Annotated in this window: 55 protein-coding genes (2 of these 55 cut by a window edge); 31 read left to right on the top strand and 24 right to left on the bottom strand. The window is 69.0% G+C overall.

Going from position 1 to position 56,403, the window contains the following annotated elements:
- Window positions 1–12 carry the end of a glutathione S-transferase family protein gene (locus H4W80_RS27880; protein ID WP_192787793.1) on the top strand. The gene continues 834 nt to the left of window position 1, outside the view, so the window shows 12 of its 846 coding nt (coding positions 835–846); its start codon lies beyond the left edge, outside the window; its stop codon occupies window positions 10–12.
- On the opposite strand, the gene H4W80_RS27885 is transcribed toward H4W80_RS27880, so the two are convergent.
- Together H4W80_RS27885 and H4W80_RS27890 are read right to left on the bottom strand one after the other, a co-directional pair.
- Window positions 1–1,243, bottom strand: partial view of an MFS transporter gene (locus H4W80_RS27885; protein WP_192787794.1) — the 5' portion only. 41 nt of this gene lie to the left of the window's left edge; only the first 1,243 of its 1,284 coding nucleotides appear in the window; its start codon is at window positions 1,241–1,243; the stop codon falls past the left edge of the window. The genes H4W80_RS27880 and H4W80_RS27885 overlap by 53 nt on opposite strands.
- Window positions 1,240–1,803 (bottom strand): helix-turn-helix domain-containing protein, encoded by a 564-nt coding sequence (locus H4W80_RS27890; RefSeq protein WP_225965325.1) that lies wholly within the window; start codon window positions 1,801–1,803, stop codon window positions 1,240–1,242. Before H4W80_RS27890 ends, H4W80_RS27885 begins: the two co-directional genes overlap by 4 nt.
- 77 nt (window positions 1,804–1,880) lie before the next feature.
- On the opposite strand from H4W80_RS27890, the gene H4W80_RS27895 reads away from it, so the two are divergent.
- The 5 genes from H4W80_RS27895 (at window position 1,881) to H4W80_RS27915 (ending at window position 8,279) form a co-directional block, all read left to right on the top strand.
- Window positions 1,881–2,525: a B3/B4 domain-containing protein gene (locus H4W80_RS27895; RefSeq protein WP_192787796.1), complete on the top strand. Its 645-nt coding sequence runs from the start codon at window positions 1,881–1,883 to the stop codon at window positions 2,523–2,525.
- 204 nt (window positions 2,526–2,729) lie between these two features.
- Window positions 2,730–6,371 carry a multifunctional oxoglutarate decarboxylase/oxoglutarate dehydrogenase thiamine pyrophosphate-binding subunit/dihydrolipoyllysine-residue succinyltransferase subunit gene (locus H4W80_RS27900; RefSeq protein WP_192787797.1) on the top strand — a complete coding sequence of 1,214 codons (3,642 nt, stop codon included), beginning with the start codon at window positions 2,730–2,732 and terminating at the stop codon, window positions 6,369–6,371.
- 68 nt (window positions 6,372–6,439) lie between these two features.
- The gene (locus H4W80_RS27905) at window positions 6,440–6,619 is read left to right on the top strand and encodes a DUF6104 family protein (protein WP_192793777.1); all 180 of its coding nucleotides are present in this window, start codon (window positions 6,440–6,442) and stop codon (window positions 6,617–6,619) included.
- A gap of 119 nt (window positions 6,620–6,738) precedes the next feature.
- Window positions 6,739–7,542 (top strand): DUF4097 family beta strand repeat-containing protein, encoded by an 804-nt coding sequence (locus H4W80_RS27910; RefSeq protein ID WP_192787798.1) that lies wholly within the window; start codon window positions 6,739–6,741, stop codon window positions 7,540–7,542.
- Window positions 7,539–8,279 (top strand): PadR family transcriptional regulator, encoded by a 741-nt coding sequence (locus H4W80_RS27915; RefSeq protein WP_192787799.1) that lies wholly within the window; start codon window positions 7,539–7,541, stop codon window positions 8,277–8,279. The genes H4W80_RS27910 and H4W80_RS27915 overlap by 4 nt, the downstream gene beginning before the upstream one ends.
- A gap of 7 nt (window positions 8,280–8,286) precedes the next feature.
- Here H4W80_RS27915 and H4W80_RS27920 read toward each other — a convergent pair whose 3' ends face one another.
- The 6 genes from H4W80_RS27920 to H4W80_RS27945 all read right to left on the bottom strand — a co-directional run bounded on the left by H4W80_RS27920 (window position 8,287) and on the right by H4W80_RS27945 (window position 13,323).
- Entirely contained in the window at window positions 8,287–9,147 is an 861-nt protein-coding gene (locus H4W80_RS27920; RefSeq protein WP_225963701.1) for an oxygenase MpaB family protein, read from the bottom strand.
- A gap of 74 nt (window positions 9,148–9,221) precedes the next feature.
- Window positions 9,222–10,178, bottom strand: coding sequence for a zinc-binding dehydrogenase (locus tag H4W80_RS27925; protein ID WP_192787800.1), 957 nt, complete (start codon window positions 10,176–10,178; stop codon window positions 9,222–9,224).
- A 9-nt stretch (window positions 10,179–10,187) separates the two neighbouring features.
- Window positions 10,188–11,066 (bottom strand): hypothetical protein, encoded by an 879-nt coding sequence (locus tag H4W80_RS27930; RefSeq protein WP_192787801.1) that lies wholly within the window; start codon window positions 11,064–11,066, stop codon window positions 10,188–10,190.
- A 45-nt stretch (window positions 11,067–11,111) separates the two neighbouring features.
- Entirely contained in the window at window positions 11,112–11,540 is a 429-nt protein-coding gene (locus tag H4W80_RS27935) for a type II toxin-antitoxin system VapC family toxin (RefSeq protein ID WP_192787802.1), read from the bottom strand.
- Window positions 11,527–11,790, bottom strand: a complete 264-nt coding sequence (locus tag H4W80_RS27940) for a CopG family transcriptional regulator (protein ID WP_192787803.1) — start codon at window positions 11,788–11,790, stop codon at window positions 11,527–11,529. Before H4W80_RS27940 ends, H4W80_RS27935 begins: the two co-directional genes overlap by 14 nt.
- A 96-nt stretch (window positions 11,791–11,886) precedes the next feature.
- Window positions 11,887–13,323 (bottom strand): acetyl-CoA synthetase, encoded by a 1,437-nt coding sequence (locus H4W80_RS27945; protein ID WP_192787804.1) that lies wholly within the window; start codon window positions 13,321–13,323, stop codon window positions 11,887–11,889.
- 283 nt (window positions 13,324–13,606) lie between these two features.
- Here H4W80_RS27945 and H4W80_RS27950 point away from each other — a divergent pair, with 283 nt between their 5' ends.
- The 3 genes from H4W80_RS27950 to H4W80_RS27960 all read left to right on the top strand — a co-directional run bounded on the left by H4W80_RS27950 (window position 13,607) and on the right by H4W80_RS27960 (window position 17,473).
- Window positions 13,607–14,728 carry a trypsin-like serine peptidase gene (locus tag H4W80_RS27950; protein ID WP_192787805.1) on the top strand — a complete coding sequence of 374 codons (1,122 nt, stop codon included), beginning with the start codon at window positions 13,607–13,609 and terminating at the stop codon, window positions 14,726–14,728.
- 280 nt (window positions 14,729–15,008) lie between these two features.
- A complete protein-coding gene (locus H4W80_RS27955) occupies window positions 15,009–16,112 on the top strand; it encodes a trypsin-like serine peptidase (protein WP_192787806.1) in 1,104 nt (367 codons plus the stop codon).
- Between the two features lie 197 nt (window positions 16,113–16,309).
- A complete protein-coding gene (locus tag H4W80_RS27960) occupies window positions 16,310–17,473 on the top strand; it encodes a trypsin-like serine peptidase (protein WP_192787807.1) in 1,164 nt (387 codons plus the stop codon).
- A 417-nt stretch (window positions 17,474–17,890) separates the two neighbouring features.
- Here the strand turns inward: H4W80_RS27960 and H4W80_RS27965 are convergent, their stop codons facing one another.
- Window positions 17,891–18,802: an RpnC/YadD family protein gene (locus H4W80_RS27965; protein ID WP_225963702.1), complete on the bottom strand. Its 912-nt coding sequence runs from the start codon at window positions 18,800–18,802 to the stop codon at window positions 17,891–17,893.
- Between the two features lie 289 nt (window positions 18,803–19,091).
- Between H4W80_RS27965 and H4W80_RS27970 the strand changes: the two genes are divergently transcribed.
- From H4W80_RS27970 to H4W80_RS27985, 4 genes are all read left to right on the top strand, one after another.
- Complete coding sequence (locus H4W80_RS27970) at window positions 19,092–19,496, top strand: transposase (RefSeq protein WP_192787808.1); 405 nt, start codon at window positions 19,092–19,094, stop codon at window positions 19,494–19,496.
- A gap of 612 nt (window positions 19,497–20,108) precedes the next feature.
- Window positions 20,109–21,710: a trypsin-like serine peptidase gene (locus tag H4W80_RS27975; RefSeq protein WP_192787809.1), complete on the top strand. Its 1,602-nt coding sequence runs from the start codon at window positions 20,109–20,111 to the stop codon at window positions 21,708–21,710.
- Between the two features lie 434 nt (window positions 21,711–22,144).
- Window positions 22,145–23,725 carry a trypsin-like serine peptidase gene (locus H4W80_RS27980; RefSeq protein WP_192787810.1) on the top strand — a complete coding sequence of 527 codons (1,581 nt, stop codon included), beginning with the start codon at window positions 22,145–22,147 and terminating at the stop codon, window positions 23,723–23,725.
- A 174-nt stretch (window positions 23,726–23,899) separates the two neighbouring features.
- Entirely contained in the window at window positions 23,900–25,444 is a 1,545-nt protein-coding gene (locus H4W80_RS27985) for a trypsin-like serine peptidase (RefSeq protein ID WP_192787811.1), read from the top strand.
- A 49-nt stretch (window positions 25,445–25,493) separates the two neighbouring features.
- Here H4W80_RS27985 and H4W80_RS27990 read toward each other — a convergent pair whose 3' ends face one another.
- Window positions 25,494–26,717: an NsdA family TPR-like regulatory protein gene (locus H4W80_RS27990; protein WP_318787090.1), complete on the bottom strand. Its 1,224-nt coding sequence runs from the start codon at window positions 26,715–26,717 to the stop codon at window positions 25,494–25,496.
- Window positions 26,718–27,008: 291 nt separating this feature from the next.
- Window positions 27,009–28,223, bottom strand: a complete 1,215-nt coding sequence (locus H4W80_RS27995; RefSeq protein WP_378526209.1) for an NAD(P)-dependent malic enzyme — start codon at window positions 28,221–28,223, stop codon at window positions 27,009–27,011.
- 260 nt (window positions 28,224–28,483) lie between these two features.
- Between H4W80_RS27995 and H4W80_RS28000 the strand changes: the two genes are divergently transcribed.
- From H4W80_RS28000 to H4W80_RS28015, 4 genes are all read left to right on the top strand, one after another.
- Window positions 28,484–29,341 carry an ABC transporter substrate-binding protein gene (locus tag H4W80_RS28000; RefSeq protein WP_192787813.1) on the top strand — a complete coding sequence of 286 codons (858 nt, stop codon included), beginning with the start codon at window positions 28,484–28,486 and terminating at the stop codon, window positions 29,339–29,341.
- Between the two features lie 3 nt (window positions 29,342–29,344).
- Window positions 29,345–30,172 (top strand): amino acid ABC transporter permease, encoded by an 828-nt coding sequence (locus tag H4W80_RS28005; RefSeq protein WP_192787814.1) that lies wholly within the window; start codon window positions 29,345–29,347, stop codon window positions 30,170–30,172.
- Window positions 30,169–30,912 (top strand): amino acid ABC transporter ATP-binding protein, encoded by a 744-nt coding sequence (locus tag H4W80_RS28010; protein ID WP_192787815.1) that lies wholly within the window; start codon window positions 30,169–30,171, stop codon window positions 30,910–30,912. The genes H4W80_RS28005 and H4W80_RS28010 overlap by 4 nt, the downstream gene beginning before the upstream one ends.
- Before the next feature lie 253 nt (window positions 30,913–31,165).
- Complete coding sequence (locus tag H4W80_RS28015) at window positions 31,166–31,591, top strand: CGNR zinc finger domain-containing protein (protein ID WP_192787816.1); 426 nt, start codon at window positions 31,166–31,168, stop codon at window positions 31,589–31,591.
- A 6-nt stretch (window positions 31,592–31,597) separates the two neighbouring features.
- Here the strand turns inward: H4W80_RS28015 and H4W80_RS28020 are convergent, their stop codons facing one another.
- Window positions 31,598–31,963 carry a S24 family peptidase gene (locus H4W80_RS28020; RefSeq protein ID WP_225963703.1) on the bottom strand — a complete coding sequence of 122 codons (366 nt, stop codon included), beginning with the start codon at window positions 31,961–31,963 and terminating at the stop codon, window positions 31,598–31,600.
- 17 nt (window positions 31,964–31,980) lie between these two features.
- Between H4W80_RS28020 and sodN the strand changes: the two genes are divergently transcribed.
- From sodN to H4W80_RS28035, 3 genes are all read left to right on the top strand, one after another.
- Window positions 31,981–32,382 (top strand): superoxide dismutase, Ni, encoded by a 402-nt coding sequence (sodN, locus tag H4W80_RS28025; protein WP_221519206.1) that lies wholly within the window; start codon window positions 31,981–31,983, stop codon window positions 32,380–32,382.
- Window positions 32,383–32,509: 127 nt separating this feature from the next.
- On the top strand, window positions 32,510–32,935 hold the full coding sequence (locus H4W80_RS28030) for an ATP-binding protein (RefSeq protein WP_127936220.1): 426 nt from the start codon (window positions 32,510–32,512) through the stop codon (window positions 32,933–32,935).
- Between the two features lie 17 nt (window positions 32,936–32,952).
- Window positions 32,953–33,732 carry an RNA polymerase sigma factor SigF gene (locus tag H4W80_RS28035; protein WP_176573444.1) on the top strand — a complete coding sequence of 260 codons (780 nt, stop codon included), beginning with the start codon at window positions 32,953–32,955 and terminating at the stop codon, window positions 33,730–33,732.
- A gap of 7 nt (window positions 33,733–33,739) precedes the next feature.
- On the opposite strand, the gene H4W80_RS28040 is transcribed toward H4W80_RS28035, so the two are convergent.
- Complete coding sequence (locus H4W80_RS28040; protein ID WP_192787818.1) at window positions 33,740–34,123, bottom strand: hypothetical protein; 384 nt, start codon at window positions 34,121–34,123, stop codon at window positions 33,740–33,742.
- Between the two features lie 88 nt (window positions 34,124–34,211).
- Between H4W80_RS28040 and H4W80_RS28045 the strand changes: the two genes are divergently transcribed.
- Together H4W80_RS28045 and H4W80_RS28050 are read left to right on the top strand one after the other, a co-directional pair.
- Window positions 34,212–35,171, top strand: coding sequence for a diacylglycerol/lipid kinase family protein (locus H4W80_RS28045; protein WP_192787819.1), 960 nt, complete (start codon window positions 34,212–34,214; stop codon window positions 35,169–35,171).
- A gap of 272 nt (window positions 35,172–35,443) precedes the next feature.
- The gene (locus H4W80_RS28050; protein ID WP_185068358.1) at window positions 35,444–35,698 is read left to right on the top strand and encodes a WhiB family transcriptional regulator; all 255 of its coding nucleotides are present in this window, start codon (window positions 35,444–35,446) and stop codon (window positions 35,696–35,698) included.
- A gap of 242 nt (window positions 35,699–35,940) precedes the next feature.
- On the opposite strand, the gene H4W80_RS28055 is transcribed toward H4W80_RS28050, so the two are convergent.
- Window positions 35,941–37,410 carry a histidine kinase N-terminal domain-containing protein gene (locus tag H4W80_RS28055; RefSeq protein WP_192787820.1) on the bottom strand — a complete coding sequence of 490 codons (1,470 nt, stop codon included), beginning with the start codon at window positions 37,408–37,410 and terminating at the stop codon, window positions 35,941–35,943.
- Window positions 37,411–37,891: 481 nt separating this feature from the next.
- On the opposite strand from H4W80_RS28055, the gene H4W80_RS28060 reads away from it, so the two are divergent.
- From H4W80_RS28060 to H4W80_RS28085, 6 genes are all read left to right on the top strand, one after another.
- Window positions 37,892–38,611 (top strand): GntR family transcriptional regulator, encoded by a 720-nt coding sequence (locus H4W80_RS28060; protein ID WP_192787821.1) that lies wholly within the window; start codon window positions 37,892–37,894, stop codon window positions 38,609–38,611.
- A gap of 40 nt (window positions 38,612–38,651) precedes the next feature.
- Entirely contained in the window at window positions 38,652–39,362 is a 711-nt protein-coding gene (gene bioD, locus H4W80_RS28065) for a dethiobiotin synthase (protein ID WP_192787822.1), read from the top strand.
- 77 nt (window positions 39,363–39,439) lie between these two features.
- Window positions 39,440–40,603: a sensor histidine kinase gene (locus tag H4W80_RS28070; RefSeq protein ID WP_192787823.1), complete on the top strand. Its 1,164-nt coding sequence runs from the start codon at window positions 39,440–39,442 to the stop codon at window positions 40,601–40,603.
- Window positions 40,594–41,250, top strand: coding sequence for a response regulator transcription factor (locus H4W80_RS28075; RefSeq protein ID WP_192787824.1), 657 nt, complete (start codon window positions 40,594–40,596; stop codon window positions 41,248–41,250). The genes H4W80_RS28070 and H4W80_RS28075 overlap by 10 nt, the downstream gene beginning before the upstream one ends.
- Window positions 41,247–42,026: a DUF4097 family beta strand repeat-containing protein gene (locus H4W80_RS28080; protein ID WP_192787825.1), complete on the top strand. Its 780-nt coding sequence runs from the start codon at window positions 41,247–41,249 to the stop codon at window positions 42,024–42,026. The genes H4W80_RS28075 and H4W80_RS28080 overlap by 4 nt, the downstream gene beginning before the upstream one ends.
- Before the next feature lie 49 nt (window positions 42,027–42,075).
- Window positions 42,076–43,716 carry an acetolactate synthase gene (locus tag H4W80_RS28085; protein ID WP_192787826.1) on the top strand — a complete coding sequence of 547 codons (1,641 nt, stop codon included), beginning with the start codon at window positions 42,076–42,078 and terminating at the stop codon, window positions 43,714–43,716.
- Between the two features lie 3 nt (window positions 43,717–43,719).
- Here the strand turns inward: H4W80_RS28085 and H4W80_RS28090 are convergent, their stop codons facing one another.
- On the bottom strand, window positions 43,720–45,306 hold the full coding sequence (locus tag H4W80_RS28090) for a serine/threonine-protein kinase (protein WP_192787827.1): 1,587 nt from the start codon (window positions 45,304–45,306) through the stop codon (window positions 43,720–43,722).
- 251 nt (window positions 45,307–45,557) lie between these two features.
- Here H4W80_RS28090 and H4W80_RS28095 point away from each other — a divergent pair, with 251 nt between their 5' ends.
- The gene (locus tag H4W80_RS28095) at window positions 45,558–45,944 is read left to right on the top strand and encodes a thioesterase family protein (RefSeq protein WP_192787828.1); all 387 of its coding nucleotides are present in this window, start codon (window positions 45,558–45,560) and stop codon (window positions 45,942–45,944) included.
- On the opposite strand, the gene H4W80_RS28100 is transcribed toward H4W80_RS28095, so the two are convergent.
- From H4W80_RS28100 to H4W80_RS28130, 7 genes are all read right to left on the bottom strand, one after another.
- A complete protein-coding gene (locus H4W80_RS28100) occupies window positions 45,934–46,146 on the bottom strand; it encodes a biotin/lipoyl-binding carrier protein (RefSeq protein ID WP_192787829.1) in 213 nt (70 codons plus the stop codon). The genes H4W80_RS28095 and H4W80_RS28100 overlap by 11 nt on opposite strands.
- Window positions 46,147–46,178: 32 nt before the next feature.
- A complete protein-coding gene (locus tag H4W80_RS28105) occupies window positions 46,179–47,534 on the bottom strand; it encodes an acetyl-CoA carboxylase biotin carboxylase subunit (protein WP_318787092.1) in 1,356 nt (451 codons plus the stop codon).
- A 97-nt stretch (window positions 47,535–47,631) separates the two neighbouring features.
- A complete protein-coding gene (locus H4W80_RS28110; protein WP_192787831.1) occupies window positions 47,632–48,924 on the bottom strand; it encodes an HD-GYP domain-containing protein in 1,293 nt (430 codons plus the stop codon).
- Window positions 48,921–50,270, bottom strand: a complete 1,350-nt coding sequence (locus H4W80_RS28115; RefSeq protein ID WP_192787832.1) for an HD-GYP domain-containing protein — start codon at window positions 50,268–50,270, stop codon at window positions 48,921–48,923. The genes H4W80_RS28110 and H4W80_RS28115 overlap by 4 nt, the downstream gene beginning before the upstream one ends.
- A 225-nt stretch (window positions 50,271–50,495) precedes the next feature.
- Window positions 50,496–51,437: an NAD-dependent epimerase/dehydratase family protein gene (locus tag H4W80_RS28120; protein ID WP_192787833.1), complete on the bottom strand. Its 942-nt coding sequence runs from the start codon at window positions 51,435–51,437 to the stop codon at window positions 50,496–50,498.
- 9 nt (window positions 51,438–51,446) lie between these two features.
- Entirely contained in the window at window positions 51,447–51,674 is a 228-nt protein-coding gene (gene rsrA / locus H4W80_RS28125; RefSeq protein ID WP_378526207.1) for a mycothiol system anti-sigma-R factor, read from the bottom strand.
- A 35-nt stretch (window positions 51,675–51,709) separates the two neighbouring features.
- Window positions 51,710–52,315: a sigma-70 family RNA polymerase sigma factor gene (locus H4W80_RS28130; protein ID WP_173526616.1), complete on the bottom strand. Its 606-nt coding sequence runs from the start codon at window positions 52,313–52,315 to the stop codon at window positions 51,710–51,712.
- 234 nt (window positions 52,316–52,549) lie between these two features.
- Between H4W80_RS28130 and H4W80_RS28135 the strand changes: the two genes are divergently transcribed.
- A complete protein-coding gene (locus tag H4W80_RS28135) occupies window positions 52,550–53,290 on the top strand; it encodes a class I SAM-dependent methyltransferase (protein ID WP_192787835.1) in 741 nt (246 codons plus the stop codon).
- Window positions 53,291–53,377: 87 nt separating this feature from the next.
- On the opposite strand, the gene H4W80_RS28140 is transcribed toward H4W80_RS28135, so the two are convergent.
- Window positions 53,378–53,710, bottom strand: coding sequence for a TraR/DksA family transcriptional regulator (locus H4W80_RS28140; RefSeq protein ID WP_192787836.1), 333 nt, complete (start codon window positions 53,708–53,710; stop codon window positions 53,378–53,380).
- Window positions 53,711–53,864: 154 nt separating this feature from the next.
- Window positions 53,865–54,611, bottom strand: coding sequence for an SOS response-associated peptidase (locus H4W80_RS28145; RefSeq protein WP_192787837.1), 747 nt, complete (start codon window positions 54,609–54,611; stop codon window positions 53,865–53,867).
- 340 nt (window positions 54,612–54,951) lie between these two features.
- Here H4W80_RS28145 and aroA point away from each other — a divergent pair, with 340 nt between their 5' ends.
- Entirely contained in the window at window positions 54,952–56,262 is a 1,311-nt protein-coding gene (gene aroA / locus H4W80_RS28150) for a 3-phosphoshikimate 1-carboxyvinyltransferase (protein ID WP_192787838.1), read from the top strand.
- Window positions 56,263–56,403 lie beyond the last annotated feature (141 nt).

Consider the following 56,403-nt stretch of genomic DNA (forward strand, 5'->3'; position numbering starts at 1 on the left):
TGGAGCCTGTAGGCGCGGGCATCCGTACGAACAGCAGGGCCGAGGCCAGCACGACCAGCGCGGCTCCGGCCCACGCCACGGCCACGCCCGCCTGTCCTGCCAGAGCGCCGAGCGTCAGGTTGGCCATGACCCCGCCCGCCTGCAGCGACAGCGAACTGGTCGAGGTGACGGTGGTGCGCTCGGCCGCGCCGACCGCGTTGTGGGTCATCTCCAGGCAGAGCAGGCCCGTCACCGAGAGCCCCACGAAGAGCGTCATGTACGCCAGCCCGGCGCTCACCAGGCCCGCCGGGCCGCCGAGCCCCGCGGTCGCGGCGAGCGCCCCGACGGACAGCGCGGCCAGCACGGAGCCGGCGATCGCGCCCCTGGCCGAACCCCCGGCCAGCCGAGCCACGCGGGGCGCCAGCGCGGCACCCGCCGCGCTGCTCGCGAACCCGAGCGCCGAGACCACGGCGTAGGCCAGGCTGCCCCGCTCGGCCGTGCCGGCCAGCTCGGCCAGCCGCCCGGGGGTGAGCAGCTCGATGCTGCACAGCACCACGCCGGAGGCCGCCGCGGCGGCCGTCATGCGGCGCAGCACGGGCGCGCCCGCCGCCAGCCGGATGCCCGACACGACCGTGGCCGGCACCTCGCGCAGCACGCTCGCCAGCGACCTGCGGGCGTGCTCGGGCTCCGGCATCGCGAACACCACCACGACCAGCAGCACGACCGCCGCCACCGCGCCCACCAGAGGCGGCGCGGCCAGCGGGAAGATCACCTGCGGCGGCACCAGGAGCGGAAGGCCGCCGCCCGCCAGCACGCCCACGCACAGCGCAACCGACTCCATCGCGCCGCCCCTGGCCAGCCCCGGCTTGAGGTCGGCGTCGCGGCCCTCGATCCCGTGGAGCGTGTCGACGTACCAGGAGGTGGCCGGGCCGCTGGACAGCGCCCTGGCCACGCCCTTGAGCACGCCGCTGATCAGGAACATCCAGAACGTCGTGGAGACGGCGATCAGCGCGAGCGCGGCCACGGTGAACGCGGCGGAGACGGCCAGCACCACGCGCCGCCCGAGGACGTCGGCCAGGCCGCCGGTCGGCAGCTCCAAAGTGGCGGTGACGACCGAGAACACCGTCACCGACAGCCCCACCTCCGCCAGGCTGAGCCCCCGCGCGGTCATGAGCAGCACCATGGTGGCCACCATCAGGCCCAGGGGCAGCCAGGTCAGGAAGCTGACGAGCATGTAGCGGCGTAAGGCCGAGCGTGCGGTCATGACCCCTCCTCCGTCGATCGCGGTACGGCGCCGTGCCAGGCGCTGACCTGCCTGGCCTCGGGATCGCCGGCGTATTTGGCGGCGAGCTCGCGCAGCAGCTGCGCGGCCCTGTCGTTGAACTCGCGCACCCCGGCGGGCGGCAGCGAGACGATGTGGTCGCTCATCCCCGCCACGTCGACCCAGTCGCGCGACCAGCCGTCCGGGTCGAACTCCCCCATCACCCGCCCGACGAACTCGCCCTGCCGCAGGTGCATGATCCGGACCGCCTCGCGGCCCTCGGCCGTGGCGGACAGCTCGCCGGCGTCCCACGAGGTGTAGTCGTGGCGGGCCCGCCAGCGCCGCTCGCGCCCGTCGCGCCGGTCGTCGTCCTCCTCGATGAAGCCGAACTTGAACAGCTCCCGCAGGTGGTAGCTGGTGGAACCCGAGCTCTCGCCGACCTTGCGCCCCAGCTCGCTCGCGGTCGCGGGGCCGTCGGAGCGCAGCAGGCCGAGCAGGCGCACGCGCAGGGGGTGGGAGACCGCTTTGAGGACCCGCGGGTCGCTGATCTTGTACTGCTCCATCACGCCTTCCACCGTAAACCGCAAAGCTAATTTTGCAAAGAGATTTTTGCGACCTCGGCGGCTTCTAAACTGTGGGGATGCTTGACGACATCTGGGTGGACGACTCCGTCTTCGCGCTGCGCCCCGACTTCGCGGTGCTGGTCATGACCGCGCACGGCCTGCGCAACGGGCCCACGGACGACCGGTCCCGGGCCTGGCTGGCGGCGGCCTCCGAGTACGAGGTGCAGACGGACAAGATCGACGCCTGGAAGGACGCCTATCGGGCGTTCGGCGCCAAACCGCAGCGCACCAGGCCCTCGGTCGACGCCCTGACCCGCAGGATGCCGCTGCCGGAGATCAACCAGGCCGTCGACGCGTACAACTCGATCAGCGTGAAGCACGCGCTGCCGATCGGCGGCGAGGACCTCGACCACTACGCGGGCCCGGCCCGGCTGCTGCGGGCGACCGGCGACGAGGCGTCCGAGGAGGCGCTCGGCACGCCCGAGCCGGGCGAGGTGATCTGGCGCGACGACGTCGGCGTCACCTGCCGCCGGTGGAACTGGCGTCAGGTCGCGCGCACCCGGCTCACCGAGGAGACCACCAACGCGATCTTCCTCCTCGAACGCCTCGAGCCGATGTCGATGGAGGAGCTCAAGGAGGCGGGCGAGGAGCTGGCCGCCCTGCTGTCCGAGTTGTCCCCAGAGGTGCGGATTGCTAGCAGATTGGTGTCCGGCGGGAAATAAACGTCCCGTCGTGGTGTTGATACCAAAGAGTAATAATTGCGGCACCACCCGGATTGACTAGGGGGACGTGACCTCTTTGCACTGTCCTGAGAGGATCGTTCGAGGCGGCACGCCCTCTTCGGCGCGCGCTGCCGGTCCGGGCGAGTAGCCTTGGACAGGTTCTCTAACATCAACGCCGATCTGCGGAAGAGGGCGATTTCCGCCGTGTCGTCTGAGTCGTCGCGGACAAACCCGCTGGCAAGCTTTGGTCAGAACGAGTGGCTTGTCGACGAGCTGTACCAGAAGTACCTCCAAGATCCCGAGTCTGTCGACAAGGCATGGTGGAACTTCTTCGCTGACTACAACCCTGATTCCGGAACGGGCCGGGCAGCGCCGGTCAGGGAGGTGGCGAACGGCACCGTGACCGCTCCCGCTCCCCCCCAGGCGCCACCCAAGGCGCCACCGGCTGCCGAGAAGCCGAAGCAGCCGGCCACCCCGGTGCCCAAGGGCGCCGAGGAGGTCAAGCTGCGCGGCGCCGCTGCCCGCACGGCCGCCAACATGGACCTGTCGCTGGCGGTCCCGACGGCCACCAGCGTGCGCGCCATCCCGGCCAAGCTGCTGATCGACAACCGCATTGTCATCAACAATCACCTCAAGCGGGGTCGCGGCGGGAAGATATCCTTCACCCACCTGATCGGCTTCGCGATCGTCAAGGCCCTGAGGGCCATGCCGGAGATGAACTACTCCTACACGGAGGTCGACGGCAAGCCGACACTGATCAAGCCCGAGCACGTGGGCTTCGGTCTGGCGATCGACGTCCAGAAGAGCAACGGCGACCGCCAGCTCCTCGTGCCCTCGATCAAGGGCGCCGAGGAGATGGACTTCCGCCAGTTCTGGATGGCCTACGAGGACGTCGTCCGCAAGGCCCGCGCGGGCAAGCTGGGCGTCGACGACTTCGCCGGCACCACGATCTCGCTGACCAACCCCGGCACGATCGGCACCGTCCACTCCGTGCCGCGCCTGATGCCCGGCCAGGGCACGATCATCGGCGTCGGCGCGATGGAATACCCGGCCGAATACCAGGGGGCCGCGCCCGACACGCTCTCGCGCCTGGCCGTCTCCAAGGTCATGACGCTCACCAGCACCTACGACCACCGGATCATCCAGGGCGCCCAGTCGGGCGACTTCCTGCGCCAGATCCACCGGCTGCTGCTGGGCGAGGACGGCTTCTACGACGAGATCTTCGAGGCGCTGCGGATCCCGTACGAGCCGGTCCGCTGGGTGCAGGACGTCTCGGCCTCCCACGACGACGACGTGTCGAAGTCCGCCCGCGTGATCGAGCTGATCCACGCCTACCGCGTGCGCGGCCACCTGATGGCCGAGACCGACCCGCTCGAGTACAAGCAGCGCAAGCACCCCGACCTGGACATCCAGTCCCACGGGCTGACGCTGTGGGACCTGGAGCGCGAGTTCGCCACGGGCGGTTTCGGCGGCCGCGCGCTGATGAAGCTCCGCGAGATCCTCGGCGTGCTGCGCGACTCCTACTGCCGCACGGTCGGCATCGAGTACATGCACATCCAGAACCCCGAGGAGCGGGCCTGGATCCAGGCGCGGGTGGAGAAGCCGCACAAGTCGCCCGAGCGTGACGAGCAGCTCAACATCCTGTCCCGGCTCAACACCGCTGAGGCGTTCGAGACCTTCCTGCAGACGAAGTTCGTCGGCCAGAAGCGCTTCTCCCTGGAGGGCGGCGAGTCCCTGATCCCGCTGCTCGACTCGGTGATCAGCGACGCCGCCGACGAGGGCCTCGACGAGGTCGTCATCGGCATGGCCCACCGCGGCCGCCTCAACGTGCTGGCCAACATCGTGGGCAAGTCGTACGCGCAGATCTTCGGCGAGTTCGAGGGCAACATCGACCCGCGCACGGCGCACGGCTCCGGCGACGTGAAGTACCACCTCGGCGCGACCGGCACGTTCACCTCGCCGAGCGGCAAGACCATCACCGCCTCCGTGGTCGCCAACCCCTCCCACCTGGAGGCGGTCGACCCGGTGCTCGAGGGCGTCGTCCGCGCCAAGCAGGACCTCCTGGAGCGCGGCGAGGAGGGCTTCACCGTCCTGCCCGTGCTCATCCACGGCGACGCGGCCTTCGCCGGCCAGGGCGTCGTGGCCGAGACGCTCAACCTGTCGCAGCTGCGCGGCTACCGCACCGGCGGCACCGTGCACGTGGTGGTCAACAACCAGGTGGGCTTCACCACCTCGCCCGCCTCGTCCAGGTCCTCGGTCTACGCGACCGACGTGGCCCGGATGATCCAGGCCCCGATCTTCCACGTCAACGGCGACGACCCCGAGGCCGTGGTGCGCGTGGGCCAGCTGGCCTACGAATACCGCCAGGCGTTCCGCAAGGACGTCGTCATCGACCTCATCTGCTACCGCCGCCGCGGCCACAACGAGGGCGACAACCCGGCCTTCACCCAGCCGCTGATGTACGACCTGATCGACGCCAAGCGCTCGACCCGCAAGCTCTACACCGAGGCGCTGATCGGCCGGGGCGACATCACGGTCGAGGAGGCCGAGCAGGCGCTGCGCGACTACCAGGCCAAGCTGGAGCAGGCGTTCACCGAGACCCGCGAGGCGGCGAAGAAGCCGGCCGAGGCCGCCGCGATGCGGGTGCCGCCGACCGAGGTCGTCAAGTGGTCCCACGCCGACACGGAGACCGCGATCAGCGACGAGACGCTCAAGCGCATCGTCGACACCCAGCTCAACCTGCCCGAGGGCTTCACGCCGCACCCGCGCCTGGCGCCGGTGCTGCAGCGCCGCGGCCAGATGGTCGAGACGGACACGATCGACTGGGCGATGGGCGAGACTCTCGCGTTCGGCTCGCTGCTGATCGACGGCCACCCGGTGCGCCTGGTCGGCCAGGACTCGCGCCGCGGCACGTTCACGCAGCGCCACGCCGTCCTGGTGGACCGGATGACCGGCGCCGACCACACGCCGCTCAAGACCTTCAACGAGGGCACCACGAAGTTCTACGTCTACGACTCGCTGCTCAGCGAGTTCGCGGCGCTCGGCTTCGAGTACGGCTACAGCGTCGTCCGCCCGGACGCCCTGGTCGCCTGGGAGGCGCAGTTCGGCGACTTCGTCAACGGCGCCCAGACGATCATCGACGAGTTCATCTCGTCGGGCGAGCAGAAGTGGGGCCAGAAGTCCTCCGTCGTGCTGCTGCTGCCGCACGGCTTCGAGGGCCAGGGCCCCGACCACTCCTCCGCCCGCATCGAGCGGTTCCTGCAGGTCTGCGCGCTCGACAACATGACGGTCGCGCAGCCCTCGACCCCGGCCAACTACTTCCACCTCCTGCGCTGGCAGGTGGAGTCGCAGCGGCACAAGCCGATGGTGGTCTTCACGCCGAAGTCGCTGCTGCGCCACAAGGCGGCCACGTCCAAGGCGTCCGACTTCACCACGGGCACCTTCCAGCCGGTCCTGGGCGACACGACCGTGGACCCGGCCAAGGTCACCAGGGTCGTGCTCACGTCCGGCAAGCTCTACTACGACCTGGCGGCCGATCGCGACAAGAAGGGCCGCGACGACGTCGCGATCGTCCGGCTCGAGCGCCTCTACCCGTTCCCGGGTGAGGAGCTGGCCGCCGAGCTGTCCCGCTACGGGGCACAGGCGGAGCTGGTCTGGGCGCAGGACGAGCCGGTCAACATGGGCCCGTGGCCGTACCTCGCGCTCAAGCTGGCCGAGGACCCCGACACGATGGGCGGCCGCCCGGTGCGGCGCGTCTCGCGCCGCGCCAACAGCTCGCCGGCGACGGGCTCGCACAACTCGCACGACACCGAGCTCGAGGAGATCCTCCACGAGCTGTTCGGCTGATCCAACACCAGAGTGAGCCCCCGGCCCCGGCTGGGGGCTCACTGCCGTTTCAGGAGGACTTGAGAAAGATGTACTTCACCGATCGGGGGATCGAGGAACTGGTCGAGCGGCGGGGCGAGGAGGAGGTCAGCCTGCTCTGGCTCGGCGAGCGGCTGCGCGAGTTCGTCGACCTCAACCCGGAGTTCGAGATCCCGATCGAGCGGCTGGCCACCTGGCTGGCACGGCTCGACGACGACGAGGACGACTGACCCCGCCCCACCGCGGCCTCGCCACCCCCGCCCAGAAAACGCGATACATCTTGAGTTTCCCGAAAACGCGACATATCGTGTTAGTCAGAGAGAACATGTCGCCAGAAGGGCGGGGGAACATGCAGCAGTGGACGATCGAGGGCCCAGAACAGCTGACGTTCGGCCAAGTGGACGCGCTCGACGTGCGCATCGTCGCCGGCCGCCTGGCCGTGCTGGCCAGCGACGGCCCGCCCACAGTCGAGGTGTCCGAGATCGAGTCGGCGTCCCCGCTGCTGGTCACGTACGACGAGGACGCCAAGGAGCTCTCCATCACCTACAAGGACCTCACCTGGGACGGCCTCCTCGGCTGGCTCAGGCGCGACCGGCGCAGGACGGTCCTGACGATCACCGTCCCCAAGCACTGCACGGTCAACGCCGGCGTGGTCTCCGCGCCCGCCGTGGTGGCCGGGTTCGAGAGGATGACGCAGGTCAGGAGCGTGTCCGCGGAGATCGTGCTCGACGGCGTCAGCGGTGACGTGAACGCGACGACCGTCTCGGGCCCCGTGGAGAGCCGGGCGATGGACGGCGACCTGGCGTTCAAGAGCGTCTCGGGCGACCTGACCGTGGCCGACGGCACCCCGCGCCGGCTCAAGGCGAACACCGTCTCCGGCCGCATAACGGCGGATCTGGCGCTTCGGCCGACCGGCCATGTGACGCTCAACAGCGTTTCCGGTGACATCCTTGTCAGGCTGCCCGAAAACGTGGAGGCGGACGTGAGCGTGCGGTCCACCTCCGGCAGGCTGGTCAGCACGTTCCACGAACTGTTCAACTCGAACGGCCCCGGCACGAAGTCGATGTCGGGCAGGCTGGGCGGCGGCATGGCGTCGCTGTCGGCGATCACGGTCTCCGGCGAGGTCGCGCTGCTCAAGGGGGAGAAGGAATGAGCCCTGTCTTCGGTCACGGCCGGCTCCGGCTGTACCTGCTCAAGCTGCTGGAAGAGAGCCCGCGTCACGGCTACGAGGTCATCAGGCTGCTCCAGGACCGCTTCCTCGGGGTCTACTCGCCCTCCCCCGGCACGATCTACCCGCGCCTGGCCCGCCTGGAGGAGGAGGGCCTGGTGACGCACGAGGTGGTCGAGGGCAAGAAGGTCTTCTCGATCACCGACAAGGGCCGCGAGGAGCTGAACGCCCGCCTCGACGAGCTCGACGACCTGGAGCAGGAGATCTCCGCCTCCGTGCGCGACATCGCCCGCGAGGTCAAGGAAGACGTCCGCGACACGGTCAAGTCGTTGCGCGACGAGCTCACGCGGATGGCCAAGGACGTCCGCACGGGGGCCCGGGATGACACCCGGCGGCTCAAGGAGCAGCAGCAGGCGGACTTCAGACGGCTCAAGGAGCAGCAGAAGCGGCAGTGGATGGAGCACGCCTACCACTGGCAGGGCGAGGGTGAGCGCCTCAGCAAGGAGTGGCGCAGGATCTGGTCCGAGGTCTGGGCCACCCTGGGCGGCTCGCCGACGAGCCGCGCCGACCTCGACGCGGAGCTGGGCGAGCTGCTGGCCGACTTCATCGCCGAGGCCCGCCAGGAGGCGTCCGAGGCCCGGCTGACGCCGGAGAAGCTGGCGGAGCTGCGTACGACGCTCGACGAGACCCGCCGCCGCGTCCGCGACATCCTCGAAGGCTGACCTCCGTTCACGCCGAGCGGAGGTGCCTTTCCAGGCGGCGCGCGCCGCGGGCGGCCTTGCGGGCGTGGTAGGCGATGGGCATGTACCTCAGGCGTTCGGGCAGGCGCGGCGTCAGCACGGCGACCGCGTGCCCGAGGTGCCGCAGGCGCCGCTCCTCCCGCGCCGTCCACGGCAGCCCCAGCTTCCGCCGTACGGCGGAAGGCAGGGTGCCGACTGTCACGAAGTAGTTGAACTCCCCCGATCCGGCCCCCACGGGCGTCCACAGCCGGCGCAGCGGCCTCGGCAGTCCGGGCGGCGCCGGCGTGCCGCGCAGGACCGACAGCACGTCGAGCGCCGTGGGGTGCGCCTCCAGCCGGTCGGCCACCATCGCGTCGAAGTACCGCCAGAACGCCTCCAGGTCCGCGGGCAGCTCCCGCTCGGGCACTCTCAGGATCGCGCCGAGCTGCCGCGACTCGGCGTAGAGCCGGCGCTCCTGCTCGACGGTGAACGGGGTGCCGAAATAGCGGTTGAGCACGACGAAGCGCTCGAACAGCGACAGGTGTACCCACGCCCACGCCTCGCCGTTCAGGGCGTGGTAGGGCCGGCCGAGCTCGTCCACGCCGCCGATCGGCCGGTGCAGCCTCCTGAGCCGCTCGCCCTCCGCCGGGCCGTCCGCGCCGCCGTACACCCATTTCTGGATCGATACGAGCGTGCGGGTGAGCCGCCCCCACGGGTCGTCCTTGTACGTGGAGTGCTCGGCGACGGCCGCGCCCACGGCCGGGTGCATCGTCTGCATGACCAGCGCGCTCCCGGCGACGAGCAGATTGCGGTATTCGCCGGTGGTGTCCCAGTGCATCGAACCTGGACCGAAGGGCTGAACCTCCATCATGACGGCCTCCCGGGTGAGACAAGCCCGTTCATGCTTGTATCACCCGGAAAGCCGGGAAGTAACCCATTACTTATTCATACGGCGAAGACGATCTTTCCGAAGATGTCCCCTTCGGCCATGGCCGCGAACCCGTCCCGCGCCTCCGTCAGCGGCAGCACCCGGTCGACGACGGGCCGAACCCCGGTCTGCTCCAGGAAGACCGCCAACCGGCCGAGCTGTTCCCGCGTGCCCATCGTGGAGCCGACGACGGACAGCTGCAGGAAGAAGACCCGGTTCAGGTCGGCGGGCGGGACCGCGCCGCTGGTGGCGCCGCTGACGACGATGCGCCCGCCCGGCTTGAGCGACTTGAGCGAATGGTCCCAGGTGGCCTGGCCGACGGTCTCCATGACCGCGTCCACCCGCTCGGGCAGCCGCGCGCCCGGCTCGAACACCTGGTCGGCGCCGAGCTCGAGCGCACGCGCGCGCTTGTCCTCGGAGCGGCTGGTCGCCCAGACCCGGTAGCCGCCGGCCCGGCCGAGCGCGATCAGCGCGGTGGCGACGCCGCCGCCCGCGCCCTGCACCAGCACGGTGGAGCCGGGCTCGAGCCCGGCCTTGTCGAACAGCATCCGGTACGCGGTCAGCCAGGCCGTCGGCAGGCAGGCGGCGTGCTCGAAGCCGAGCCCGGCCGGCTTGGGCACGAGGTTGCGCCGCGGCACGGCCACCCGCTCGGCGAACGTGCCGTCGTGCACCTCAGACAGCAGCGTGCGCTTGGGATCGAGCGTCTCGTCGGCGCCCGTGCCGATCACGGAGTGCACGATGACCTCGTTGCCGTCCTCGTCCACGCCCGCGGCGTCGCAGCCGAGCACGATCGGCAGCCGGTCCTGCCTGATGCCGACGCCTTTGAGCGTCCACAGGTCGTGGTGGTTGAGCGCGGCCGCGCGCACGGAGACGGTCGTCCATCCGTCCGGGACCTTCGGCTCCGGACGCTCGCCGAGCGTCAGCCCGGCGAGTGGGTTGTCGGGGTCGGTCTGTGTGGCGGTTACGGCGAACATGGCCGCACCCTACTTCAGCGTGATCCGAATCCCTGCCAAGGCCCGCTTCCTGAACGACTGTGGCCCCGAGACCGCGACCAGCACGTCGCCCCTGCACACCGAGTCGGCCGGCCGTCCGCGCCCCTCGATCACACTCGGCATCCCGGCCTTGTTCTTGCAGCCGGGCGTGGGCACCAGCGCGACCATCTCCCCCGCGCCGCCGCCGAACCACAGCTGCGGCCCCATCGGCTGCCCCTGCGCCGTCTCCCCCGGCCTGGCCAGCCGCACGGGCGCCCCGGCCGACAGCACGAGGTAGCCGTCCTTCGTCTCCCTGCCCTTCAGCCCTCGGGCGAGCGCCACCCGCTGCTCGAACGTCAGCCCCTGCCCCCGGTCGTACATCGCCAGCCGCCACCGCCCGAACGCGAACAGCAGCACCTGCCCGTAGTAACCGCTGCCCGCCCGGCGGGGCCAGAGGGTGACGTTGGGCGCGTAGTTCCTGATCGGCCGGCCACCCGCGGTCACCTCGAACTCACCGTTGTACGGGGCGGACAACTGCCGATACTGCCCGTCGATCGAGAGCCCCTGGAAGGGCCGCGACCCCATGGCGGCAAGCCCGAGTTCGGCCGGATATCGCACCTCGGCCCGCACCCCGTGCGGGAACACCACTTCCATGACCTCCGCACCGCCCTTGGCCGCGGGCCGGACGGTGAGGACGTTGGGGGCGCTGTCTATCTTCGTGAGGGACCTGATGGGCTCGGAGGTCGGCCCGGTCGGCGGCGCCGGCTCGGGATCCCGGCTGATGAGCAGGCCGGCGACAGGGATCAGCAGGAGCGCGGCCACCACCACCAGCCCGACCCACCTGCGGCGACCGCGCTCGCCCACCTCGATGACGTCGAACCGGTCAGCCACGACGTTCCTAGCCGAGTAGTGCGGGCTCGCGCCCTTTCATCCAGTTCAGTTGAGCGGCGACCGCCAGCGCAAGCCCTGGAACCTGGCGAAATCCTTGTCGCAGGTCACAAATTCACAACCGTGCTCGATGGCGAGTGCGGCGAGGTAGGCGTCGGGGATGAGCTTTCTTCGGGCGTCCGTCTCACGGCAGAGTCTCGTGAAGATCTCCCAGTGCCGCTCGCCGGGATTGACGACCATGGCGTGCGGCTGGTTACGCACCTGGCCGACATAGGTGAGGATCTGCTCCATCGTCGGAGCGACGTCGTAGAGCGCCTCGACGCTCAGGACACGGATGACCCCGTTGATCACGTAGTCGGTGACCGCATAGGCGGAGTCGCCGTTGATCAGCTCATCGACCAGCTTGTGGCAGGCCACGTGAGCGGGGGCCTCCCTGCGAAAGGCGTTGACGAGGACGTTGATGTCACTGAGCAGCATCGGCCTGCACCTTCAGGTAGCGCTCGATGTCGTCCTGCTCGATCAGGCCGTAGATGAACTCCGGGGTGAGCTCGATCCCGGGCTTGAGCCGGCTCCCAGAGGTGATCAGCTCCACCCGCGGCCGGTCGGCCACCTCCGTGGAGCGGTTGAGAAGTTGCCTCAAGGCGTCCTCCATCACTGAGTTGAGACTGCGTCCGTTACGTGCCGCGTACGCCTTCGCCTCGTTGAGGAGCGTCTCGTCGATGCGCACCGTTGTCCTCCGCATGACTCCAGCGTCCGCCGCCGACATAAAAATGTCAACACCAGATAGTAGTCATACGGTCACAGTCTTTGTATCAACTTTGCGTCACCACGTGGCGACATTGAGCTTTCCGTCGGAAGTAACCCGCACGACCTGCCCCACCAGCTCCCGCGACTCCGCGTCCGCCAGCAGCCCGCCGTCCTCCACCACCGCGTAGGCCCGCCCACCCGGCACCTCCACCACCAGCACCCCCCGCTCGGCGGCACCGTCGCGCCCGTGCGCCACCGTGTACCCGGCCACCACCCCCTCCCCCGCCCAGCCCCCCACCAGGGGCACCTCCTCGGCCACGAACACCGGCGCGGCGCTCCCCAGCCGCCCTCCCGGCTCGCTCGACCACACCGCGTACGTGTGCTTGGTCAGATGCATCCCCACCCCGCTCACCAGCCCGTGCCCGGACTGCGCCCGCAGCAGCCCCGCCATGGTCGCCGTGGAGTGCAGGACGTAGTCGCTGGCCGGCCCGCCCGCGTACGGCAGCCCGCCGGTGACCGTGAGCCCGCGCCGGTCCAGGGGATCGAGCCCGATCGCGTCGCACGCCTGCCGCAGCGCCACCGCGAAACAGCTGTACAGGTCGAGCGCGTTCATGTCGCCGAGCCCGAGCCCGGACCGCCGGAAAGCGGCCTCCGCCACGGGCCCGATGGCCTGGGAAGACCCCAGCTCGGGCCGCGCGGCCACCTCCCAGGTGTCCTCCCCGTACGCCCACCCGCGCAGGTAGACCCGCCTCTCGGCGGGCACCCCGAGCCGGTCGGCCAGCCGCGAGCTGGCCAGGACGACGGCCGCGGCCTGGTCCACCTCCAGCACGGCCACCGTGTCCCTGGTGTAGGGCCAGCCGACGAAGCGGTCGCCCTTCGCGAGCTCGCCGGGGGTGCGGACGGTCCGGCGCCAGGCGTACGGGTTCGCGGCGGCCACCTCGGTCATCGGCGCCATCAGCCGGCCCCTGTCGCGCATCTCCGCCTCGATCGTGAGCCCGGACGCCGCCCTCCGCGCCGTCTCCATGATCGCGTAGGTGTGCACCGGCATGAAGAGCCCGTGGGCCAGCGCGTACGGGTGCGGCGGGCGCTCCCATCCGTACGGGGGCTTGGGCACGGCGGGGTGGCTCCACGGGACGTGCTCGCCCGCCCGCCGGTACGCCCGGCGCGTCGCCAGCGCCTCGGCCCCCGTGACCAGCGCGGAGTCGAGGTCGCCCGCCGCGATCCTGGCCGCCGCCTCGCCGATGAGCAGCTGCGGGGCCGTACCGCCGACCTTGGAGTACGCACGGTGGCGCGGCGTCGCGCCGAGGCGCTCGGCGAGGCGGCCGACCGGCGAGTCGTACTGCCACGAGTCGGTGTGGACGATCTGGATCGAGTCCAGCCGCCCGACGGGGAGCCGGGCGGCCTCGGCGGCCGCGCGCGCCGTCTCCTCCCACAGATCGAGCGGTTCCGGGCCGGGCTGCTCGCGAATGGTGCGTTGTGCGATGCCGATGAGACAGGGGGTGCGAGGATCCATGAAACCATCTAACCAGAACAAGGTTCGGTTGATAAGAAGTGGCATTTGATAATGCCTGTTACCGCTGTTGCGCAAGACAAAAAACGGGCGTCGCAACCTGCGGAGATGCCAATCATGAATACATGCGGTTTCGCTATTTCCATAACGGAACGGAACCGGACCATGCTTTTTCACGTCGTTTCATGGCCAGCCCCCTGCGCCATTCATTAACGTTCCGATCGTTTTCCTGGCCCACCGGGGCGCAGTACCCCGCTCTGGGCCGCCGAAAGCCGAAAGGAGCTCCATGTTTTCCCGAGCAAGGCGCATCGCGTTCCCGCTCGCCGGCCTGATGGCCGTCGGGCTGGCCGCGGGCATGGTCGGCGGCACCCCGGCCAACGCCCAAGCACCCTCCGACGTCGTGTCCCAGAACTCCGCCACCCCCGCCGAGCAGGCGGTCCAGTTCTGGACCCCCGACCGCGTCAAGCTGGCCACCGACTACGACGCCGGCCTCGACCTGACCTCCAAGGGCGTCAAGGGCAGCAACGACGCACCTGACGGCCCTCCGGGATCCGTCCCGCCGATCGGTGAGGAGAAGACGAAGACCAAGAAGAGCAAGCAGGTCAATCTGCCCAACACGGTCGGCCGCGTGTTCTTCACGCTCCCCAAGGCCGACCCGCGCGACCCGAGGAGCTGGCGCTACTGCTCGGCCAGCTCGGTCCAGGGCAAGTACCGCAACCTCGTGGCGACCTCGGCCCACTGCGTCTACGACACCAGCAAGAACACCTTCTACGACAACTGGATCTTCATTCCGTCGTACTGGGACGGCAACAACGTCTGGGAGGGCAAGGCGCCCTACGGCATCTACGCCGCCAAGACGTTCAACGCGCACGACGACTTCGTGGTGAAGGAGGACTACGACTTCGACTACGCGTTCGTCAACGTCTACAACGGCATCAAGGTCAACTGGGAGAGGGTCAACGGCAAGTGGCAGTGGACGGTCAAGAACGTCGGCCGCCTCGGTGACAACGTCGGCGGCCAGGGCTTCACCTGGAACCGGAGCACGAAGCTGAACGTGTACTCGTTCGGGTACCCGGCCGGCGAGCACCCCGACGGCGACAAGCCGTTCACCGGCCGCACGATGAAGTTCTGCTACGGCAAGACCCGGCCGATGCCCGAGGCCAGGAAGTACAACCTGCAGGAGCACATCGGCTTCAAGTGCTCCTTCACCGCCGGCGCGAGCGGCGGGCCGTTCCTCTACAACTACAAGAGCGCGTCGCGCACCGGCTACCTGGTCGGCGTCAACAGCGTCGCCTGGGACACCGACGCCAACGACCGCTACGACTACATCTCGTCCCCGTACTTCAACACCGACACGTACAAGGTCTACAAGGCCGCGGCCAACCGCTGGACCGGCAACTTCCGCTGATCGAGGTGGCTTACGAGGCCCCGGTTCTCCTGGGAACCGGGGTCTTCCACTGAGGCGTACATCACTGGAGCGGGCGCGGAATGAGCGGAATTCAACAAGCGCCTACACCCGCTCTGACCTGCGGAAACGTCCGTTACCAATGATCATTTAGAGATCTGTCTGACGGTGTCCTTATAGTGCACAGAGCACTCTTGATCAGGTAACGAATCTCTATCCTGGCTGCAATACCACCAGTTCATCTGGAAAAATCCACCCTTACGACCCCAAGAAAGGCTAATTCATGATCCCCCGGGCCAGGCACTTGGTGGCGGCTGCGCTCAGCAGCGCGCTGCTGATGGCGCCTGCCTTCACGGGGATCGCGAACGCCGCGCGCGACAGCAGGGTCTTCGCCGTCTCGCTGGCCAAGACCGCGGTGGACGTGAAGCGGGTCGCCGACTACTGGACCCCCGACCAGCTCAAGCAGGCCGACAGCTACAGCCCCGCGACGCCCGGCACCCAGGCCGCCACCCCGGCGCCGTCGGCCTCCGCGCAGGCCTCCAACGCCGCCACGCAGGCCGCGACCACCGTCACGCGGGCCGTCGCCGCCCAGGCGGTGCCGCCCGTGCTGGCGCGCAAGGGCACGGTCGCCAGGACCATGGGCAAGGTCTTCTTCCGGTTCGGGGACAAGGAGTACTGGTGCTCCGCCAGCGCGGTCGCCGCCAAGAACCGCAGCGTCGTCGCGACGGCCGGGCACTGCGCGTACGACCCGCGGCAGGCCAAGGCGGCCGACTACTGGATCTTCGTCCCCAACCCCGGGTCCAACGGCGAGACGCCCGACGGCATCTACGTGGGCTCCTCGATCAGCATGCACGAGGACTGGTCGGGCAAGGGCGACTACGACTTCGACTACGCGTTCGTGACCGTGCACCGCGGCTTCAAGTGGGAGTCCAAGGACGGCCGCTACGTCATGAAGGACGTGGGCCGGCTCCAGGACAACGTCGGCGGCCAGGGCATCGAGCTCAACAAGAAGCCGACCACGTACACGGTGACCGCGTTCGGCTACCCGGCGGGCGCGCAGCCCGACGGCACCCGACCGTTCGACGGCAAGCGCCTGCGCATGTGCAAGGAAGGCCCCACCCGCTGGACCTCCGCCGTCAGCCTCGACCTGCAGAAGGGCGTGCAGCTGCTCAACTGCGACTTCAGCCCGGGCGCGAGCGGCGGTCCGTGGCTGATCGGCTTCAACAAGGACCGCTGGACCGGCTATCTGAACGGCGTCAACAGCCTGACCTGGAACAGAGACGCGAAAGGCTGGTACGACGCGGTGTCGTCTCCGTACTTCGACACCACCGCCGGAGAGGTCTACCGACGCGCCGCCGCGCAGACCACTCCGCCAAATGTGACCTAAATCACTGCAACCGTCCGGTCACTACTGGTGATCAGCGCATCCTTTGTCTCAACAAGGTCACGACACCCCGTTGGAACGCTGACATGATCTACCTGAAATTCACACGTCCATTGTCAAACCGGTAAGTTCCGGGCTGTCCGTTTGCTGAGTTATGGAGGTGCACGAGGCGCCTCATGTCAGCGCAACCTGGAGTTACCTTGAAGCGAATCCTTCTGCCCGCCGGCGGCGCCGTCCTCGCGACCGGCCTGCTCGCGGTAGGTCTGACCGGTACGGCCCAGGCCGACGGCGACGTCTCCCACGACCCGATGGCCAACAACACCGCCGAGGCGGCCTCCGTCGCCTCCTTCTGGCTCGCCTCGAACGGGGCCGCGCTCCGCCAGGCGACCCAGTACACCTGGGACGCGAAGGAAGTCCGAAAGGTCGTCTCCAAGGGCGGTTACAGCCCTGACGGCCGCCCCGGCACCACGGCGCCGACCGGCGAGACGAAGTCGACCGCCAAGGCCCAGAACGTGAACATCCCCAAGACCATCGGCAAGGTCTTCTTCGTCGACGGCTCCGGCAAGTTCCGCTGGTGCTCGGCCACCTCCATCCAGTCGAACTACCGCAACCTGGTCTCCACGGCCGGCCACTGCGTGTACGACACGGACAGCGACAAGGCCCTCCTCGACAACTGGGTCTTCGTCCCCGGCTACTACCAGGGCAAGGCCCCGTGGGGCATCTACGTGGGCAAGCAGGCCTTCACCCACTACGACTTCGACACCTACGAGGACTACGACCGCGACTACGCGTTCGTCACCGTCTACAACGGCATCCAGTTCAACGGTGTGAAGCAGGTGGACCGCAAGGACTTCCAGTCCTTCACCGGCCCCAAGCGCTCGTGGGGCGGCCGTTACTACATCCTGCTGTCCAAGGACGCCGGCCGCCTCGGTGACAACGTCGGCGGCCAGGGCTTCGCCTGGAACCAGCCCACCGGCAAGCCCGTCCGCGCCTTCGGCTACCCGGCCGCTCCGCACCCGGACGGCAACAAGGTCTACAGCGGCGTCACGCCGAAGAACTGCTACGGCACGACCACCGCCAAGGCGGTCGGCGCCCCCTGGCTCAAGATCGAAGAGCACATCGGCCTCAAGTGCGCCGTGACCCCCGGTTACGACGGCGGCCCCTGGCTCCTCAACTACAGCAACGGCAAGCGCCTGGGTTACGTGAACGGTGTGACGAGCACCTTCGCCGACCAGGACGGCAACGACCGCATCGACTACATCACCTCGCCCTACTTCGACGGCGAGACGGCAGCGGTCTACAACGCCGCCAAGAACGTGTGGTCCGGCAAGATCGTCGGCCCGAACGGCGAGCTGTACAAGTAAGCCCTTCCAGGGGAAAGGCGAGGGTCTCGGCATCCCGAGGCCCTCGCCTTAACTCTTTCCTGGCCCGAAAGCCCGGCCTTCCCCTTGGGGGCGCTTCGCGCCATGAAGTTCCAGACAGCGCCTCCCCAAGGGGCTCGCGCCCCCTTCGACCTCCCCAACCCCCCGCTCGCTTCGCCCGCCAGCCTCCGCCCCTTGCCCGGTTACCGGCTTGGCCTGCTGGAGCCCGCCCCGGCGAGGGGCTCCCGCCCCTCGCGCACCCCCGACGTGAGCATGTGAAGGCCGACCACCACTTTGACCATCAAGGGAAACCAACAGAGTCGGTAAGCGGGCGCAACGGTGGGAAAAGACCGCCCCGCCGCCCCGGGTGCGATGCAGACGCCCTCGTCGCAAAGGCGCCCACCCGTGCCGATGCCGGCACTAACCCTGCTGCCCGCCGGCTTCGTCGAACAGCTCCTCCAGGGCCTGGGCGGTTGCCGCGCGGGTGGTCCAGGTTTCCAGTTGTGCAAGATCGGTGCAGGCGGTGATCCGAGCCCGTACGTCCTCTGGGACGTCAAGGCCACGGGCGGCGAGCACCAGCAGGACTGCCCTGGCCTCCCCTTCGGCCTTGCCCTCGGCCTTGCCCTCCGCCTTGCCTTGTTCACGGCCGCGGCCGAAGTGTTCGCGAGCGAAGGGGGTGTAGACGGGCCAGTCGGTAGACGTCATGATCTCCTCCATGAGGCGGCGTACTTCTGGCGCAGCCATGCTGTAAGCGTATTCAGTGTACTTCAGAGCGTGATCGTCATCCGTGTCAGTCAGCGCCGCGGCGAATGCTTCAACCACCTTGCGGTCACGGCCGTGGACCATGATCGACATGGCCGCCAACCCCAGGTGACCGGCGGCCTCCTGGGGGTCGGTGAGGGCTGGAATGCTGTCCGGCCCCAGAACCAGGGCCTGCAGCCGGTAGCCGGTCAGCCCGGACTCGATCGGCTGCGCGTAGTAGGCGGCCGTAGCCCGGTCGGGACAGATGACCAGGACCGTGACGTCGCAGCCCAACATCAGCCACAAAACGGCGGCATAGCGGGCCAGCTGCCGGGGAGCCTTGGACTTGTCCTGCTGGATTTCCACGATGATGGCGTGCGCGGGATCTTGCGACGGCCCCAGGACGAGGACCATGTCGGCGTGGATGTCGTCGGAACGACGGGTGTTGAAGGTCGTGTTCTCCAGCCGGACCAGCGGGGTGTCGGGCAGTTCCACCCCCATGAGATCGCGCAGAATCTCCACCGCCAGCTCGGGGCGATGCTCGAACATCTTGACGAGGGCGTCATGTCGGGGGGACGGCATGGCACCCATTGTCACATGTTGAGTACGCAAAGCGACGAGAGTTGGCATCAACTCATCGCATAGACGCACGGCTCCAGGCCCAGGATGAGCCAGCCGGTCAACGACCGCCGGCCCCAATTTGCGAAATCCGCCCTTTGGCATCCCCCACGCGTTCCGCCAGATCCGCCGCGTCAGCCCGACGCGGGAGGCCGGCGGGGCGCTGCTGCGTCTTGCGTCAGAGACAGCTGGATACCCGCCCAAGCGTAAGATCTTTTTTGGATCTGCTGACACAGAGTGTTTACCTTGTCACGATGGGCACATGCATCGTGGCGATCTGACGAACGCCGAATGGGAACGGCTGGCATCGCTGCTATCCCCCGGCGACACACTTGGAGACCGGTGGGACGAGCACCGGATGATGATCAATGGGGTGCTCTACCAAGCCAGGACCGGTCTGCGGTGGCGTCATCTGCCCGGGCGATTCGGCTGCTGGGTGACCATCTACCGGCACCACCGCCACTGGACGGCCGACGGCACCTGGCGGCGGCTGCTGAGAGCGATCGAGACCGCTCAGGACGACGCGACGACCGATGGCGGCGCCGCACAGCCACCACCGCGCCCCGCGCCCGTCCGCCACCCCCGGCACGAAGCCCTCGCCCACGATCCGGTGCTGCTGAGCCTGCGCTCCCACCTGGCGGCGGTCGTCCGGCAGAGGGACATCTAGTCCCTGGGCCCTACCTACTTGGCGTATCGGCGGCACCCGCAATCGGCCCGCCCGACCGGTTCGCCCTTCCTCCGACGGCCGAGGAGCACCCCTCCAGCTCCTCGCCCGCCATCACGCACACTGAGGCGCTCCGAAGCGCCCCAGTCCACATAGGCCAGGCGCGGGGCGTCTCCCCCTACGACCGACCCCACGCCTGGCGCTCGACAGCCGTCCTCGCCGCCCCTCCTCCCGGCGAGGACGGCCGTTTTTTGCCCTCTATAACCCGAACCTGAAGATCACCTGTGAGGATTGGACCGAGTTAGACGGATAAGGTGTCAATCCGGTTCCTGTGATCTAAGTCACGTTTCACCGACTACGGTACGTGGCGGGCCACTAACGACACTCCAGTCCCGTCAGCAATTACCCCGTCATACCCAGCGAAAACGTAACTATCCAATCACCGCGCGCAAAGATCTCTGACAGATAACAGCACGGTAACGGCGGTAGGGGCGCCTACCGGATCGCCCAAAGCGGGTTCCACCTGCGGAGATCACCACGCTATGTTCCTTGCTATCCCTTTACTGACGCATGGGACGCATGTTGCGACCCACGACAGAGCAAGGAGCAGTTCCCTTGAAGCGCATCCTCATCCCCGCCGGTGGTGCCATCGTGGCTACCGGCCTTCTGGCCGCCGGTCTGGCCGGCAACGCCCAGGCCGCCAGCGACGTCGCATCTGACCCGATGGCGACGAGTGCGGCGAACGCCAAGGCCATTGCCCAGTTCTGGGCCGACAACAACGGCGCTGCCCTCCGGGCCGCCAAGGAGTCCAACGTCTGGGACAAGGGCGACGTCGCCAAGCTGCAGAGCAAGGGCGGCTACAGCGCCGACACCAAGCCCGGCTCGACGGCGCCGATCGGCCAGGAAAAGAAGACGACCGTCAAGGTCCAGAACGTCAACATGCCGAAGACCATCGGCAAGGTGTTCTTCGTCAACAGCAAGGGCGAGAAGAAGTGGTGCTCCGCCACTTCGATCCAGTCCCAGTACCGCAACCTGGTCGCCACGGCCGGTCACTGCGTGTACGACACGGCGACCAACTCGGACGTCCTGTCCAAGTGGGTCTTCGTCCCCGGTTACTACCAGGGCAAGGCTCCGTGGGGCATCTACGTGGGTAAGCAGGCCTTCACCCACTACGACTTCGACGTGTACGAGGACTACGACCGCGACTACGCGTTCGTGACCGTGTACAACGGCGTGTCGCTCAGCGGCAAGACCAGCAAGGTCCTGCCGAGCGAGTACAAGGCGGCTGTCGCCAAGGGCGCCGTCGGGTACGTCAAGGAAACGACGATCACCAAGGAAGAGTTCGACGCCGGTTTCGACAAGTACGGTGAGTCTGGTCCGTACAAGTCGAAGGTCGTCGACCCCAAGGTCGAGACCGTTGCCAAGCCGAGCGACGTGACGAACGGCAACGTCGAGGACTACATCAAGGGCGAGGGCCCCACCAAGGGCATCCAGCTCACGAGTGCTGAGGTCTCCAAGAGCGTCTACGACGCCGCCCCCAGCGGCTTCGACAACGGCGCCAAGTTCGAGCGCCTGAGCACTGAGGTGCCCATCAGCAAGGAGGCCTACGACTCCCTGGTGGCGGCCAAGGGTGACGGCAAGTTCCTCGGCACCCTGCGTGTCGTGAAGAACTCGGCCGGCACCGAGACCGCGTGGTTCAAGACGCAGTACTACATCAAGAAGTGGATCAAGTCCACCGCTCAGGTGAAGTACTGGGTCGAGGACTACTACCTCGTCGACATCGCCGCCAAGGACAACGGTCGCCTCGGCGACAACGTCGGCGGCCAGGGCTTCGCGTGGAACCAGCCCACCGGCAAGCCCGTCCGCGTGTTCGGCTACCCGGCCGCCGCGCACCCCGACGGCAACAAGAACTACACCGGCGTGACTCCGAAGTGGTGCTACGGCAACACGACGAAGAAGCTGCAGGGTTCTGCCGCCAAGAAGATCGAGGAGCACGTGGCCCTCAAGTGCGCCTTCACCGAGGGCGCCGACGGTGGTCCGTGGCTGTACAAGTACAGCAACTCCAAGCGTCTCGGTTACCTGAACGGTGTCGTGAGCACCTTCAACGACCAGGACGGCAACGGCCGCGTGGACTACATCTCCTCGCCGTACTTCGACGGTGAGACCAACGTGGTCTACAAGGCCGCCGCGGCCTCGTGGTCCGGCAAGATTGTCTAAGGTGACGCAGAGCGACCGGTCCTAGACCGTTCGTATAACCGTTTCCCGCGAAGGGCCCGGCATTCGCCGGGCCCTTCTGCGTTCCCGTCCAAAAGTGAAGCCCGTTGGACGCATGGGGCGCTCATACGGTGCCATCAATCCAATGTGATCTGCATCACATAACCTATTCGACCGCGATCGAAGGCGCGCCAGAGCCCCGCCGACCGTGCTGACAACTCCCTTATGTTGATCAGGGCAAACGGTCTCAATGCCAGCTTTCCTCGACTCCTGCGCATCAGCCGTTTAAACATCACAGAACGGTCACGCCCGTCTTGTCGCATCTTTTCCTGTCAAAGCGGCTACCCGCGAGCAAGATCCACACTGTATGTTCCTGGCTATCCCTTTACTGACGCATGGGACGCAAGAGGCGTTCCACGACAGCGCAAGGAGTTACCGTGAAGCGCATCCTCCTCCCCGCCGGTGGCGCCATTCTGGCCACTGGCCTCCTGGCCGCCGGCCTGGCCACCACGGCCCAGGCTGACGACACCATCTCGTCCGACGTGCTGGCGAGCCAGCAGAAGGCGGCCGAGACCCTGGACTTCTGGACCAAGTCCAACTACGCGGCCCTCAAGCAGGCCGTTGCCTTCAACCCCGACGCGCTCGAGGTTCAGAAGATCTCCTCCGGTGGTGGCTATACCTCGGACACCAAGCCGGGTTCCACCGCCCCCATCGGCGAGGAGAAGAAGGCCGCCGTCAAGGTTCAGAACGTGAACCTGCCGAAGACCATCGGTAAGGTTTTCTTCGAGGGCCGTGACGGCAAGCTGTACTGGTGCTCCGGCACCTCGATCCAGTCGCAGTACCGCAACCTGGTCGCCACGGCCGGTCACTGCGTGTACGACATCGCCGGCAACGACGAGGTCGTGTCCCGCTGGGTCTTCGTCCCCGGTTACTACCAGGGCAAGGCTCCTTGGGGCGTGTACGTGGGTAAGCAGGCCTTCACCCACTACGACTTCGACGTCTACGAGGACTTCGACCGCGACTACGCCTTCGTCACCGTCTACGACGGCATCGGCGGCGTGCTCAACAAGGAGACCAAGGTCTCCCCGAGCGAGTACAAGGCGCACATCGCCAAGGGTGGCAAGGGTTACGTCAAGGAAACCCCCATCACCAAGGAAGAGTTCGCGGCCGGGTACGACAAGTACGGCGAGGCGGGCCCCTTCAAGTCCAAGCTGGCCGACCCCTCGGTCGAGACGGTCGCCATGCCGAAGGACGCTGCGGCGAAGATCGAGGACTACATCTCCAAGGGTGTCGACGGCGTCCAGCTGACCGGCGTCGAGGTCACCGAGGCGACGTACAAGGCTGCCCCGTCGGGTCTCGACAACGGCGCCAAGTTCGAGCGTCTGAGCACCGAGGTCCCCATCTCCAAGGAGGCCTACGACGCTCTCGTGGCCGCCAAGGGTGACGGCAAGTTCCTCGGCACCGTGCGGACCAACGACGCGAAGACGGCGTGGTTCAAGACGCAGTACTACGTCAAGAAGTGGGTCAAGACCACTGCTGTGATGAAGTACTGGGTCGAGGACTACTTCGTCGTCGAGAACGTGGTCAAGAGCGTTGGTCGCCTCGGCGACAACGTTGGTGGCCAGGGCTTCGCGTGGAACCAGGCTGCTGGTAGCGCCGTCCGTACCTTCGGCTACCCCTACGGCCCGCACCTGGACGGCAACAAGCCGTTCACCGGTGTGACGCCGAAGTGGTGCTACGGCAAGACCGCGAAGAAGGCTCTGCTCATCCCCTCGAAGAAGGTCGAGGAGCAGATCTCGCTGAAGTGCACCGTGACCGCCGGCTACGACGGTGGCCCCTGGCTGTCCAAGTACAGCAACGCCAAGCGTCTCGGCTACGTCAACGGTGTCACCAGCCTCATCGCGGACACCGACGGCAACAAGCGCTACGACACGATCACCTCGGCTTACTTCGACGGTGAGACCAACGTCGTCTACAAGGCCGCTGCGGCCTCGTGGAGCGGCAAGCTCATCCCGTAGTTCGCTGCGGATCGGAACGAAGACTTGTTCGTCGTTCTCCAGCAATACCGAAGGGCTCGGCATCCTGCCGGGCCCTTCGGCCTTTTTGCTGAGAAATCTGGCAATTCCCCTTACCAGAGTGACTAACGGGTCGATAGGGTCTTTACACGCCTTTTGACAACTGTGGAGCCTCCCGTGAAGCGCCTGCTCGTCCCCCTAGCCGCCGCCTGCCTGAGTGCCGCCGCGCTCGCCGTCCCAGCCACCGCCGCACCGAGCTGGGCCACCGACAATCTCCTGCCGAAGCCCGCCGACGCGTACGGTGCCGCGGACTTCTGGCTCGACTCCAACGGAGCCGCCCTGCGCAAGGCCACCCAGTACAACCTGGATGTCAAGAAAGTCTCCAAGCTGGTGTCGGGGGGCAGCAACGGCGCCCCTGACGGCAAGCCGGGCATGACCGGCCCGACCACCACCGCCAAGGCGACGGTGTCCAAGAACGTCAACCTGCCCAAGACCATCGGCAAGGTGTTCTTCCTCGACAAGTCCGGCAACTACCGCTGGTGCTCGGCGACGTCCATCCAGTCCAGGAACCGCAACCTGGTCGCCACCGCGGGCCACTGCGTCTTCGCGAACGGCAAGGACGACGTCTACGACAAGTGGATCTTCGTGCCCGGCTACTACCAGGGCAAGGCCCCCTGGGGTGTTTACGTGGGCGCCTACGCCTTCACCGCGTACGACCTGGACACCTACGACGACTACGACGGCGACTTCGCGTTCGTCGCGGTGCACAACGGCTTCACCCTGGCCGCCCGCAAGGAGGTCACCAGGAGCGAGTTCATCAAGTGGGGCGGTGACAAGTGGGTCGAGCACGAGGAGATCAAGAAGGACGAGTTCGACCTCAACTTCGCCAAGTACGGGCCGCTCGGGCCGTACTGGTCCAAGGACTTCGATCTCACGCCTGAGAAGGTCGGCCACGACTACACCGGAGCCAAGACCCTGACGAAGGTCGAGGTCACCAAGGCCGCCTACGAAGCCGCTCCCAAGGACACCGCCGACCGCGCGAACGGCGAGCAGTACGAGAAGGTCGAGCGGACCCCCATCTCCCTGGAGACCTACAAGAAGCTCGTGGCCGAGAAGTCCGACGGCAAGTTCCTCGGCTGGCTCGAGGTCGACAAGGACAAGAACGGCAACGAGATCGCCTGGTACGAGAGCCACTACTACCTCAAGCAGTGGGTCAAGACCGGCAAGACGATCCGCTACTTCCGTGACCACTACATCCTCGGCATCGCCAAGGACATGGGCCGGCTCGGTGACGTCGTCGGCGGGCAGGGCGTGGCCTGGAACCAGCCCCTCGGCCAGCAGGTGACCGCCTTCGGCTACCCCTCGGCCCCGCACCCCGACGGCGACCGCCCGTTCAGCGGTGTGACGCCGAAGTGGTGCTCCGGCAAGACCGCCACCAAGAGCTACCAGGTCAACACCTTCAGGGTCGAGACGCACCAGTTGCTCAAGTGCTCCATGACCGGCGGCGCCGACGGCGGCCCCTGGCTCATCAAGTACGACAACAACAAGCGCACCGGCTACGTCAACGGCGTGACCAGCCTGTTCCACGACAACGACGGCAACGGCCGGGTCGACTACATCAGCTCGGCGATCTTCGACGGTGAGGTGGCCGACGTGTACAACAAGGCCAACTACGCGGAGACCAAGAAGATCGTCGGCCCGAACGGCGAGCTTCTCCAGTAGACGGCAGCACGAAAACGGCCCGGGTGACCAGCACCCGGGCCGTTTCGCGTCATACCGGCGCGAGCTCCCGCGTCCGTTCGCGCAGCGCCAGCACGGCCCGCTCGTTCTTGTACGGCTCCAACCGCCGCCGCAGGTCGGCCGCGTACGACCGCGACCGGGTCGACTGCAGCTCCCCCGCCAGCGCGAAGGCGGTGCCCGCGACCGAGCACGCCTCCTCCAGCTCCCCGCACTGCAGCAGCCCGGCGGCCAGCAGCGAGAGGTTGAACATCCGCCCTCGGACGTAGCGGGAGTCCATGTCGAGCGAGCGCCGGGCCTGTCGCACGGCCCGCTCCCCCTCCCCCAGGTCACGGAAGCAGTGGGCGAACTTCGCCGACAGGTAGGCCTCGTCGAAGTAGCTGAGCCAGACGGGCTCGTCGTCGGGCTTGCGGGCGTCGAAGGCGCACTCCGCCTCGTGCAGGGCGACCCCGCAGGAGCGGACGTCGCCCAGACCGGCGTGGGCGTGGGCCTCCAGGACGTGCGCGGAGGCCAGGAGCGTGTGCACGCCGGCGCGGCGGGCCGCCAGCTGGGCGGACCGGGCCAGGTCGAGGGCGTGGGAGTGCTGGCCCATGTAGATGGCCTGGTGGGCCATGCCGGCCAGGATCTCGCCGCCCAGAGTGTGGTCGTCGGCGCTCCTGGCCAGGCGGAGCGCCTGGATGAGGTAGCGCTGGGCGAGACCGTGCTGCTCCATGTCGTACGCCATCCAGCCGGCCAGGCGGGTCAGCTCGGCGGCCGCGGCGGCCAGCCGGCGGCCGGTGGACTCGCCGTACAGGCCGTCCTTGAGCAGCGGCGAGACGGCGGTGTCCAGATATTTGACCACGGACGAGCGGACCCGGCCGCTGCCGAAACGGTTGTCGAGCTCACCGAACGATCGGGTGACCTCGTGGATGGCGGCGATGTCGGCGCGGCCCACCCGCCGCCCGCCCGTGCCGCTCAGCTGTCCCCCGGGTGGGGACGTCAGCCAGCGGATGGCTCCCACGGAGCCCGCTCCTATCGCGAAGGTGGAGTCGATCAGGAACCTCCGTCTCTCCACGTCGGCCCGCCATAGCGCAGTCACGGTCGCGACCCCCTCCTGCCACGTGTGCGTGAACTCCTGCCCGAGATCGAGGGGAGTGAGGATCGCCGGCATGCCCAGGTCTTCCGAGGTAACCGGTCGGCCCAGCCGCATCGCGAAGATCTCAGCGAGCAGGCCGGGCACCGGGTCACGCGGCCTCTGACCACCGATCCAGCGCAACACGGAGCTGTGGTCGTATTTGAGGCCCGGAGTGCCACGGGCGGCTCCCCAATCGTTCAGGCACCTGGCCAGTCCTTTGTGGGAGAAGCCCGCTTCCGCGATGAGTTGCTGAAGCAGTCGGTTCGGCTCGCGTTCCATCGCTCTCCTCGTCACAGGAGTTGGGCGCCCACACCTTACAGAGAGCTACTGTTATAGCACCTTGAGTAAAGGTTTTAGGGCAGTTCTCAAAGAGACCCCCAACTGCACGACGAAACGGGGGCCTCCGTGATCCACGGAGGCCCCCGTACGAAGAGGTCAGACGCGGGCGACGCCGTCCGCGCGGGCCTGGGCCGCGACCGCGGCGGTCACGGCGGGAGCGACGCGCTCGTCGAACGGGCTCGGGATGACGTACGTCGGCGAGAGGTCGTCGCCGACGACGCCGGCCAGCGCGTTGGCGGCGGCCACCTTCATGTTCTCGGTGATGGCGGACGCGCGCACGTCGAGGGCGCCCCTGAAGACGCCGGGGAAGGCCAGCACGTTGTTGATCTGGTTGGGGAAGTCGGAGCGGCCGGTGGCCACGACCTTGGCGTGCCGGGCGGCCGCCTCGGGGTGGACCTCGGGGGTGGGGTTGGACAGGGCGAAGACGATGGAGTCGGGCGCCATGGAGGCGATGGCCGCCTCGGACACGGTGGACCCGGACAGCCCGACGAACACGTCCGCGCCCGCGAGCGCGTCCTCCGTCGAGCCGGTGTGGCCGGCGCGGTTGGTGTCGCGGGCGAGGGCCTCCTTGACGGGGTTGAGCCCCTCGCGGCCCGCGTAGATCATGCCCTTGGAGTCGGCGACCGCGATGTCGCCGATGCCCGCCTCCAGGAGGATGCGGGAGACGGCGACGCCGGACGCGCCCGCGCCGGCCACGACGGCGCGCAGGTCGCCGAGCGAGCGCCCGGTCAGGCGGGCGGCGTTCTGGAGCGCGGCGAGCACCACGATGGCGGTGCCGTGCTGGTCGTCGTGGAAGACGGGGATGTCGAGCAACCCGCGGAGCCGGTCCTCGACCTCGAAGCAGCGCGGGGCGCTGATGTCCTCGAGGTTGATGCCGCCGAACGACGGCGCGAGGCGCACGACGGTCTCGACGAGGGCGTCGACGTCGGTGCAGTCGAGGCAGATGGGGACGGCGTCGACGTTCGCGAACTGCTTGAACAGCAGCGCCTTGCCCTCCATGACCGGCATGGCGGCCGAGGGGCCGATGTCGCCGAGGCCGAGCACGGCGGTGCCGTCGGAGACGACGGCGACCACGTTGGAGACCCAGGTGTAGTCGTTGACCAGCGCGGGCGTCTCGGCGATGGCGGTGCAGACCCGGGCGACGCCGGGCGTGTAGGCGAGGGAGAGGTCGTCCGCGTCGCGGACGGGAACGGTGGAGCGGACCTCGAGCTTGCCCCCGCGGTGCAGCGCGAAGGCCGGGTCGAGATCGAGTTTCTCGACGGAAACGGAAGCAGAAGCGGGCGTGACAGCCACAGCGACCCCTGTAGTCATCGGGAGCGGAAGAAACCTTCGGCGGGCGAGCGCGAGCGGGCTGGCCTCGGTAGCTGCCAGGATCCCCTCGTCGGTCGTCTCAGAGGGGTACGGGGGTCACCCGTCTCCCTATCGTGCCACATGGTGAGATGGAGTCGGTGTCAGTGCCGACGCCGTTCCGTTGACGCATCGTTAAATGTCTGATGACGGACCGGTGCGAAACCCCATTTAAACTGCACAAAACGCAAGTTTCCTGGCTTTTCACTTTGAGGAGGCCGTACATGGCCCTCAGTCCCAAGGGCCGCCGTGGCTATGCCGCCGGCGTGCTCGCGTTGACCGCCGCTGTGGCGCTGACCGCGTGCGGGAGCGGCGGCAACAGCTCGAGCTCCGCCACCACCAGCGCGAGCGCCTCCGCGGCCGGCGGCGTCCAGCTGGTGGCTCCTGGCAAGCTCACGGTCTGCACGAACATCCCGTACGAGCCGTTCCAGTTCAAGGACGCGAGCGGCAAGATCGTCGGGTTCGACGTGGACATCGTCGACCTGGTCGCGAAGAAGCTGGGCGTGACCCAGGAGATCGTGGACATCGACTTCGCCGTGATCAAGAGCGGTGCCGCCATGGCGGCGAAGAAGTGCGACCTGGCCGCCGCCGGCATGACGATCACGCCGGAGCGCAAGGCGAACATCGACTTCTCCGAGCCCTACTTCGACGCCACCCAGGCGTTGCTCGCCAAGAAGGGCACGGGGGCGACGTCGCTGGCCGACGTCAAGGCCAAGAACCTCAAGCTGGGCGCCCAGGCCAGCACCACGGGCCTCGACTACGTCAAGAAGCAGGGCTTCGACCCGACGGAGTACGCCGACTCCGCCAAGGAGCTGCTGGCCCTGCAGGCCGGCCAGGCCGACGTGATCGTCCAGGACCTCCCCGTGGTCCTCACCTGGCTGAAGAAGCCGGAGATCGCCGCGAAGTTCGAGCTGATCGGCAGCCTGGACACCGGCGAGCAGTACGGCCTCGGCCTGAAGAAGAACGCCGACCCGGTGCTGCTCAAGACGATCAATGAAGAGATCGCCAAGGCCAAGCAAGACGGCACCTACGAGAAGATCTACGTGAAGTGGTTCGGCAAGAAGCCCGGCGAGCTGGGCTGATCCATGGCCGACCAGCCGAAGACGGCTGAGCCCGCGCGCGCCGGGCTCAGCCCTCGGAAGAAGCAGCAGATCAGCCGCGGCATCCAATATGCCGTCCTGGTCGTCGTGCTCGTCCTCCTTGTCCTGTACGCGGACTGGGGCAGCCTCGCACAGAACTTCGCCAAGCCCGACGTGGCGAAGCAGACGCTGCCGGAACTGTTCACCATCGCGCTGCGCAACACGGTCATCTACACGGTCACCGGATTCGTCCTCGCCTTCCTCGTGGGACTGCTGCTCGCGCTCATGCGGCTGTCGCCGGTCCGGCCCTACCGGTGGATCGCGATCGTCTACATCGAGATCTTCCGTGGCCTGCCCGCGCTGCTGATCTTCATCATGATCACCTTCTTGCCACTGGCGCTGCCGGGCTTCGAGGTGCCTTTCGGTACATACGGCCAGGTCGCCCTCGGGCTCGGGGCGATCGGCGCGGCCTACCAGGCGGAGGTGTTCCGCGCGGGGCTGCAGGCCGTGCCCAAGGGGCAGGTCGAGGCCGCCAGATCGCTGGGCATGTCGGCCACCCGCGCCCAGTTCACCGTGGTGATCCCGCAAGCCCTCCGCATGGTCATCCCGCCGACCACCAACCAGTTCGTGGCCCTGCTCAAGGACTCCTCGCTGGTGCTGTTCCTCGGCGTGTCCAGCGAGTATGTCGAGCTCGCCAAGTTCGGCAACGACCTGGCCTCCCAGCACTCCAACGCCACGCCCATCATGGTCTCCGGTCTGACGTACCTGATCGTCACGATCCCGCTGGGATATCTGGCGACCCGGCTGGAGGGACGTAAGGGGAGGAACCGATGACGCACGCGATCGAGATCGCGGACCTGCACAAGCACTTCGGCAAGAACGAGGTGCTCAAGGGCATCCACATGACCGTCGACCCCGGCCAGGTGGTCTGCGTCATCGGCCCGTCGGGCTCCGGCAAGTCCACCCTGCTGCGCTGCGTGAACCTGCTGGAGGTGCCCACCAAGGGCAAGGTGTTCGTGGAGGGCGTCGAGCTCACCGACCCCGACGTGGACATCGACGCCGTACGCCGCCGCATCGGCATGGTCTTCCAGCAGTTCAACCTGTTCCCGCACATGACCGCGCTGCAGAACGTGATGATCGCCCAGCAGCGGGTGCTGAAGCGGGGCAAGAAGGAAGCCGAAGTCGTCGCCAGGGAGAACCTGGACAAAGTCGGTGTCGGCGCCAAGTGCGACGCCTACCCGGCGCAGCTTTCGGGCGGCCAGCAGCAGCGGGTGGCGATCGCCAGGGCGCTGGCCATGAACCCCGATCTGATGCTGTTCGACGAACCCACCTCGGCGCTCGACCCCGAGCTGGTGGGCGACGTGCTCACTGTCATGCGGAAGCTGGCGGAGGAGGGCATGACCATGCTCGTGGTCACCCATGAGATGGGGTTCGCGCGGCAGGTGGCCGACCGGGTGGTGTTCATGGACGGCGGCGTGATCGTCGAGGACGGCGAGCCGGCGCAGGTGATCGGCGACCCGCAGCAGGAACGCACGCGCGCCTTCCTCCACCGGGTCCTGCACCCCGAGGATTGAGGTCCGGCAGCACGGCGGGGCGCAGCCACCCGTACCCCCTTCCCAGGCCCGGTACGAAGCGCCCCGCCCACCGGACCCGGCACCGCCGCGCATCGCCCTGAAGCGCCGCCCCAACGCTCCGAAGCGCCGGGAAAAGCCCTCTCTACCCGGCGGCGCCGACAGCCCCGGAAGCGCCTTCTCAGCCGCGCCTGACCGCACTCCCCGCCGGAAGACCCGGCCCCGATCGGCGGGCCCCGTGATGTAATACACCCGCATGGACCTCACCTCTTACGCCGAGTGGGCCGTCCGGCTGGTCAACGACCCTGACCCGCCGCCGGAGCTGAGGCCGCTGCGCGCCGAGCTGGCCGCCGCCTTCGACGAGGCCGACGACGAACGGGCCGTGGCGGCGCGGCTCAACGCCCTGCTCGTGCGCTATCCCGTACGCCCCCAGCTCACCGACCACGACGGCGCGGGCTGGCACCTCCACCTGGCCGAGGACTCCGCCGCCGGCGCCGTGATGGGCCTGGCCGCGGTCGTGGCGGAGCTGGGCGCGGACCGGCTCGGCCGGTGCCAGGAGCAGCGCTGCGGGAAGGCGTTCCTGGACACCTCGTCCAACCGTTCGCGCCGCTACTGCTCCTCCCGCTGCGCCAGCCGCGCGAACGTCGCCGCCTTCCGCGCCCGCCGGCGCAACGGCTCCTGACGCCGCCTAACGCCGCCGCAGGAGGGGCCAGTAACGCAGCACGACCCGGCCCACGATGTCGTGGACCGGCCCGAAGTCCCAGCTGTCACGCCGCCCGCTGGCCCGCTGGTTGTCGCTCTCCAGCCACCATCCGTCCTGTCCGTGCCATTGCGCCCGTTTCACGATGAGCTGCTGGGGATCGCCGGGAAGTCTCGCCACCACGAGGTCTCCCGGGTGGACGGTGGCGCCCCGGCGTACGAGGAGCCAGTCGCCGGGAACCAGCGCGGGCCGCATCGAATCGCCCTCGACACGCACTCTCATGGGCTGTGACCCCCTACTCCGCAGGCGTTGGGACCCGAGTAAGGTCGGTTGTGGACCAAGCTGATTCAGCATCAAGGAAGGACTTTCTGATGCTCGCACGACTGCTACGACCCAAGCATGTCGCTTCCGCACACTGCGACCTGCCCTGTGGGGTCTACGACCCCGCCCAGGCCCGCATCGAGGCCGAGTCGGTCAAGGCGATCATGGAAAAGTACGCGGCCAACGAGGACGCGGTCTTCCGCGCCCGCGCGCTGACCATCAAGGAGGAGCGGGCCGAGCTGGTCAAGCACCACCTGTGGGTGCTGTGGACCGACTACTTCAAGCCGCCGCACCTGGAGCAGTACCCTCAGCTTCACCAGCTCTTCTGGGACGCCACCAAGCTCGCGGGCGCCGCCGGCGCCAAGGGCACGGTCGACGTCTCCAAGGCCGAGGACCTGCTGGGCAAGATCGACGAGATCTCCAAGATCTTCTGGGAGACCAAGGCCGCCTAAAACGGCACATAAGGCTCTGCACGGCAGCAGCCGTGCAGAGCCTTTTCCGTTGATGGCGAGTCTGAATCGTCCAAGCACCTCCCAGGGGCGGTAAGTTGCAGTTGGCGTCGGAAACGCGAGGAGGAACGTGACCGAGGAAACCGAGACGCGCGCGGAGGGCGTGGCCGGCATCCGCGACGTGGTGAGCATCAGGCTCCCCGCCGCCAGTGCCTACCTGTCTGTGCTGCGTACGGCTACCGCCGGGCTGGCGGCGCGGCTGGACTTCACGCTCGACGAGATCGAGGATCTGCGGATCGCGGTCGACGAGGCGTGCGCCATGCTGCTGAGCGAGGCGGTGCCCGGCACCGACCTCACCGCCGAGTTCGAGCTGACCGGGCATGAGATGCAGGTCAGGGTCGAAGTGGCCACGGTCGGCAGCTCCGCGCCCAAACGCGATGACTTCGCCTGGATGGTGCTGACCGCCTTGGCCGACGACGTCGACGCGGTGACCGACTCCCCAGATCGCATGGCTATCGTCCTGCGTAAGCGCCGAGGCGCAGCGAGGCCGGCGTGACGGAAAGGACTGGAGCCATGGCCACCAGCGAACACGCCGTGCCCGACCGGGTGCGTGCCCGCATGCTCTTCGCCGAGCTGGCCGAGCTGGGCCCCGAGGAGCCGCGCCGCCAGCGCATCAGAGACGAGCTGGTCGAGCTTCACCTTCCCCTGGTCGAATACCTGGCCCGCCGCTTTCGGAACAGGGGCGAGTGGCTCGACGACCTGACCCAGGTCGCCACCATCGGCCTGATCAAGTCCATCGACCGGTTCGACCTCAACCGCGGCGTGGAGTTCTCCACGTACGCCACGCCCACGATCGTCGGCGAGATCAAGCGCCATTTCCGCGACAAGGGCTGGGCGGTCCGCGTCCCGCGCCGGCTGCAGGAGCTGAAGCTCTCGCTGACCAAGGCGATAAGCGATCTCTCGCAGCGCGAGGGCCGCGCGCCGACGGTCGCCGAGCTGGCCTCCTACCTGAAGATGACCGAGGAGGAGGTGCTCGAGGGCCTCGAGTCGGCCAACGCCTACTCGACCGTGTCGCTCGACGCGCCCGACTCCGGCGACGACGACGCCCCCGCGGTGTCCGACTCGCTCGGCATCGTGGACGAGTCGCTCGAAGGCGTCGAATACCGCGAGTCGCTGAAACCGCTGCTCGAACGGCTGCCGCCGCGGGAGAAGCGCATCCTGTTGTTGCGCTTCTTCGGCAACATGACGCAGTCGCAGATCGCCACCGAGCTGGGCATCTCGCAGATGCACGTCTCGCGCCTGCTGGCCCGCACCCTCGCGCAGCTGCGCGAGGGTCTGACCGCCGAAGACTAGCCGGGGACTAGCCGTCTCCGTAGAGGGCGTGCGTGGTGGGCGGCGCCAGCAGCGTCGCCAACCCCGCCACCGCGATCACGATCAGCGGGATCCCGAGCTGGGGCTGGCCTGACTGGATGAGCGTGACGGAGATCGGCACCATGAAGATCTGCGTCAGGACGCCGGGCGAACGCCCCCACCGTTCCATCCTGAACAGCCCGCCCCACGCCACCCAGAGCAGCCCCGCTCCGACCAGCACGCCGAACGCCGACTCGGCGATGGCGGTGGTCAGGTTGGCCGGGGTGCTGATGAGGGTCTCCACGGCCACGAAGACGCCGAGCCCGAGCGCCACCAGGCCTTCCAGGGCGACGATGGCGGCGGCGATGACGAGGGTGACCGGACGACGATTCACGCCCGTACCCTACCCCTCGGGTCACCCGGTCCGAGAAATAGGACGTTCGGCCGATATCGCCCACAAGTCCAGCGGATACGCTGGCGATATGCGCGCCATGCTCTTGGTGAATCCCAAGGCCACCACCACGAACGCCCGTACGCGTGACGTGCTGATCCGCGCGCTCGGCGCGGCGGTGGAACTGTCGGTCGAGGAGACCCGCTACCGCGGGCACGCCGCGGCGCTGGCCGCCACCGCCCGGGCCAAGGGATACGACGTCGTGGCGGTGCTCGGCGGCGACGGGACGATCAACGAGACCGTGAACGGCCTGCTCAACCCGGTCAACGGCACCGACCACGTCCCGCCCGGCAGCGAGGGCCGGCCCGCGCTGGTCGTCATCCCCGGGGGCAGCGCGAACGTGTTCGCCCGCGCGCTGGGGCTGCCGAACGACCCGGTGGAGTCCACGGGCGCGGTGCTGGAGGCGATCAGGGACGGCCGGCGCAGGACCGTGGGTTTGGGGCAGGCCCTATGGGAGGGCCAGAGCCGCTACTTCACCTTCTGCTCCGGCATGGGCTACGACGCAGAGGTTGTACGGGCCGTGGAAGGCCTCAGGGGGACCGGCCGCAAAGCCACGCCTGCACGGTACGTGAACACCGCTCTACGGCACTATCTGGCCACGGACAAGCGCCATCCAGCGATGACCCTGACCGGTCCGGGGATACCGACGGCCCGCGGGCTGTTCATGGCGATCATCTCCAACACCTCGCCATGGACGTACGTCGGCAGCAGGCCCGTCCACCCGACCCCGTGGGCGAGCTTCGAGACCGGGCTCGACCTCCTCGGGCTGCGCCGGATGGGACCGACGTCACTCGTGCCATTGATCCGACAGATTCTCACGGAGAGTGACGCCCTTCCGGGCGGCCGGCACCTCGTGCAACTGCACGACGAGGCCGAGTTCACGCTCACCGCGGAACGCCCCGTGGCCTTCCAACTGGACGGGGACTACCTGGGCGAATACGAAACCGTGACGTTCCGGTCTACACCGAACGCGTTACAAGTTTTGGTCTAGGCGGTTACATTCGGTCATTGTGTGACGCATCCGACAGCCATAACACCCAAAACTTCCCGTCAACCCTCTTGCGTGCACTCAGCGTGGCTGACAGTCTCAAGACTGACGTCGGAACGTAGGACCTTTAACAACCCCAAGGTTCTCCGAGTGTCAGCGGGCAATCCCGGGTCCACACAGGTCCGGGGCATTGTTCGCGCGAGTTAGTGAAACTCTTCACAAAGTAGTAGCCGCACGGAGCCGACCAGAGGCTCCATCTACTAAGGAGTGGACGCATGGACTGGCGCCACCGAGCTGCCTGCCGTGACGTGGACCCCGAGCTGTTCTTCCCGATCGGCAACACCGGCCCGGCACTCATGCAGATCGAAGAAGCCAAGCAGGTCTGCCGTTCCTGCTCGGCCGTCGAAGCCTGCCTGAAGTGGGCGCTGGAGTCCGGGCAGGACGCCGGCGTCTGGGGCGGCCTCAGCGAGGACGAGCGCCGCGCTCTCAAGCGCCGCACCGCTCGCCACCGCGCCCGCCTCACCGCCTGACCCACCACCGTCATCTGATCTCCACCACCATCTGACCCCGCGTCGCCCGAGCCCCGATCGGCTCGCGCGCCGCCGCACTCCCCGCCCCGATGCGTCGCCGCCGACCGCCGCGCCACCCGCCGGAGGCGCCGGCCCCAAGCCGTCACCCCGGCCGACGCACCGCCGCCGTTCGACATGCCCGCACCCGACGCGCCGAGCCCCCGTACTCCCGTCGAACCCCGACGGACGCGTACGGACCGGGATCAGGCCGCCGGGAGCGGGATCGACAGCGTGACCTCCGTGCCCCCTTCGAGCCGCGGCTCGATCGAGAGCCTGCCGGAAAGCTCCCCCTCGACCAGCGTGCGGACGATCTGCAGCCCCAGGCTGGTGGAGGTGTCGAGGTCGAAGCCGGTTGGAAGCCCGCGGCCGTCGTCCCACACCGTGACGTTCAGCCGGTCGGGCTCGGGTTCGACCACCACTTCGAGCCGCTTGGGCCGCCCGTGCTGCATCGCGTTCTGCAACAGCTCGGTCAGCGCCATGGCCAGCGGCGTGGCGATGAGCGAGGGCAGCACGCCGAAGCCCCCGACGCGGCGCGGCGTGACGGCCACCTCCGCGGCCGACACCTCCCCCGCCATCGCGAACACCCGGTCGGCGATCTCGTCGAAGTCCACGAACTCCTCGGGTGCGTGGGACAGCGTCTCGTGCACGATCGCGATCGACCCGACCCGGCGCACCGCCTCCTCCAGCGCCTCCCGGCCCTCCGGCACCTGCAGGCGCCTGGCCTGCAGGCGCAGCAGCGCGGCCACGGTCTGCAGGTTGTTCTTCACCCGGTGGTGGATCTCGCGGATCGTGGCGTCCTTGGTCATCAGCTCGCGCTCGCGGCGGCGCAGCTCCGTCACGTCCCTGATGAGCACGAGCGCGCCGATGCGGCCGCCGCCGACGATCAGCGGGATGGCCCTGAGCTGCACGATCGTGCCGCCCGACTCGACCTCGGTCTCCTTGGCCGCGCGCCCGCTGGCCACGATCATGAGATCTTCGTTGATCGGCTCGTCGGAGTAGCAGAGCGTCGCGGTGACCCGGCCCAGCTCGGCCCCGACCAGGTCGGCGTGCAGGCCGAGCCGCCGGTAGGCGGACAGGGCGTTCGGCGAGGCGTAGGTGACGCGCCCGGCCCGGTCGAGGCGCAGCAGGCCGTCGCCGACGCGCGGCGAGCGCACCAGGATCGGCTCCTCGCCCGAGAACGGGAAGCGGCCCTCGGCCACCATCTGCGCCAGGTCGGAGGCGCTCTGGAGGTAGGTCAGCTCCAGGCGCGACGGGGTGCGGGCGGAGGAGAGGTTCGTGGAGCGCTGGATCACGGCCAGGAACCGGCCCTCGCCGCCGTCGACGGTCCGCCGCACGGGGATGGTCTCCTCGCGCACCGGGACGCCCGTGGACCAGTCGGGATCGCCCTCGCGGCAGATGCGCCGCTCGTTCCAGGCGGTGTCGATGAGGTGGCGCTCGCCCTTGGCGGCGACGCTGCCGACGATGTCGTCGTGGTAGACGGTGGGGCCGGTGGTCGGGCGCATCTGCGCGATCGCGATCCAGCCGCTCTCCCCCAGCAGCGGCGCCCACAGGATGAGATCGGCGAACGACAGGTCGGCCAGCAGCTGCCAGTCGGAGACCAGCGAGTGCAGCCAGTCGAGATCCGCCTCGTCGAGGGCGGTGTGGCGGGCTACGAGGTCGCTGAGAGTCGGCACAGGTGCATCATGCGTGCTTTCCCCCGCAAGAACCAAACCGGCTCCCTGGTTGAATGCGCGCCCGGATACCCGGGCAGGACTCCGCACGGCACGGCCGCACACCCGCTCGTCCGCACAGTGACGACAGATACGGCATCGTCCACCCAACTCGACATATCGGGAATCTCATATTGTGAGAACCGTCACACCACGGGAGCTGCTCGAACCGCAGACGGGACGAGTCGGAGGTGATCGGCACGGGCAGGTGGCTCCGCCTCGACACGGATCACGGACCGGCCTCGGTTGCGATCGCGCACGCCGCTGTGGATATCCTTCACAATCAGCCTGAGCTGCCCGGATCCGTGCGAGCCGGCTACCGTGCCCGTCCGGTGCCGGTCGGCCGCCACAGCCCGCGGTTGACCGCTCGGGCTGATGTGAGTTCCGATGATCTCGCGGTGATCAGACACGCCTTCACCGCCGTGGCAGAAGTGAAGGTGAGAGCGTGACGGACGACAGCCCCCGCGTACCGAAGTACTACGACGTCAAACGCAGCCTGCTCGAGCTCACGAAGACCCTGTCCCCGGGCACGGCGCTGCCGCCGGAACGCACGCTCGCCGTACAGTTCGAGACCTCCCGCACCACGGTCAGGCAGGCGCTGACCGAGCTCGTGGTGGAGGGCCGGCTGCTGCGCATCCAGGGCAAGGGCACCTTCGTGGCCCAGCCGAAGGTGGCGCAGGTGCTGCAGCTCACCTCGTACATCGGCGACCTGCGCACGGCGGGCCTGGAGCCGGACACCAAAATACTCGAGATCGGCTACATCACCGCCGACGAGGCCCTGGCCAGGCGCCTGGCCATCAACCCGGGCGGCCGGGTGCTGCGCATCCACCGCCTGCGGCTGGCCAACGGCGAGCCGGTCTCCATCGACACCACCCACCTGTCCGCCCGCCGCTTCCCCCGGCTGCGGCGCGAGCTCGAGGTGCACGCGTCCCTGTACGAGACGCTGCACAACGCCTACAACGTCAGGCTCACGGACGCCGAGGAGATCATCGAGACCGTCCTGGCGACTCCGTACGACGCCAAGGCCCTCGGCGTCGACGTCGGACTCCCCATGCTCCTCCTCACCCGCCACGCCTTCGACGCCGACGGCAACCCCGTCGAGTGGGCCCAGTCCCTCTACCGCGGCGACCGGTACAAGTTCGTCACCCGCCTGCGGCGCCCCTGACCGAACCGGTCCGGCCCCGCACCACATCTAGGCTGGTCATGTGAGTGTTCTCGTGGTCACAGGGACCGACGCCGGGGTCGGCAAGACCGTCGTGACGGCGGCGCTCGCGGTGCTGGCCAGGCGGCGCGGGGCCTCCGTGGCCGTGGTGAAGGCCGCGCAGACCGGGGTCGCGCCCGGACAGGCCGGGGACATGGATCGGGTGATCCGGATGTCCGGCGCCGGCACGACCTTCGAGGTGCGGCGCTTCGCCGAGCCGCTGCCGCCCGCCGCCGCCGCCCGCGTCGCCGGGGTGCCGCCCGTGTCGCTGGCCGAGGTGGGGCAGCTCGTACGGGAGCTCGCCGAGAGCAACCGGATGGTGGTCGTGGAGGGCACCGGAGGGTTGCTGGAGCGGTTCGACGAGGACGGCGGGACCATCGGGGACCTCGCCCGGTCCCTGAGCGCGCAGGTGCTCGTCGTCGTCAGGCCCGGACGGGGCGCGGTGAACCACACCGCGCTCACGCTGGAGGCGATGGCCAATCGAGGGCTCGAGCCGACGGGGATCGTCATCGGGCGCTGGCCCGGTGAGCCCGGGATCGTCGAGCGCAGTTGCGTGTGCGACCTGGAGATGCTGGCCGCGCGGCCGCTGGCCGGGGTGCTGCCCGAAGGGGCCGGGGAGCTGGGCGGGGAGGAGTTCGCCGAGGTGGCGCGGAGAGGGCTGGGTGTGATGCTGGGCGGCTCGTTCGACCCCGCCGGATTCAAGGCGACGCTTTGAGGGTGGGGAAAACCCCACCCTTCATCAGCACACCAGGGCTATTTCGCGTCTCACCCGCTGCTCAATACCGTTGAGCCATGAAAGTCCCCCGTCCGTGGTCGGCGCGGGCGTGGCTCGACACGGCCCACGTGATGATCGGTCTCCCGGTCGCCGTGCTGCTCGGCGGGCTGACGCTCGTCCTGCTCGTGTGGCCGCGCCTGCTGATGCGGAGCGTGCCGCTGTTCACGAGGGTGCAGCGCTCCAGGTTCGAGGCGTTCCTGGGTGCGCGCATCCCGCCCGTACGCTCCCCGAGCAGCTGGCGCAGCGCGGCCACGCGGCGGCAGATCGGCTACCACCTGCTGTCGCCGTTCGTGGGGTTCGCGGCCGCGGTGCTGGTGGGGCTGGCGTGGGGAGGGGCGATCGTGGGGCTGATGTCGTACCTGCCGCAGAGGTTGCAGCCGCCGCCGATGGAGTTCGAGGAGTTCGACCTCAGGGACGGCAAGGTCGTGGCGATCTACCTGGCGATCGGGCTCGTGCTCCTGCTGCTCGCGCCGGTGCTGGCGCGCGGCATGGCGGCGCTGGACCTTTCGGTGGCGCGTACGATGCTCGGGCCCAGCCGTTCGGAGCTGGGCCAGCGGATCGAGACGCTGACGGAGAGCCGGGCCGGGGTGATCGACGCGGCCGACGCCGAGCGCCGCAGGATCGAGCGCGATCTGCACGACGGCGCCCAGCAGCGGCTGGTCTCCCTCGCCATGAACCTCGGCCTGGCCAGGGCCACCCTGACCGACCTGCCCGAGCCGGCCCGCGAGGCCATCGAGCAGGCGCACGAGGAGGCCAAGCAGGCGCTCAAGGAGCTGCGCGACTTCGTACGCGGCCTGCATCCGGCCGTGCTGAACGACCAGGGCCTGGACGCGGCGCTGTCCGGCGTGGCCGCCCGCGCGCCGTTCCCCGTCAAACTCCACGTCGACATCGAACGGCGTGCCACTCCGACCATCGAGGCGGTGGCGTTCTTCATCGTGTCCGAAGCACTGACCAACATCGCCAAGCACGCGGCGGCCACCAGGGCCGAGGTGAGCGTGCGGCGCGAGCGCGAGCGCCTGCACGTGCTCGTGTACGACGACGGCTGCGGCGGAGCCCGGCTGGACGGCGGCACGGGGCTGCGCGGCCTGGCCCAGCGGATCGACTCGGTGGACGGGTCGCTGCGGCTGTCCAGCCCGCTGGGCGGCCCAACGACGATCGAGGTGGACCTGCCGTGCGAGTAGTGCTCGCGGAGGATTCCGTACTGCTGCGCGAGGGGCTGATCAGGCTCCTGGACGCCTCCGGCATGGAGGTGGTGGCGGCCGTGGACGAGGCCGAAGGGCTGCTGCGGGCGGCCGCGGAGCACAAGCCCGAGCTGGTCATCACGGACGTCAGGATGCCGCCCACGCACACCGACGAGGGCCTGCGGGCCGCGCTCGTGCTGCGCCGCCAGCAGCCGGGCCTGGCCGTCCTGGTGCTCTCGCAGTACGTGGAGGAGCGCTACGCCGCCCAGCTCCTCGCCTCGGCCGCGACGGGCGGGGTCGGCTACCTGCTCAAGGACCGGGTGGCGGACGTGACGGAGTTCATCGACGCGCTGCGCAGGGTGGCGGCCGGCGGCACCGCGCTCGACCCCGAGGTCGTGGCCCAGCTCCTGGTGCGCGGCAACAGCGACCCGCTCGAACGGCTCACGCCCAGGGAGCACGAGGTGCTCAGGCTGATGGCCGAGGGCCGTTCCAACGCCGGCATCGGCCAGTCCCTGGTGCTCAGCGAGGGGGCGGTCGGAAAGCACATCGGCAACATCTTCAGCAAGCTCGACCTGTCGCCGGCCGAGGGCGACCACCGGCGCGTGCTCGCCGTCCTGCAGTTCCTCAAGATCAGGAGCCTGCCGTGAGAGCCGCCTGGCTGGCGGCGGGCGCGCTGGCGACCGCGATCGCGCTGCTGCTCTCCACCGCGGGGCTCTGGCGCGGGTTCGCGCGGGCCAGCATGCCGGAGGAGCACACGCAGAGGTCCATCGCCTTCGAGCACAAGAACGTCCGCATCAAGGCGGGCAAAGGCACCCAGGTCGACCTGACCATCCGGCCGGGCAGGGCCGGCGAGCTGCTCATCTGGAGGGCGCTGCGCTGGTCGAGGGACCGGCCGACCATCACCGAGGACTGGGACGTCCGTTCCGACACCCTGCGGCTCGACGCCGTCTGCCCCGGCGAGGAGCAGCCGGACGGCCCCCTCTGCTGGGCCGACTACGTGATCTACGTGCCGCCGGAGACCGACGTCGAGGCCGGCACGGGCAAGGGCCGGCTCAACGTCAACGATCTGTTCGGCAAGGTCCGTCTGTCCTCCGTCGCCGGCGACGTCCAGGTCAACAACCTGTCCGGCACCCTCTGGGCCAGGAGCGGCACGGGCAACGTCAATGCCGGTGATCTCGACGTCGAGGCGGCCGACGTGGAGATCGGCTCGGGGGACGTCGACCTGTCGTTCGTCAGCGCCCCCACGACCGTCAACGCGGTGGTGCGTACGGCGGGCAACGTCACCCTGGACCTACCGAAGACGATCTACCACGTGACGGCGGAAGGGGCCAACACCAACGTCGACGTCGATCAGGACCCCGCGTCACCGCGGAAGGTCGTCGTGCGGGCGCCGAAGGGCACGGTGTCGCTCTGCTGCGACTGAAGATCCTTAAGATCTGTTTACTCCGGTGACTGGTTGGTAAGTTCCGGGCATGGAGTCCGCGAAGCACGCCGGTGACGCCGCTGTCGCCGTTTCCAAGGCCTATGGCGTCGAGACCATGTTCACACTGTCGGGAGGACACGTCTTCCCCCTCTACGACGGCGCCGTACACGAGGGCATGCGCATCCTCGACGTACGCCACGAGCAGAGCGCGGTCTTCGCCGCCGAGGCGACCGCCCGGCTGACCAGAAAACCGGGCCTGGCCGTGCTGACCGCGGGCCCCGGCATCACCAACGGCGTCAGCGGCGTCGCGACCGCCCACTTCAACGGCTCCCCCGTCGTCGTCATGGGCGGCCGGGCGCCCCAGTCGCGCTGGGGCAGCGGCGCCCTCCAGGAGCTGGACCATCCGCCGCTGCTCAAGCCGATCACCAAGCTGTCGTTCACCGGGACCGACGCGGAGTCCGTCGGCCAGGACGTCGAGATGGCCTTCCGCACCGCGGTCGCGCCCCACCGCGGCCCGGTGTTCCTCGACTTCTACATGGACCACCTGTTCTCCCCCTCGGCGCCGCACGAGGTGCGGACGCAGACGCCGTCGCCGCTCGAGCCCGACCCCGACGACCTGGCCGCCATCGCGCGACTGCTGGCCGAGGCCGAGCGGCCCGTGCTGGTCTACGGGTCGGACGTGTGGATGGACCGGGCCGAGGAGGCCGCGCGCGACTTCGCCGAGACGTGGCGGCTGCCGGTCATCCCCAACGGCCAGGGCCGCGGCATCCTGCCCTCGGGCCACGAGCTGCTGGTCACGCGGGCCCGCAGCGTGGCGTTCAAGCAGGCCGACCTGGTCATCGTGATCGGCACGCCGCTCGACTTCCGCCTCAACTACGGCTGGTTCGGCGGCAACGACGCGCTGGCCCGCGTCGTGCACATCGCCGACGCGCCCTCGCAGCTGGCCACCCACATGCAGCCGGCCGCGTCCGCCGCGGGCGACCTGTCCGTGGTGCTCTGGAGTCTCGGCACCGCCTGCGGCGACGCCGGGGTCAAGCCCGACACGTACGCCTCCTGGGTGTCGAAGCTGGCCGACACGGCCGCCGCGGCCATCGCGGGCGACGCCGAGCTGCTGGCCTCCGACTCCGACCCGATCCACCCCATGCGCGTGTACGGCGAGCTGGGCAAGGTCCTGGCCGACGACGCCGTGGTCATCGGCGACGGCGGCGACTTCGTCTCCTACGCGGGCAAGTACGTCGAGCCGAAGCAGCCGGGCAACTGGCTCGACCCCGGCCCGTACGGCTGCCTCGGCACCGGCCTGGGCTATTCGGTCGCCGCCCGCCTGGCCAGGCCGTCCTCCCAGGTGGTGCTGCTGCTGGGCGACGGCGCCGCCGGGTTCTCGCTCATGGACGTCGACACCCTCGTCCGCCACAGGCTGCCCGTCGTCATGATCTGCGGCAACAACGGCATCTGGGGCCTGGAGAAGCACCCCATGCAGCTCCTGTACGGCTACGACGTGGCCGCCGAGCTCCAGCCGCAGTGCCGCTACGACCAGGTCGTGACCGCGCTGGGCGGAGGCGGCGAGCTGGTCACCAAGCCGTCGGAGATCGGGCCGGCGCTGCGCCGGGCGTTCGACTCCGGCATCCCGTACATGGTGAACATCGCCACCGACCCGCAGATCGCCTACCCCCGCAGCACCACTGGGGTGTGAGAGCTACGACTTCGGCGTGGCGCTGGGCGAGGGGCTGCCGGTGCTGTCCCCTGGGCAGACGCCGTCGACGATGATCAGCGTGACCGGCTTGGTCACGTCCTGCACCGTCCCACCTCCCGGGAGGGTCCCGCTCACCTTCCCACAGCGCATGCCGTTGGAGGTGGAGGTCCGGTCGTCGGGGATGATCTCCTCGAAGCCCGCTGCCTCGACCATCTCCTGCGCCTGCAGGAACGGCATCCCGACCACCTTGGGCACGCGTACCCTCTTGACGGTCGGCGTCGGGGTGCTCGTGGGCGTCTTGGTCGGCGTCTTGGTGACGCTGGGCGTGCTGGAGGGGGTCTTCGTCGGCGTCTTCGTCGGCGGCTTGGTGTCCTCGGTCTCCGTGGGCCTCGGCCGGTCGGTCGTCGGGTCGGGGTCCGGAGTCGGCTCCTCCGTGTGGATCTTCGTGGGCTTGGTCTTGGACGGCTTGGGGCTGCTCTGCGACCCGTCGCCCAACGGAGAGATGGTGCTCGTCGGTGCGGGCTCGGGGTTCATGCCCGTCAGCGCGATCGCGGTGGCGCCCGCGCCGAGCACCGCCGCGACGGCGATGCCCGCGATGAGCCCGGTCCTGCGCGGCGCCTTGGCCGCGCGGCGCCCGCCCGGGCGCCGGTCGGCCATGGTCGTCGTCTCTTCGGCGGGACGCGCCTGATGGGCACCCGTCTGGTACGCCTCCGCCGGCGGCGCCATGGTGGCCCCGGTGTTCGGCACCGGCGGCTCGGGGGTCGGGGCGGGCGTCTGCCCGTTCGCGATGGCCTTGGCCGCCTCGCTCATGGCCCTTGCGGTCGGGAAGCGCCTGGCCGGGTCCTTCGACAGCGCGACCTCGACCAGCGTGCGCACGGCCTGGGGGATGTCGGCGGGCAGCGGCGGCGGGGCCTCGCGGATGTGCTTGAGCGCGATCGTGACCGCGCTGTCGCCGTCGAACGGCCGCTGCCCCACCAGGCACTCGTACGCGACCACGCCGAGCGCGTAGATGTCGACCGCGGGCGTGACAGGGGCGCCTTCGGCCTGCTCGGGGGCGCAGTAGGCGGCCGTGCCGAGCACCATGCCGGCGTCGGTCAGCCGGTTGGCCAGGTCGGAGCGGGCGATGCCGAAGTCGGTCAGCACCAGCGTGCCGTCGCGCTGCACGAGCAGGTTGCCCGGCTTGACGTCGCGGTGCACGATCCCCCGATCGTGGACGGCCTGCAGCGCCGACGCGGCCTGCGCGATCAGCTCCATGGCCGGTTGCGGCGGGATCCGGCCCAGCCTGGCCAGCAGCCGGTCGAGCGGCTCGCCGTCGACGAACTTCATCACCAGGTAGACGGTGTCTTCGCTGACGCCGTAGTCGTAGACGTCGACGACGCCGCCGTGGTTGATCGTGGCCATCGCCCGCGCTTCCCCCTGAAAGCGAGCGACGAACCCGGGGTCCTGCGTACGGCCGGGGAGCAGCACCTTGACGGCGACGGTGCGGGCCAGGACGATGTCCTCTCCGCGCCACACCTCGCCCATGCCGCCGGCGCCGATGCGGGTGTCCAGCCGATACCGCCCCGCCAGCGTCGTTCCTTGGGCCACCATGACTCCCCCGTTACCCCCCTACACCAGTAACCTCTTGCACCCCGCGGCTCTCCAACAAAGCGAACTTTCGTCGCGGACAGGTCACACAGTGGTCACGGAACTCAGAGAGTGTACGACCCACCTGTCTCACATGCCACTCAAATGCCTTAAGCCGTACACACCCTATCCTGGGCCCTTATGCCCGCACTTGTCCGCGTTTCCGGGAAGTCAGCTGACCCGTTGGACAGGCGCGACCACCGTAGGCTGACCCCATGACGCTCGCTCCGGGTCTGCGCGCCCAATTGCTCATCATGGTCGAGATGTCGGACACCGCGAAGAAGGTCGGCAGCGGGGACGTGCCGGTGCTCGCCACGCCGCGGCTGCTCGCGCTGGCCGAAGCGGCGACCGTACAGGCCGTGGAGAAGCACCTCGCGCCGGGCGAGACGTCGGTCGGCACCCGGGTCGAGCTCGAACACCTGGCCGCCAGCCCGCTGGGCACGCACGTGCAGATCGGCGTCGAGCTCACCGAGGTCGACGGGCGGCGGCTGGTCTTCGCCTTCGAGGCCCACGACAAACACGCCGTCGTGGGCCGCGGCACCATCGAACGCATCGTCGTCGACCGCGCCCGGTTTTTGGCTCGGTCGCGATCTACTGGATGACCGCGATCAGGTCGCCTTCCTGGATCACGTCGCCCTCGGCCACCTTGAGCTGGGCCACGACGCCCTCTTCCTCGGCGAGCACCGGGATCTCCATCTTCATGGACTCGAGGATGACCAGCGTGTCGCCGTCGGAGACGGTGTCGCCCTCCTTGACGACGACCTTCCAGACGTTCGCAACCATCTCAGCGCGTACCTCAGCCACCGGAACTCCCCTCTGGAATCAATGTACTCACCTTAGGCCCGCATCCGCCCAACCAGACCAGTGTCGTAGACACCAGTAACAAACTCCGCGTTGTCCAGCAGCTCCGCACAGAACGGCAGGTTGTTCTTGGGCCCCTCGACGACGAACGCGTCCACCGCCTTGCGCCCCTTCTCCAGCGCCTCGGCGCGGGTCTCGCCGTGGACGCAGAGCTTGGCCAGCAGAGGGTCGTAGAACGGGGTGACCGTGTTGCCCGCCGCGTAACCGGAGTCGACGCGCACGCCCGCTCCGCCCGGCTCCACCCATGCGGTGATCGTGCCGGGTCCGGGCAGGAAGCGCCGGGGATCCTCCGCGTAGACCCTGAACTCGATCGCGTGCCCGGTGCTCGCGGGCCGCACCTCGGGGCTCTCGCCGGCCGCGACGCGCAGCTGCAGCTCGACCAGGTCGAGCCCGGTGACCAGCTCCGTGACCGGGTGCTCCACCTGCAGCCGGGTGTTCATCTCCAGGAACACGAAGTCCTGCCGGTCGGCGTCGACCAGGCACTCGACGGTGCCCGCGCCGAGGTAGCCGACGGCCTCGCCGGCGCGCACGGCGGCGGCCAGCATGCGCTCGCGCAGCTCGGGGGTGATGCCCGGGGACGGCGACTCCTCGACGACCTTCTGGTGGCGGCGCTGCACCGAGCAGTCGCGCTCGCCCAGCGCCACGACCCGGCCGTCGGGCAGGCCGAGGATCTGCACCTCGACGTGGCGGGCCCGCTCGATGTAGCGCTCGAGCAGCACGGCCGGCCCGTCGAGCGCGTCCCCCGAGAATCTCGCGGCCGCCCTGGCCGCCTGCTCGAACGCCTTGGCCAGGCCCTCGTCGTCGTGGGCCACGCTCATGCCGATGCCACCGCCGCCGCCCGCGGCCTTGACCATGACCGGATAGCCGATGGCGTCGGCGGCCTTGAGCGCCAGCGACAGGTCGGTGACCGGCTCGCGGGTGCCCGCGGCGACCGGCACGCCGGCCTTCTCCATGAGGTTCCTGGCGTTGATCTTGTCGCCCATCTTGTCGATGGCCTCGGGCGAGGGCCCGATCCACACCAGCCCGGCGTCGATCACGGCCCTGGCGAACGCGACGTTCTCCGCGAGGAACCCGTAACCCGGGTGAATCGCCTTGGCACCGGTCGCGCGGGCCGCCTCCAGCACCTTGTCGGCGTCGAGGTAGCTCTGCGCGGGATTGGCCGGACCGATCAGCACGGCCTCGTCGGCCTCGCGCACGAACGGCAGGTCGCCGTCGGCCTCCGAGTGGACGGCGATGGCACGCAGCCCCAGCCGCTGGACCGTGCGGATGACCCGCCGCGCGATCTCCCCTCGGTTGGCGACCAGAACGGGTCCGAGCGTCTCAATTAACACGCCGACCACACTAGAGCCGCGACCGCCGCGGCTCCTTTCCCCCTAAACCACCGATCCGGCGATCATGATCTGTAGGAACCCCACAATTCCGTACGGGCTAGACACGCCCGCGGTCGATCACCCGGGTGAGCGCCTCGATCGCATGAGGATCGTACGCGCTGCCCGACGACAGGCGGATGCGCTCCAGCGCGGCCCCGGCGCGGTCGCGGTCGGTCGAGGGCCCCACCAGGTCGTCGTAGGCGTTGGCGACCTTGATGATGCGGCTCGACAGGGGCGGGTCGTCGGTGATCGGATCGCACTGGCGCCGCACCACCTCGGCGACCCGGTCGAGCACGCCGGTCTGCCTGATCACCTCGGCGCCCAGCTCGGCGATGCGCCGCGCCTGGTCGGGCTCGGTGAGGACGGTGGCGCCGCCGGGGATCGGGTCGCGCAGCGAGAGCTGGCCGATGTCGTGCATCAGCGAGGCGTACTCCAGCTCCAGCAGCTCGGGCTCGGACATGCCCAGCTCCCTGCCGATCGCCACGGCCAGGCGGCTCACCCGGCGCGAATGGCCGGGCTCGACATAGCCGCCGACCTCCGTGACCCGCGACAGCGCGCGTACGGTCTGCAGGTAGGTGGCGCGGATCCCGGCGTACTTCCTGAAGGCCACCTGCGTGACCAGCAGCGGCGCCGCGAACACCAGCAGCGCCACCAGGTCCATGCTGTGCGTGGCCAGCGCGAGCAGCACGCCCGACGAGGCCACGGCCGCGCCCAGCGGGAAGGCCATGTTGACCTCGTCGCGCACGGCCACCCGGAACGAGGTGCGCAGCCGCTCGGCCCGCAGCAGCGCGGCGATCAGCACGTCGATCAGCAGGGTGATCGCGATGAGCGTGACCATCACCGCGAGCGCCGGCCACCAGGTGCTGGTCGGCGGCTTGGTCAGCAGGTAGAGCGGGTCGGCCAGCGGCCGGAACGCGAAGGCCAGCAGCGCGCCGGTGAGCAGCCGCCGCGCCATCGCGTCCAGCCGCGGCGGGCGGCCGACCGCCAGGTGCGGGAGCGCGCCGGCCGCCATGCCGACCGCGATCACGGCGACGACCTGCAGGGCGGAGTGGCGCAGCGGGTTTTGGCTGAGGTCGAGCAGCAGCGTGTAGCCCAGCGCCGCGGCGGCGCCGATGGGCGCGACCTCCCTGTTGCCCGGCATGGTGAGCCTGGCCAGCTCGCCGACCGCGATCAGCGCCCCGAACCCGACCGCGATCTCCGTGCGGTCGAGCCCGACGGCCGCGGTGTGGGCGACGCCGGCGATCGCGACCAGCCCCGCCGCGCAGATGAGCAGCAGCTGGCCGGAGTCGAGCCGGCGGAAGACCGTGTTCAGAGAGCGTTCTGCGCGCCTGGGGCGCTCGGTGGTTATCATTGCCCGGTCACGACCTCGATGGGCATGGTGGGATCGTCGTGGTCCTTGATCGGGGTCTCGTCGGGCGGCGGCGCCTCGACCTTGCGCGGCGGCTGCCACGGCTCCCGGTCGAGCACGCGGATGAAGGCCGCGACCATGACGGGGTCGAAGTGGGTGCCCGAGGTCTTGCGCAGCTCGTCGAGCGCCTCCGCGACGGGTCTGGCGCCCCGGTAGGAGCGGTCGGAGGTCATCGAGTCGAACGCGTCGGCCACCGCGATGACCTTGGCGAACTCGGGGATCTCGTCGCCGGCCAGCCCCATCGGGTAGCCGGTGCCGTCGTGGCGCTCGTGGTGGTGCATGATCCCGGCGTAGGCCTCGTCGAGGAAGCCGATGCCGCGCACGATCTCCAGGCCCCGCATGGGGTGGAGCTGGATCGCGGCGAACTCCTCCTCGGTGAGCGGCCCGTCCTTCTGCAGCACCTTGGTGGGCACCCCGAGCTTGCCCACGTCGTGCAGCATGCCCGCGTAGCGGATGGCCCGTACGCGCTCGGGGCCCATGCCGATCTCCTGGGCGATCATGGAGGAGGCGAGCGAGACCCGCGTGCAGTGGCCCCGCGTGTAGTAGTCCTTGGTCTCGACGGCCTGGCAGAGCGCGGCGATCGTGGCGTCGTACGAGCGCTGCTGCGCGTGATATTGGCCGAACGCCCACCGCGCCACGAACAGCGGCAGCAGCACCAGCACCGCCGAGATCGACTGCACGGTCGCCCAGAGCCCGGCCACCAGCAGCCCGAAGGTGCCGTATCCGAGATAGGACAGCAGGAACTGGGCCATGCCGCGCAGCGGCACCTCCGTGGCCCGCACCCGCGTGGCCAGCCCGATCATGGTCAGCGTGAGCGCGATGTTGAGCGGCACGAAGACCGCCATGGCGGCGGCGTAGGGGCCGATGAGATCGTCGAAGGCGTTGACCTGGGGCACGCCGACCTGGCCGTGGAGCGACTCGTAGACCCGCCCGGCCACGTAGCCGCAGATGGCGAACTGCGCGCCGTTGAACAGCCGTTTGATCAGCGGCAGCCCGGGCCGCACGCTCACCATCGCGGTCAGCCCCACCACGGCCGCGCCCTCGGGCCCGATCAGCACCACCGCCGCCAGCGAGGCGGAGAAGCTGACCGACACCGCGAACTGCTCCACGTTGAGCAGCGTCGGCATCGACTCGCACACCAGGAACAGCAGCGCGAGCACCAGCAGGACGTCGAGGTCCTCCGGGGCCACGGGAGCCCCGGAGACCATGACGCTGCGCACCATGAGAGCGACCGCCGCGCCGATCACGGCGACCAGATAGACCCTTGCGGGCCACGGCAGATCACGCATTGCGGCCCCCTACGGACATCAGGTCCAGGACACCCCTGGGGGAAGCGCTCCCCCAGCGATCAGCATGACCACAGGAGTGAGCATGACGACGGCCGTGAGCAGCCGGGCGACCATAGCCTTGAACATCCACATGCCTCCACGTCGAGTTCTGGGGTTCAACGCTACAGAAGACGACGTCCCCGCAAGGGCGGAGTCGGAAATCGCAAGCAAAGCGTAATCAAGCCACTACTTCACGCGACGATTTCGGGCCCATTCGACGGTTTTCTTCACACCTGTCGGCAGGTCCGTACGCGGCTGCCAGCCGAGCCCTTCGTGGGCCGGCACCGGATCGACCGCCATCGCGGGCAGATCGCCCACGCGCGGCGGCGCGAACCCGGGCTTGTCCTGAGCGCCCGCCGCGTCCGCGATGAGGGAGTGGAGGCGGCGGTCGGTGGTCTGGATGCCGGTGCCGAGGTTGAACCTGCGGCCGTCGCCACGCTGCCCGAGCGCCTGGACGAAGCCGTCGACCACGTCCTCGACGTAGACGTAGTCGCGGGTCTGGGTGCCGTCGCCGTAGACGACCGTGGGCGTGCCGCTGAGCAGCGCGTCGGTGAAGATCGACACCACGCCCGCCTCGCCCTCGGGCGACTGGCGCGGGCCGTAGACGTTGGAGAGCACGAGGGTGGTGTATTCGATGCCGTGGAGGGCGCGGAACGCGGCGAGGTACGTCTCGCCGCTCAGCTTCGACGCGGCGTACGGCGAGCGCGGGTCGGTGGGCGCGTCGCCGGGCACGGGGATCGTGCCGGGCCTGCCGTAGACGGCCACCGACGAGGCGAACAGCACCTTGCGGGCCCGCCCTTCGTGGGCCGCGGCGAGCACGGACGCGGTGCCCTCGACGTTGATCCGGGCGTCCCGCCTGGGCTCGGCCACGCTCTTGCGCACGCTGATCTGCGCGGCCAGATGGCAGACGACCTCCGGCTGCAGCTCCCCGACCAGGCCGGTCAGCGCGGGGTCGAGCACGTCGAGCACGTGCAGCCGGAAGTGGCCGCTGGAGGCGGCTCCGGCCAGGTTTTCCCTGGACCCTGAAGACAGGTCGTCGACCACGTCGACCTCGTGCCCCTCGGAGAGCAGGCGATCGACGAGATTGGACCCGATGAACCCGGCACCCCCGGTGACCAACACGCGCATGGGGGAATCCTAGTCGGCCAGCTCCGCTCTGACCTGTGCGATGCGGGCGAGGACTTTGGAGCGCAGATCGCCGGGGACCGGGTCGCAGCCGCAGTGCTTGTGCACGAGCGCCTTGATCGCCTTGTCCAGGTCGTATTCCTGGAGGCACGGGCTGCATTCGTCGAGATGCACGCGGATCTCGACGACGTCGTTCTCGGTCAGCTCGCCGTCGAGATAGGCGTAAACCTTGTCGAGCACCTCACGACAGTCGGTGTCATGCGGGTTGCCACAGCTCATTTCGATCCCTCCGCCGGGACCAGACCCCGCTCACGAGCATAGTCCTCAAGGAGGCCCCGGAGCTGCCTGCGTCCTCTGTGCAGCCTCGACATCACGGTGCCGATCGGAGTGCCCATGATGTCGGCGATCTCTTTATAGGGGAAGCCCTCGACGTCGGCCAGATAGACCGCGATCCTGAACTCCTCCGGAAGGGCCGCCAGCGCCTGCTTGATGTCGCCGTCGGGCAGGTGCTCGAGCGCCTCGACCTCGGCCGACTTCAGCCCGCTGGAGGTGTGCGACTCCGCCCGCGCGAGCTGCCAGTCCTCGATCTCCTCCGTGCCGGACTGCTTCGGCTCACGCTGCTTCTTGCGGTAGCTGTTGATGAACGTGTTGGTCAGGATCCGGTAGAGCCACGCCTTGAGGTTGGTGCCCTCCTGGAACTGGTGGAACGACGCGAACGCCTTGGCGAAGGTCTCCTGAAGCAGATCCTCCGCGTCCGCGGGATTCCGGGTCATCCGGAGCGCGGCGGAGTAGAGCTGCTCGAGATACGGCATGACATCCCGCTCGAATCGCTCGCTTCGCTGCTCCAGCGTCTCCGCGCCTGTCGCGGGCACCGGACCCACCCCCCTAAGATCACCGGTGGCCGGCTGTTGCGGAACACCGTACTCAGGGGAGGATACCCGCTGGCCGGTGCCTTGCCGGTCAGTGGGGAGGGGTCTCGCCATAGTGAGCATGCTCGTCGCAACACGCCCGCGCCCTTGTCTGTTCCCGCAAGATAGAAGGTACGAAGCACCCGGTGCGGGGAACGTCCATACGTACCGGCTGGTAGCCCTTTACCCGGAACTCAGGAGTCGCGTGTGCTGCCCATTCCGGCCGAGGAACTGAACGGCTCAGGGACGCTTGGGCCGTACTGGACCTTCTACCGCGCCGTCGCCGCCGAACAACTCAACCGCTGGCTCCCCGACCAACCCTCCGTCGTCCTCGATCTCTCCGGCGGCCGCGGGCGCTGGTCCGGCCAGGTGGCCAGGGCAGGGCACAAGGTGATCGAGGTGCTCGACTTCCGCCGCACCGGCGACGCGCGCTCCGGCCTGCGGGACGCCGACCGGGTCCGGCACGTACGCGCCGACGACCTGGCGTTCCTGCCGGACGCGAGCGTGGACGCCGTGCTCGCCGAGGAGCGCGTGATGTCGATCGAGCTGATGGCCGAGTCGGCGATGAGCGACGTGGCCAGGGTCCTGCGGCCGGGCGGGCGGGCGCTGGTGTGCGTCGACTCGCTGGTGCTGGGCATGGCGATCCTGGCCGAGCAGGAGCAGTGGCAGCACCTGCGGCAGACCGGCGAGGTCATGCTCGTGCCGTGGCCGGACGGCAGCATCACGCGGTGCTTCAGCAGCGGGCAGCTGCGCGAGCTGCTGATGGGCGCCGGGCTCGAGGTGGAGTGGATGCGGCCGCGCACGGTGCTGTCGCCGTCCACGGTCGACCACGTGCTCGGGGCCGACGCACGCGCGCTCAACTACCTGGTGCGTACGGAGCTGGAGGCCCATCCGGACGACGACGACACGGTCGGCATCCACCTGGTCGCCAGCTGCCGCAAAAGCTGACTCCGCCCGGCTGTGGAGAGGTGTGCCGCCGTTCTTCGTGTCCGGCGGCATCCCCGCTCGTTCTTGCTGGGCGGGATCCCCGCTCGCTCAGCGGCGTCGCTCCCGCTTGCCCTGGCACTGCACGCACCGCGCGGCCTCCGGACGGGCTTCCAGCCGCCCTTCCGGCACCGGCTTGGCGCAGTCGACGCACCGGCCGTACACGCCTTGTTCCAGGCGCTTGATGGCCTCGACCACGGCGCGCCGCTGTGACGCGGCCACGGTCAGCATGGCCTGGGCCCGATCGGCGTCGGTCAGGTCGGAGCCTGCGTCGGCCGCCGAGTGCTCGCGCACGGCGACGGGGTCGCCCTGGAGGACCCCGATCGATCGGTCCAGTTCCGCGAGCATGTCTTCCAGCCGCTCACGAGCGGTCGTGACGTCCACGAATCCGCACCTCCGGGTGAATCACGGCAACCCGCGGCTGGGACTCCCCGGTTGTCCCGCCCGGTGCAATTAGGGGCATTTATGGCGGTGACACCGAGTAAACGGATGCATCGCTTTCCTCACCGGATGCCCACTTACCGTGCTTCTTACACCTTTAGAAAAGTGCGGTTTCTTCCTCTTCCGGTAGAGGTTTGATGAGGTCCGGGCCATTGTTTCGGACGTTGTTGACGTCCGTGGAGACCGGATACGCCGTGAGCCGCCCCTGCTCGGCCGGCACCAGCAGCCGCGAGGCCTGCTCGACGTCGGTGACCTTGGGGTCCAGCCACTCGGCCCAGCGCTCGCGCTCGATCATCATGGGCATCCTGTCGTGGATGCGGCCGAGCTCGTCCTCGGCGTCCGTGGTGATGACGGTGCAGGTCACCAGCCATTTGAGGGGATCGTCGTCGGTCCGGGACCGGTCTTTCCAGAACTCGTACAAGCCCGCCATCGCCAGCACCCCGCCGTCCTCGGGATGGATGAAGTACGGCTGTTTCTTTTTCTTCTCGCCTTCGACCGGCATCCACTCGAAATAGCCGTCGGCCGGGAGCAGGCATCTGCGCTTGGCGAACGCCTGGCGGAACGACGGCTTCTCGGCCACCGTCTCGATCCTGGCGTTGATCAGCCGGGACCCGATCGACGGGTCCTTCGCCCAGGCGGGCACCAGGCCCCACTTCACGATCCTGAGCTGCCGCACCGCCCGCTGGGCCTCCTTGGGCACCCGGCTCAGCACGGCGTAGACGTTCTTGGTCGGCGCGACGTTGTAGTCGGCCCCGAGCTCTTCCTCGGGGTCGCCGTCCTGCTCGACCTCGAACTCCTCCAGCAACTCGTGCTTCTTGCGCGCCGACGCGTATCTACCGCACATAACCCCACACTGCCACGTACGGTACGACTTTCGCTCGCCTGTCCGCCTCGGGTCGCCCATCCCCTGTCCGCGTCGGGTCGTCCGTCACCCAGCCGCCTCGGAGCATCCGTCACCCAGCCGCCTCGGATCATCCGTCACCCAGCCGCCTCGGATCATCCATCGTCCGGCCGCCGACCCCCTGCGACCGCTTACCGCCGGCGTGCCCGGCGCCTCTTTCCGAATACAGGAGGACCGCCTCCGCCGGCACACCGGACCGGCGGTTGTCCACAGGCGCGACGGCGCGCTCGCCGCCGTCCACAGGCTGTGACCCTCGCCCTACCACTCCCAGTACTCTTTGACCATGCCCGCTGCGACCACGCCCACGCCGACCACGCCGCACTGGCCCGCGCCCACGGCGGCCTCTCCGGTCACCGCCACCGTCCCGCTGCCCGGCTCCAAGTCGGTGACCAACCGCGCGCTCGTCCTGGCCGCGCTCGCCGACGGTCCCGGCGTCGTGCGCCGGGCGCTGCGCAGCCGCGACGCGGACCTGATGGCCTCGGCCCTGCGGGCCCTGGGCGCCACCCTGGAGCCCGCCGACGAGAGCGCCGCGGGGGTCGACTGGCACGTGACGCCGGGCCCGATCCGGGGCGGCGCGAGCATCGACGCGGGCCTGGCCGGCACGGTCATGCGGTTCGTCCCACCGGTGGCCGCCCTGGCCGACGGCCCGGTCTCCTTCGACGGCGACCCGCACGCCCGCAAGCGCCCGATGGGCCCCATCCTCGACGCCCTGCGCTCGCTGGGCGCCAGGATCGACAACGACGCGCTGCCGTTCACGATCAGCGGGCCGCTGGCGGGCGGCGAGGTCACGCTGGACGCGTCGGGGTCGTCGCAGTTCGTGTCGGGGCTGATGCTGACGGCGGCGCGGTTCGAGAAGGGCATCACGATCCGCCACGTCGGCCCGCCGGTGCCCTCGCAGCCGCACATCGAGATGACCGTGGAGATGCTCAGGGCGGCGGGCGTCACGGTCGACGACAGCGAGTCCGACGTGTGGCGCGTCGAGCCCGGCCCGATCGCGGCCAGAGACATGACGGTGGAGCCCGACCTGTCCAACGCGGCCCCGTTCCTGGCCGCCGCCCTGGTCACGGGCGGCACCGTGACGATCCCCACCTGGCCCGAGCGCACCACGCAGCCCGGCGACGCCCTGCGCGGCCTGCTCACCGCGATGGGCGCCACCGTGACCCGCTCCCCCGACGGAGCCGACCTGGTGGTCACGGGGCGGCCCACGGGCGAGGTCACCGGCATCGACGCCGACCTCCACGAGGTGGGCGAGCTGACCCCGACGATCGCCGCCCTCGCCGCGCTGGCGACCACCCCGAGCCGCATCCGGGGCATCGCCCACCTGCGCGGCCACGAGACCGACCGGCTGGCCGCGCTCGCCACCGAGATCAACCGGCTGGGCGGCGACGCGGAGGAGACCGCCGACGGCCTGATCATCCGCCCCCGCCCGTTGCACGGCGGCACCTTCCACAGCTACGACGACCACCGCATGGCCACGGCCGGAGCCGTGATCGGCCTCAGGGTGCCCGGCGTGGAGGTGGAGAACATCGCGACGACCGCCAAGACGCTGCCGGAGTTCGTCCGGATGTGGACCGGCATGTTGGAGGCGCGGTGACCCGGCGGCGCCTGCCCTCGGGCGCGGGTTTCGCGCCGCAAAGGCCGGGCACGTCGGAAAAGGGCGGCCCGTGAGGGTCCACCGCCCGTTCGGCGAGGAAGAGATCCACCAGCACGGCGCCACTCCGGCCTGCCCGCGGCG

The sequence above is a fragment of the Nonomuraea angiospora genome, assembly GCF_014873145.1.
In the GTDB taxonomy this organism is placed as follows: Bacteria; Actinomycetota; Actinomycetes; order Streptosporangiales; family Streptosporangiaceae; genus Nonomuraea; species Nonomuraea angiospora.

Coding starts and splice junctions, on each gene's coding strand:
- H4W80_RS28115 (WP_192787832.1), bottom strand. CDS start 50,270: ATGCGTGATCTGCCGTGGCCCGCAAGGGTCTATCTGGTCGCCGTGATC.
- H4W80_RS28085 (WP_192787826.1), top strand. CDS start 42,076: ATGGAGTCCGCGAAGCACGCCGGTGACGCCGCTGTCGCCGTTTCCAAG.
- H4W80_RS28090 (WP_192787827.1), bottom strand. CDS start 45,306: ATGGTGGCCCAAGGAACGACGCTGGCGGGGCGGTATCGGCTGGACACC.
- aroA (WP_192787838.1), top strand. CDS start 54,952: ATGCCCGCTGCGACCACGCCCACGCCGACCACGCCGCACTGGCCCGCG.
- H4W80_RS28095 (WP_192787828.1), top strand. CDS start 45,558: ATGACGCTCGCTCCGGGTCTGCGCGCCCAATTGCTCATCATGGTCGAG.
- H4W80_RS27995 (WP_378526209.1), bottom strand. CDS start 28,223: ATGACTACAGGGGTCGCTGTGGCTGTCACGCCCGCTTCTGCTTCCGTT.
- H4W80_RS27925 (WP_192787800.1), bottom strand. CDS start 10,178: ATGTTCGCCGTAACCGCCACACAGACCGACCCCGACAACCCACTCGCC.
- H4W80_RS28070 (WP_192787823.1), top strand. CDS start 39,440: ATGAAAGTCCCCCGTCCGTGGTCGGCGCGGGCGTGGCTCGACACGGCC.
- H4W80_RS28000 (WP_192787813.1), top strand. CDS start 28,484: ATGGCCCTCAGTCCCAAGGGCCGCCGTGGCTATGCCGCCGGCGTGCTC.
- H4W80_RS28005 (WP_192787814.1), top strand. CDS start 29,345: ATGGCCGACCAGCCGAAGACGGCTGAGCCCGCGCGCGCCGGGCTCAGC.
- H4W80_RS28145 (WP_192787837.1), bottom strand. CDS start 54,611: ATGTGCGGTAGATACGCGTCGGCGCGCAAGAAGCACGAGTTGCTGGAG.
- H4W80_RS27905 (WP_192793777.1), top strand. CDS start 6,440: ATGTACTTCACCGATCGGGGGATCGAGGAACTGGTCGAGCGGCGGGGC.
- H4W80_RS27950 (WP_192787805.1), top strand. CDS start 13,607: ATGTTTTCCCGAGCAAGGCGCATCGCGTTCCCGCTCGCCGGCCTGATG.
- H4W80_RS27970 (WP_192787808.1), top strand. CDS start 19,092: ATGCATCGTGGCGATCTGACGAACGCCGAATGGGAACGGCTGGCATCG.
- H4W80_RS28045 (WP_192787819.1), top strand. CDS start 34,212: ATGCGCGCCATGCTCTTGGTGAATCCCAAGGCCACCACCACGAACGCC.
- H4W80_RS28120 (WP_192787833.1), bottom strand. CDS start 51,437: ATGCGCGTGTTGGTCACCGGGGGTGCCGGGTTCATCGGGTCCAATCTC.
- H4W80_RS28015 (WP_192787816.1), top strand. CDS start 31,166: ATGGACCTCACCTCTTACGCCGAGTGGGCCGTCCGGCTGGTCAACGAC.
- H4W80_RS28110 (WP_192787831.1), bottom strand. CDS start 48,924: ATGATAACCACCGAGCGCCCCAGGCGCGCAGAACGCTCTCTGAACACG.
- H4W80_RS27895 (WP_192787796.1), top strand. CDS start 1,881: ATGCTTGACGACATCTGGGTGGACGACTCCGTCTTCGCGCTGCGCCCC.
- H4W80_RS28020 (WP_225963703.1), bottom strand. CDS start 31,963: ATGCTGAATCAGCTTGGTCCACAACCGACCTTACTCGGGTCCCAACGC.
- H4W80_RS27915 (WP_192787799.1), top strand. CDS start 7,539: ATGAGCCCTGTCTTCGGTCACGGCCGGCTCCGGCTGTACCTGCTCAAG.
- H4W80_RS27890 (WP_225965325.1), bottom strand. CDS start 1,803: ATGGAGCAGTACAAGATCAGCGACCCGCGGGTCCTCAAAGCGGTCTCC.
- H4W80_RS28035 (WP_176573444.1), top strand. CDS start 32,953: ATGGCCACCAGCGAACACGCCGTGCCCGACCGGGTGCGTGCCCGCATG.
- H4W80_RS28010 (WP_192787815.1), top strand. CDS start 30,169: ATGACGCACGCGATCGAGATCGCGGACCTGCACAAGCACTTCGGCAAG.
- H4W80_RS27935 (WP_192787802.1), bottom strand. CDS start 11,540: ATGCTGCTCAGTGACATCAACGTCCTCGTCAACGCCTTTCGCAGGGAG.
- H4W80_RS28050 (WP_185068358.1), top strand. CDS start 35,444: ATGGACTGGCGCCACCGAGCTGCCTGCCGTGACGTGGACCCCGAGCTG.
- H4W80_RS27910 (WP_192787798.1), top strand. CDS start 6,739: ATGCAGCAGTGGACGATCGAGGGCCCAGAACAGCTGACGTTCGGCCAA.
- H4W80_RS27945 (WP_192787804.1), bottom strand. CDS start 13,323: ATGGATCCTCGCACCCCCTGTCTCATCGGCATCGCACAACGCACCATT.
- sodN (WP_221519206.1), top strand. CDS start 31,981: ATGCTCGCACGACTGCTACGACCCAAGCATGTCGCTTCCGCACACTGC.
- H4W80_RS27955 (WP_192787806.1), top strand. CDS start 15,009: ATGATCCCCCGGGCCAGGCACTTGGTGGCGGCTGCGCTCAGCAGCGCG.
- H4W80_RS27965 (WP_225963702.1), bottom strand. CDS start 18,802: ATGGGTGCCATGCCGTCCCCCCGACATGACGCCCTCGTCAAGATGTTC.
- H4W80_RS27920 (WP_225963701.1), bottom strand. CDS start 9,147: ATGATGGAGGTTCAGCCCTTCGGTCCAGGTTCGATGCACTGGGACACC.